This is a genomic window from Enterobacter cloacae complex sp. 402C9 (genome assembly GCF_050030745.1).
Lineage (GTDB): Bacteria > Pseudomonadota > Gammaproteobacteria > Enterobacterales > Enterobacteriaceae > Enterobacter > Enterobacter intestinihominis.
Genome location: NZ_JBLGUW010000001.1, coordinates 2,862,716 through 2,919,080, shown reverse-complemented (window position 1 = coordinate 2,919,080; position 56,365 = coordinate 2,862,716). Strand labels below are relative to the sequence as shown.

Here is a 56,365-nt window from a genome sequence, read left to right as displayed (position 1 = left end):
TCGGCTCGATGCTCTTTTTACCCGCATCGCCCTGGTGGGGACGCCAGAGCGAGCGGCACGGCTGTAAGGTCGTGATGCTGGCCTCGTTAGGCGGCTATCTGGCGAGCTTCGTCGTGATGGCGCTGGTGGTCTGGGCGATGGCCAACGGCGCGCTGAATGCCCTCTGGGGAATGGCGGGCCTGGTTCTGTCGCGCATGCTGTACGGCCTGACGGTATCGGGGCTGGTGCCTGCGGCCCAGACGTGGGCCATTCAACGCGCGGGGCTGGATAAAAGAATGGCGGCGCTGGCAACGATAAGCTCTGGCCTTAGCTGCGGGCGTCTGCTGGGACCGCCTCTGGCCGCGCTGATGCTCAGCGTCAGCCCGGTCGCACCGCTCTGGCTGATGGCGCTGGCGCCGTTTATCGCGCTGCTTCTGGTGCTGCGCGAAGCCGCCGATCCCCCGCTGCCGCCGGTGGCGCACCAGTCGACGCGGTTACAGGCCTCTATGATGCCTTTCCTGCTGCTGGCGCTGCTGCTGGCGGCGTTGGTCAGCCTGATGCAGCTTGGTTTATCGCCGCATCTTCATCCGTTATTTAATGGCGATGCCGTGCAAATCAGCCATCATGTCGCCCTGCTGCTGAGCCTGGCCGCGCTGGCGACCCTGGCGGCGCAGTTTCTGGTGGTACGCCCGCAGCATTTTAGCCCGAGGGTTTTACTCTTAATTGCCGCGGTCTTGATGGTGGCGGGGCTTGGGCTGATGTGTCTCGCCAGTTTAGCCCTGTTCTACGTGGGCATTGTCATCACCTCGCTGGGTGCCGCCATGGCCACGCCGGGATACCAGCTTTTGCTCAACGATCGGCTGACGACGGGCAAAGGGGCAGGGGTGATCGCCACCAGCCATACGCTGGGGTACGGGGCCAGTGCGCTGCTGGTACCCGTGGTGACGCGCTTTTACGGTGAGCAGTTTTTGATTACTGCCGCATGGGGAATGGCGCTGCTGTTTCTTGCGGTGAGCGTATGGGTACGATCGACCGATCGTACCCCTGCTGAACATTAGTGGAACGGATGAGAGGAGGTGCTGGCTGCGTCCTCACTTTGCCGCAGACGCTGGAGCGGATCCTGCTGGTAAAACTGGCAGAAACGCTGCCACAGCGCCGGGAAGCGTGGGGCGAAAAGCTCAGGTGCGCTAAAGAAATACTCGGACAGCACCGCGAAGCACTCGGCGGGATCGGTCGCGGCATAGGCATCAATGCTGGCCGCGCTTTCACCCACCAGGTCTATCTCATCCTGAATGTTTTCCATCGCCGCGTGCAGGTCGTGCTCCCATCCCGCGACTTCACGCAGCGGGATCAGCGGCACGCCGCTGGCGCGATCGCCGTTGCGGGTATCCAGCTTATGCGCTACTTCGTGAATGATCAGGTTGAAGCCCGAGGCATCGAACGAGTCCTGAATATCCAGCCAGTTGAGGATGATCGGCCCTTGCTGCCAGCTCTGCCCGGACTGCACCATACGCTGGTTGTGCACCAGCCCGATGTCATCCTCCCACTCATCATCGACGATAAACGGCGCCGGGTAGATCAGCACTTCATGGAAGCCATCCAGCCATTCGATACCCAGCTCCAGTACCGGTAAGCAGAAGAGCAGGGCGATGCGCGAATTTTTAAGCGGATCCAGTTCGAAGCCCTGTAGCGGCACCAGCCGTTTTTGCTGTAAAAAACGCTCGGCCAGCTGAATCAGCTTTGATTGCTCTTCAGGCAAGAGATTCGCCAGCACGGGGATCGCCAGAGCCTCATCCCAGGGCAGCGCCATATTTCGACCAGCGTCGTTCGTTTTCCAGGGCCACTTAATCATCGCTTTGCTCGTTACTCGCACGTGAACAAAATGGAAAGGTCAGGGGCTGTTAGCATGCCAACATACTCTGTTAAGCAGTATGACACTCCTCTTCGGCGGCATGCAGACTGGCAGCCTGTTTAAGAGGAATCCAGCCCGCATAAACTATCACTATGTGCCGTAAGGTTGATAGCGCTTTAGGGGTATCCCCTTCATTTTGTGAAGTATGTCGTACGCGGCTATGATAAATCTCTTCTTACCCTACCGTGCTTAAGGATCCCGTCAGTATGCCCGTCAATTTTGACCTCAACGATCTCTACGCCTTCCGCGCTTTACTGGAATACGGCAATTTCCGTCTTGCGGCGGAGTCTATTTGCCTTTCCCAGTCGGCGTTGAGTCGCAGAATTGAAAAGCTGGAGGCGGCACTGGGGACAAAACTGTTCGACAGAACTACCCGGCGCGTCACGCTGACCCTGTATGGACAGACCTTTGCCGACCGGTGCGGGCAACTGCTTGTCGACGTGGAGTCCATGCTTTCGGATATCGATAAGGCCAGCGAGGAGCGCACGGGATTAATCACCGTGGCGACGGTGCCGTCAGCCGCCTGTTACTTTATGCCGGATGTGATCCGCCGCTTTCAGTCCCGTTACCCCCGCGTGCGCATTAAACTTATCGACAGCAGCGCCGGAAATGTTATCGAGGCCGTCACCCGCGGACAGGCGGATTTTGGTATCTGCTTTGCCCGGAGTTTACAGCCCGACATCGAGTTTGTCCCGCTGGTGGAGGACGTCTACGTGGCCGCCTGCCGACGAGACAGCCCGCTTGCAAAAAGAAAAAGCCTGACGTGGCAGGCTTTTTATCAGCAGGATTATATCGGTCTGGATAAGACCTCCGGCAACCGCAATCTTCTCGACCAGCGGGTCGGACATATTCGGCCTGAGCGCCCCAGCATCTGCGAAACGCGGCACGTGACGACTATGCTCGGGATGGTTGAAGCCGGGATCGGCATTGCGGCCGTTCCCGCCATGTCAATGCCCAGCGCAGAGCATTCGCTGCTGACGTCGGTGCCTTTAACAGAGCCAGAGGTCAGGCGAACCGTGGGGTTGATTCGCCGCCGCGGGCGGATCCAGTCCTACATTGCTGCCGAACTCGAAACGCTGATCACCGAGCAGTATCGCGAGGTGCACTGACGGGCGTTAAGCCCGTTGCCGTAATGACGCTGGCCGCCTGTGGCGAGGAGAGAAAGGCCAGCAGCGCTTTTCCCTGTTCGGGATGGTCGGCCTTCTGCGTTACGGCTCCGGCGAAACGGGTAATGTACTGCATGTCGTCAGGCAACTTACCCACAAACGTCACGCCCGGGACCGGCAGAAGCTCGCTCACCTGCTGAAAGCCGAGATCGTATTTCCCTTTTGCCACTTCAGACGCCACCGGGATGCGCTCAACCCGGTGCGCTTTATTTTGGACCTGGCCGTCGATGCCCAGCTTACGGAACAACTGGCTCTCAACATACCGGCCGCTGGCGCTGTCGGAATAAGCCATGGAATGCGCCTTCAGCAGCGTTTGCCGCAGGGCGGGTACCGTACTGATATCCGGCACCGGCGCGCCCGCTTTGACGACCATCCCGACGGGCGAATCCGCCAGCTCCACGCGGGAGCCCGCCGCCGTCCTGCGATCCTGTTCCAGTTTCGCCAGCGCATCTCCAACCATAATCACCACGTCCGCTTTTTCGCCCCGGGCGAGCCGGGCCGGAATGGCCTGCGGTGTCTTGCCCATCGACGGGCCGGAGACCACAATGAGCCTGTCGCCGCTTTGCGCTTCGTACTGCGGCGTCAGCTTCTCCAGCGCCGCTTTGAAGCCGCCAGAAATCATCACCGTCACCTCCTGCGCAAGCGCGCCCGCGCTGAGGGTGGTGAAGGTCAGGGCGGCAATCACCGTTCTGAATGTAAGCATGAGGGATCACTCCTTAACGGTGGTTTGCAGAATTAACGTGCGACGACGATAGAGATAAAGCGTTGCCAGCAGGGCGCAAACGGCGGCAAAGCTCATCCAGTAGCCCGGGGAGGCTTTGTCGCCGGTGTACTCAATTAAGGCGGTAGAAATCACCGGCGTGAAACCGCCAAAGACCGCCGTTGCCAGGCTATAAGCCAGCGAGAAGCCCGCCACGCGCACCTCTGCTGGCATGATCTCCGTCAGGGCCGGGATCATCGCGCCGTTATACAGGCCGTAGAGGAAAGAGAGCCACAGCAGCACGGTCAGCATCATGGAGAAACTCGGGGCTGCCGCCAGCATCGTCAGTGCCGGATAGCTGGTCGCCAGCGCCAGCAGCGTCATGGCGATAAGCACCGGTTTGCGTCCGAAGCGGTCCGATAGTGCACCGCCAATCGGTAGCCAGATGAAGTTAGAAATGGCTACCAGCAGCGTGACCAAAAGACTGTCCGAGGCGCTGAGCATCAGGACTTTTTTACCGAAGGTCGGTGCGTAAACGGTGATCAGGTAAAACGCGGTGGTGGTCATCGCCACCATCAGCATGCCCGCGATGACTACTGGCCAGTTGGCGAGCAGCGTTGTGAAGACCTGACGCATCGCCAGATGGTGGCGACGGGCGCTGAATTCCTCGGTCTCCTCCAGCTTGCGGCGCAGGAAAAAGATGAACGGCACAATCAGACAGCCAAACAGGAACGGAATACGCCACCCCCATTCGCGAATGGCACTCTCTTCCAGCACCATATTCAGCGCAAAGCCCATCGCCGCCGCGATCATAATGGCGACCTGCTGGCTACCCGACTGCCAGCTGGTGTAGAAACCCTTGCGGCCCGGCGTGGCGATCTCCGCCAGATAAACCGAAACCCCGCCCAGCTCGGCGCCTGCCGAAAAGCCCTGCAACAGGCGGCCGGTCAGCACCAGTAGCGGCGCCCACAGGCCAATGCTCTGATAAGAAGGGATCAACACAATCAGAAAGGTTCCGGCGGCCATAATCGACAGGGTGACGATCAGTCCTTTACGGCGACCCACTTTATCAATGTAAGCCCCCAGCACAATGGCCCCGATCGGACGCATCAGAAAGCCCGCGCCAAAGACGGCGAAGGTCATCATCAGCGACGCAAATTCACTGCTTGCCGGGAAGAACGTGTGGGCGATGTAGGTGGCATAAAAGCCGAACAGAAAGAAGTCGAATTGCTCAAGAAAGTTGCCCGACGTGACGCGGAAAATCGCGCCCGCTTTCGAACGAACCGTTGCAGGTGAGGTTGAGGAAACCATAATTATCTCCAGTTTTATAGTGACGTTATGCTCGTCTGTTTCTGAAAACTGGATCAGGAAGTGGAAATTGATAAGCGCAAATCGCGCATGGACTGATGCGTGTGGTGCATTAATGACAAAGCGTTGACCAGTATTTACATATTCAACAATAACTTAACATTTCGTTGATCTTTTATTTACCACATTTCGCTAAGTTGCTGATATATCAGTTTTGTGACACCGCGCAGGTGAGAAGCCAGGCGGGGCCTGGCTTGGGATTATCAGCGCAGCGCGTTGGCAATCGCGCTAAACATCAGCGACGCTTCCAGCGGCTGGGCGCTGAATGACGGCTCTGCCTGCGGCCAGGTGGACCACTGGACGATAACCAGTTTTTCTTTCTGACTAACCACGATCATCTGACCAAAAATACCCAGCGCCCACAGGGAATCCTTCAGCGAATTTTCGACTTTCGGCTCCACGTTTGTGGCGGTGGCCGGCACTTCGTTGTTCCACCACTGGTAGCCGTACAAGCCTTTCGGATGCGCGGCGGACACCGATCCTTTGGCCTGTGTCCAGGCTGAGGACTGCTTCACCCAGCCCTCGGGGAGGATCTGCTTTCCGTCCGGCAGTGTACCGTTATGCAGGATAAACTCCCCGAAACGCCCCCAGTCTTCCAGCGTGGCGTTAAATCCATGCGCACCCACGTCGTGCTGGCCTTTGCTGTAGGCATGCCACACGCCGTCGCTCGCCATGCCGTACGGCTGCCAGATGCTTTTCTCCAGATACGCCGCGAGCGTCATGCCGGTGGCGCGCTCAAGCACATCGCCTAACAGCCAGGCGCCACCCGAGGAATAGGACCAGTTTTCACCCGCCGGGTGTTCACGGTGTAATCCTTTCACCAGGGTGCGCACGCAGTCGTAGGTGCCCGGTTTCGCTTCGCATTCGGTAAGCCGGGCGAAGTCTGACTGCGGGTTAGTGTAATCTTCGTTCCACGCCACGCCCGAGGTGTGGGTGATGAGCTGTTTTAGCGTTACGCCCTCCCAGGCGGTGCCTTTTAAATCCGGTTCGTACTGGGTGATGAGGTCGTCCAGGGAGTGGATTTTACCCTCTTTTATCGCAACGCCCACCAGCGCGGAAACCACAGATTTGCCCACGGAACGCGACGTCCAGAGCGTTGTGTTGGTATTGCCTTCTCCCAGGTATTTATAGGCCACTTTGCCATTTTTCAGCACCAGCATGCCGCTGACGTTCTGGCGCTTCAGGTAATCCTGAAGATTGTAAATCTTACCCTTCACCTGATAGCGGGCATCGGTGAGCGGTTTTTCTGCGGGCAGCAGCGGCGTTGCGTTGCCGTGGCGGAACACATCGCCCGCGTAGTTGCGGTAGTCATTGCGAAAGCCCACCACGCGATCGGCCTGGCTCCAGGTGAGCATGGTATGTGCGTCCGGGAGTCTGGCATCGAAAGGCGCCGGACAGGTCGTAAGGTCGGTACCGTTGCAGGCCGCCATGACGGCGGGCGAGAGCAGGCTGCTGACAACCAGCGCCGCGAGCAGCGTGCGGTTTGTTTTGATTTTCATATTTATCTCGTTTGGCTCAGGAAGGACTTCAGTTTAAGAACCTGCGGCCTATAATAAAAAACGCGTTATGGGGGAAAATCCCCCGGAAAAAACGTATGGAGAATGACGTGGCATCACTGATCTATTCCTTTGCCCAACTTGAGGCGTTCACCGCCGTCGCTGAGCACGGCAGCCTGATGAAGGCGGCCAGTAAACTCGGCAAAGATCGTACAACCCTGCGGGATCTGATCGATTTTCTTGAGGATGGGCTGGGCTACGCTCTGTTCCTGCGGGAGGGGCGCAGCCTGCGCCTGACGCCGGAGGGGGAGCAGCTTCAGCGGCAGGCGCACCTGCTGATGCGGCAGGTCAAAGCATTTGAGGCGTTTGCCCGATCGGTGCCGGACAGCGCCACGCAGGACATTGCACTCGTTTACGATCCGTTCACCCCCAGAGCTTTTTTACAGGCGCTGATTGCCACACTGGCGGCGAAAAAGATCCGCCTGAGCCTGACCAGCGCATCGCGCGATGAGGCGGAAGCCATGCTGGCGAACGGTCAGGCCGATCTGGGGATCTGCCAGGCGCGCAACCGCAGCGTGGGCAATGAGATGGAGTGGCGGGCGCTGGGGGCGATCGAAATGGATTTTTACGCCGCAACGACGCTTTTTGCGGAGGTTGCGTCGCCGGTGTCGCTGCTCGATCTCTCTCTGGTTCCGCAGGTGATTATGCATGCCGCGTCAGACGAGCCGGTTGCCCGTCGCCTGCAAATTTCAGGGCACACGCTTTTCACTAACGAACTGGAGATGCTGCGCGGCCTGCTGGAGAAAGGGTGCGGCTGGGGGTTTTTGCCGACGCATCTTCAGGCGGCGCGATGGCAAAACGTAAAAAGGCTGCACACCGAAGTGGGCAGCCAGGGGATCGGTCAAACGATGGTGACGATCTGGAAACCGGGCAGCGACAAGCGCCGGTTAATTAATGAAACGCTGTCGCTGCTGCCATCATTGTGGAAAGACTCAGCGCTGTGAACAGCCTTTGCACTGCTTGTTCTGGATCTGCTGGAAGAAGTCGTTGCCTTTGTCATCCACCAGGATAAACGCCGGGAAGTTCTCCACTTCAATTTTCCAGATCGCTTCCATTCCCAGTTCCGGATACGCCACGCACTCCAGACTCTTGATGCTGTTTTGCGCCAGCACCGCCGCCGGGCCGCCAATGCTGCCGAGGTAGAAGCCGCCGTGCTTATGGCAGGCGTCCGTCACCTGCTGGCTGCGGTTACCTTTCGCCAGCATGATCATGCTCGCACCGTGGGATTGCAATAAGTCCACGTAGGAGTCCATACGTCCCGCAGTGGTCGGGCCGAGTGAGCCAGACGCGTAACCTTCTGGCGTTTTGGCCGGGCCTGCATAGTAAATCGGGTGATCTTTGACGTACTGCGGCAGTTCTTCCCCGTTGTCGAGCAGCTCTTTCAGCTTCGCATGGGCGATGTCGCGCGCCACAATAATGGTGCCATTCAGCGACAGGCGGGTGGAGACCGGGTGCGCGGAAAGCTGCGCCAGGATATCGGGCATCGGCTTGTTCAGATCAATGCTTACTACATCGCCTTCCCCCTGCTGGCGCAGGGATTCAGGAATATACTGGCCCGGATTGTGCTCCAGCTTCTCAATCCAGATCCCCTCGCGGTTAATCTTCGCCTTGATGTTGCGGTCGGCGGAGCACGAAACACCCATGCCGATCGGGCAGGAGGCACCGTGGCGCGGCAGACGGATCACGCGAATATCGTGGGCGAAGTATTTCCCGCCAAACTGCGCGCCAAGGCCGAGGTTTTGCGCTTCCTGAAGCAGTTCCTGCTCGAGCTGGACGTCGCGGAACGCCTGGCCGTGCGCGTTGCCTTCGGTTGGCAGGCTATCGTAGTAGCGCGCAGAGGCGAGCTTGACGGTTTTCAGCGTGGCTTCCGCTGAGGTGCCGCCGATAACGAAGGCGATATGGTAAGGCGGGCAGGCCGCGGTGCCGAGGGTCCGCATCTTCTCAACCAGATAATTTTTCAGCTTCGCCGGGGTGATCAACGCTTTGGTTTCCTGATACAGATAGGTTTTGTTGGCGGAACCGCCGCCTTTCGCCATGCAGAGGAATTTGTACTCGTCACCATCCACGCTGTAGAGGTCGATCTGCGCGGGCAGGTTGGTGCCAGTATTCACCTCTTTATACATATCCAGCGCCGCATTCTGCGAGTAGCGCAGGTTGTCTTCAATATAGGTGTTATACACGCCCTGGCTCAGCGCTGCTTCGTCACCGCCGCCGGTCCAGACGCGTTGGCCTTTCTTACCCATAATGATTGCCGTGCCGGTATCCTGACAGGTGGGCAGCACGCCTTTCGCCGCAATCTCGGAGTTGCGCAGGAATTGCAGGGCGACGTACTTATCGTTCTCGCTGGCTTCCGGGTCGCTCAGAATAGCCGCAACCTGCTTCTGGTGAGAGGTGCGCAGCATAAACGCCGCGTCGTGGAAGGCCTGCTGGGCCAGCAGGGTCAACGCCTCTGGTTCGACTTTCAGCACTTCCTGACCGTCGAACTCGGCAACGGAAACGTGCTCTTTGGTCAGCAGATAATATTCGGTGTCGTCATGCGCGAGTGGGAAGGGGTTCTGGTAGATAAAGGGTTTGTTTGACATAGCTTGCTCCACAAAAATTTAACCGCCGGAGGAAATGTCCGGCGGTCAGAAATCAGAACATCATGGACATCCACGGGTAACCAATCAGCAGCAGAGCTGCCAGGAAAATGGCACCGAAGATGGTGCCGAGGCGCCAGTAGTCTTTGGTTGGCAGGTAGCCGCTACCGTAGTAAATCGGGCTTGGGCCAGTACCGTACGGGGTGATGATCCCCATCACGCCCAGCGAGGTCACCATCAGCAGGACGAACACTTCCATATTCATGCCCGGAATGGTGGAGGCGATGGTCAGCATCGCAGGCAGCAGCGCCGTGGTGTGCGCGGTGGTGCTGGCGAACAGGTAGTGCAGCAGGTAGAACGCCAGCAGCAGGACGATGGTGGCGACACCCGGAGAGATACCGCTCATCAGCATGCCGCCTTCTTTACCCAGCCAGCTGATAAAGCCGGTGGAGGAGAGACCATCCGCCAGTGCCACCAGGGTGGCGAACCAGACGAAGGTATTCCACGCGGCTTTGTTGCCGGTGATGTCGTTCCACTCCAGCACGCCGGTCCACAGCATCAGGCCAACGATCAGCAGGGCAGCCATGGCCGGTTCAATCCACGCCGCGGCGAAGATCCACATCAGAAGCGCGCAGCACACGAACACCAGCAGCAGGATCTCATTGCGCGACAGTTTGCCCAGTTTTTCCAGTTCGCGGGTCGCCCACAGTGGTACTTCATTGTTTACCTTCACTTCTGGCGGGTAGAACCAGTAGGCCAGCAGCGGCATGGTCAGGATCAGCAGGATACCCAGCGGCAGGAAGGCGAGGAACCAGGTCCCCCAGGAGATATCAATTCCAACGGTGCTTTTCACCAGCGCCAGTGCCAGCAGGTTAGGTGCCAGAGCGGAAAGGAACATCGAGCTGGTGATACAAGCCGCGGTGATTGCCACCCACATCAGATAGGAACCGATTTTGCGCGCGCTTGGGTCGTTGGGTTTTGAACCGTACAACGGCGGCAGGTTAGCGATAATCGGGTAGATGGTCCCACCGCTGCGCGCGGTATTGGACGGGGTGAACGGGGCCAGCAGCAGGTCCGCGAAGGTAATGGCGTAACCGAGCGTCAGGCTGCGACGGCCCAGGTACTTCACCAGAATCAGCGCCAGACGGCGGCCGAAGCGGGTTTTGTCGTAGCCTGCGGCAAACATAAAGGCACCGAAGATCAGCCACACGGTGGAGTTACCAAACCCGCTCACCGCCCATTTAAAGGAGGCGCCCGCCAGCTTGAATTTCGGGTCAGCCAGCTGTTCGGGGCTAAAGAGCACCCACTGGCTGCACAGCGCAATCGCCACGACGCCGGTAAGACCGATCACGGCGCCCGGCAGCGGTTCGAAAATCAACCCGACGATGACGCCGACAAAGATGGCGAAGTAGTGCCACGCATATGGCGGCAGCCCTTCCGGAACGGGGACAAACAACAGCAGGACGGCGACAATGACGGGCAGGGCCATCATCAGCAGGCGTTTTGCTGTTCCATTTGATGCCAGATTCGCCGCAGGAGGCGTTACAGCAGTTTTTGTTTTCATAGTTTCACGTCTTAAGTTGTCAAAAATTCGTCGTACAGCGAAAACACAAATTCGATTGCTTTATTCATTTTGCTTTTTTTAGTTATTTAAGGTGCGTTATTGTGTTTTCAGTAATAGCGATTTAACGCATTATTGTTTGCGCTAAATAAAAAATGATGATGTTTTTATATTGCGCCTTTGGATGCCATTACTATTGATCGCGATCAAAAAAACAGAATTGAGGGCGTAATTTTATACTTTTTATAATAACCACTCTGAGTAGTGTGGTTATTCGCTATTTTTAAGCATTTTATTTATCAATTTTATAACATTATTAATTTGGTTGTGTTTTAGGTTTTGATTTTAAAGGGTTTTTGATGTGTATGGTGTATTGGCTTTACCATTGTTGATTTAACTTTTTTTAAATTAATGTGAACGTATAAAACATTCGAGCTAACACCAATGTGTTATTAATGTTATCGCAGGGATTAAATAGTTTATTAACTAACGTAATGGCTTTAGAAACTAAAAAAAGCTTTATATTAATGTCATGACATCGGCGAAAACACGAAATAAAAAATCCATACCGATAACGAATTCTTAATTTTTAAAGTTTGGAGTTTCTATTATGAGCACTAACGAACGTATTTTAAGCCCCTTCACATTACCGAATGGTACTGAACTGAAAAACCGTTTGTTAATGGCCCCGATGACAACCTGTACGGGGTATTTCGATGGCACCGTGACCAGCGAGCTGGTGGAGTACTACCGCGCCCGCGCTGGCAGCATCGGCACCATTATCGTTGAATGCTGTTTTGTTGACGATCTCGGCCTTGCGTTCCCGGGCGCAATTGGTATTGATAACGACGAAAAAATCGCCGGACTGGCAAAAATCGCTGACGCCATTAAGTCCAAAGGTTCCAAAGCCCTTCTGCAAATTTACCACGGCGGCCGTATGGTCGACCCAAAACTGATCGGCGGCCGCACGCCGGTTGGCCCAAGCGCGGTTGCCGCGCCGCGTGACGGTGCCGCGACGCCGGTTGCTCTGACTTCAGAAGAAGTGGAAGGCATGATCGGCAAGTTCGGCGAAGCCGTACGCCGCGCAATTCAGGCCGGCTTCGATGGCGTCGAAATCCACGGGGCGAATACCTATCTGATCCAGCAGTTCTACTCCCCGAACTCTAATCAGCGCGACGACGAGTGGGGTGGCAGCCGCGATAACCGCGCGAAATTCCCGCTGGCGGTGCTGGACATTACCCACAAGATGGTGCGCCAGTATGCGGACGACGCGTTCATCGTTGGCTACCGCTTCTCACCGGAAGAGCTGGAAGTCCCCGGCATTCGCTTCGAAGACACCCTGTATCTGCTGGAAAAACTGGCCGCTCGTGGGGTGGATTATCTGCACTTCTCCCTTGGCGCCGCCCTGCGTCCTTCTATCGTCGATACTCAGGACCCGACGCCACTTATCGAAAAATACTGCGCCATGCGCTCTGACACGCTGGCGCAGGTACCGGTGATGGGCGTTGGCGGCGTGGTGAATGCCACGGATGTGAATGAAGCGCTGGATCACGGTTACGACCTGATAGCCGTTGGCCGCGCCACCATCGCCTATCCGGACTGGACCGATCGCATCGCGGCGGGCGAAAGCCTGGAGCTGTTTATGGACAGTACCCGACGCGAAGAACTGAGCATCCCGGAACCGCTGTGGCGCTTCTCGCTGGTGGAAGCGATGATCCGCGACATGAGCATGGGCGAATCTAAATTCAAACCGGGCACCTTTATTGAAAAAGTGCAGGACGATGCTAACGAACTGGTGATTAACGTCAGCCTCGAAACCGATCGTATTGCCGATATCGAACTGGCCTCCGGCCCGAGTGAAGACGTGGCGTTTGTGACCAGCTTCGAAGAGATCCGTACCCGAATTCTGGATGCCAACACTCCGCACGTGGATGCTATCACCGGCGCGACCAGCCAAAGCGAGGCGGTGAAAAAAGCGGTCTCGAAGGCGATGCTCAAATCCAGCAAAGCGCTGGCGGCAGAAGAGGGCGCTGACCCGAATGAGACTAAAAGCGTGGACGTGGTGGTGGTCGGCAGCGGCGGCGCCGGTCTGGCGGCGGCGATTCAGGCGCACGACGAAGGCGCGAGCGTGCTGATCGTTGAGAAAATGCCGACTATTGGCGGGAACACCATTAAAGCCTCTGCCGGGATGAACGCGGCTGAGACCCGCTTCCAGCGCGTGAAGGGCATTCAGGACAGCAAAGAGCTGTTCTACCAGGAAAGCCTGAAAGGCGGTGGCAATAAGAACAACCCTGAACTGCTGCGTCGCTTTGTCGAGAACGCGCCGCAGGCCATCGAATGGCTGGCAACGCGCGGCATTATGCTCAACGACATCACCACCACCGGCGGGATGAGCATCGACCGTACGCACCGTCCGAAAGATGGTTCCGCGGTGGGCGGATATCTGATTAGCGGCCTGGTGCGCAATGTCAACAAACGCAACATCGAGGTGATGCTGGATACCTCCGTGAGCGACATCATCTTCGAAAACGGCGAAGTGACCGGCGTGCGTCTGACCACCGAAGAGAACGAAACCCTCACCGTGGCAACTAAAAGCGTAATTGTCGCGACGGGCGGCTTCAGCGCCAACAGCCAGATGGTGGTGAAATACCGTCCGGACCTGGAAGGGTTCGTGACGACTAACCACAAAGGCGCAACCGGCGGCGGTATCGCGCTGCTGGAGCGTATTGGCGCAGGCACCGTCGATATGGGCGAAATCCAGATCCACCCAACCGTTGAGCAGAAAACGTCGTACCTGATTTCCGAATCCATCCGCGGCGGCGGGGCGATTCTGGTAAACCAGCAGGGCAACCGCTTCTATAACGAAATGTCGACCCGCGACAAAGTTTCGGCGCAAATCATCGCGCTGCCGGAGAAATACGCTTACATCGTCTTTGACGAGCATGTTCGCGCCAAAAACAAAGCCGCGGATGAGTACATCGCGAAAGGGTTTGTCACCAGCGCCAGCTCGCCAAAAGCCCTGGCGGAAGCGCTGGGGATGGATCACCACCAGTTCCTGGCAACGCTGGAACGCTACAACGGCTTTGTGGAAAAACAGCATGACGATGATTTTGGCCGCACCACCGCGCTGCGTGCGCCTATCAACGAAGGGCCGTTCTATGCCATTCAGATTGCGCCGGGCGTGCACCACACCATGGGCGGTGTGACCATCAATACAGAAACCTGCGTGCTGGACAGCAACCACAACGTATTGCCGGGAGCCTTTGCTGCGGGTGAGGTTGTCGGGGGTATCCACGGCGGTAACCGCATCGGTGGTAATGCGGTGGCAGATATCATTATTTTTGGTACGCTTGCCGGACATCAGGCGGCTATGCGTTCGAAAACATGGTAAGGCTCCTGTTTCCCCGGCGGCGCGGTGCTTGCCGGGGCTACATCTGAGGACTTATGTAATGCCTGATAGCCATCGCGTTTACAGCTACAACGCCGTTCTGATGGGCTCGCCCATCCTCCTGAAACTCTTCTCCCATGACGAAGCCCTCGCGTCCCGCGTGTTTCGCCTGATCAAACAGTACGAAGATCTCCTCACCGTCAACCGTGCGGATTCGCAGGTGATGGATGTCAACCATGCTGCCGGTCAGCATCCGGTTGTCGTCAGTCGCCCGGTGTTTGACCTGATCCGCTGCGCGAAAGCGGCCAGCCTGCCTACAGACAGTGCGTTCAACCTGGCGATAGGCCCGCTGGTCAAACGCTGGAAAATTGGCTTTAAGGGGGACGCTGTACCGCCCGCGGACGAGATCGCCGCCTTGCTGAGTATCACGGATCCTGCGAACGTGGTACTGGATGACGCCAACAGCAGCGTGTTTCTTACACGCCAGGGAATGGAGATCGATCTGGGGGCTATCGCCAAAGGTTATATCGCCGACAGGGTGCGGGATTACTTGCACAAAGAGGGCGCCGAACTCGGGTTGATCAACCTTGGCGGCAACGTCCAGACGTTAGGCTCGCCGGAGGACGGCTGGCACGTCGGCCTGAAAAAACCGTTCGCCGGTGATGCGCTGATTGGCGCCATAACGGTAGAAAACCGGTCGGTTGTGACGTCAGGCACCTATGAGCGCTACTTCGAGCAGAACGGCAAACGTTATCATCACATACTTGACCCGCGTACCGGCTACCCGCTGGATAACGAACTGGACAGCGTGACGATTATTTCGCAAGACTCCCTCGACGGCGATATCTGGACCACGCTGATCTACGGCATGGGCGTGGAGCAGGGCTGCGCCGCGCTGCGTTCGCGCCCCGATATTGAAGCCATTTTTGTCACCAAAACAAAAGAAGTGGTGATCTCCTCGATGCACCACTTCCGTTTTACCCTTCTGGACGACAGCTACCGAATTACTGGCAGTACTGTTTGAGCAGGCCGACCTGTTCCGGCTGCAAACGATAGCGATATACCGGTCGACCGGTGGCACCGTAGTGAATGCTGGTGAACAGGATATTGATTTGCGCCAGCCAGATCAGGTATTTGCGGCAGGAGACGCGGGAAATGTTGACCGCATTCGCCAGATCGTCGGTGGAAAATTCTATCTCCGGATGGCTGTCGATCCACTGGCAAATGGTGCGCAGCGTCTGCGGCGTTAAGCCTTTCGGTAATTTTTTGCTGTCGGCCAGCTCCGGCGCGCCGCCGTGGATCAGCCTGTCGACGTCGGCCTGTTCATAATACTGATGCGAGCCCATCAGACTGCGCTTTGCCTTCCAGCCGTTCAGCGCCTCTTCAAAACGCGGGAACTGGAACGGTTTAATCAGGTAATCCACCACGCCATAGTGCATCGACGTCTGGATCGTTGCGGCGTCGGAGGCTGACGAAATCATGATAACGTCAATCGGGCGGCCCGATGCGCGGATGATGGGCAATAGATCCAGCCCGTTATCCTGCTGCATATAGACATCCAGCAGCACCAGATCGATCGGCTGGCCTGGGTTTGCGATCAATGCTTCGGCCTGGTTGAGCGTGGAAGCGACGCCGCAGCAGTTAAAACCCTCAACGCGGTTAACATACAGACGGTTGAGGTCGGCTACCATGGCGTCATCATCGACAATTAATACATTTATCACGCGATATTCCTCTCGCTATCCCAGGGGATCTGAACAAAAAATTGGGTAAATACGCCAGGCTCCGACTCGACGGTAATATCTCCGCCCAGGTTCTGGATCTGCTGACGTGCAAGGAACAGCCCAACGCCACGGTTTTCACCTTTTGTTGAGTAGCCCTTTGTAAAAATAGCCTCCAGCCGCTCGGGATCAATGCCGGGACCGTCATCGCTGACCTCACCGCTCAGCCAGCCGTTCTGATAATGCAGCAGCAGGCCGATCTCGCCTTCCGGCTGACCTTCCATCGCATCCAGGGCATTTTCGATTAAATTGCCCAGCACGGTGATCAGAACCGCAACCTGCTCTTCATTGCTGGTGTCAGGAAGCTGACTCTCCTCGGCCAGCGTCAGGGTCACTCCCGCCTCTTTGGCGCGGTTGATTTTACCCAGCAGGAAACCCGCAATGACCGGCGATTTAACCTTGCGCTGTATCGCGCCGATATCCGTCTGATAATTCTGTGCGGTCTGGATGATGTACTCTTCCAGCTTATCGTAGCGCTTCATGTGCAGCAGGCCGAGGATCACGTGTAGCTTGTTCATAAACTCATGCGTATGTGAGCGCAGGGCATCAACATAGTTGACCATACCATCGATACGCTGCATTAACTGGCTGATTTCGGTCTTATCGCGGAAGGTGCTGATTGCCCCGATGACCTGATTCTGGCTTTTCACGGGGACCATGTTGCACAGCAGTAGCCGTCCGTTACAGCCGATCTCTTGATCCTGACGAGCAATGCCGGTTTTCGCCACTTCCCGCAGGCTGACCAGCAATGGTTCGCCGCTGCTCTCGGAGTGCTCACCCGAGCTCAGGAGCAAAATTTCTCTGGCGGTGTGGTTAATCATCGTCACGCGCCCGTGCATATCAACAGCCATCACGCCTTCGCGCAGGGACTGCAACATGGCCTGGCGCTGCTCAAAGAGGGCAGAGATCTCGTAAGGCTCCAGCCCGAAGAGAATACGTTTCAGAACCCGGACCAGACCCCATATCGCCACTGAGCTCATCAGAACGCTGAATAAGATGGTCCACACGGCATTGAGCCGACCGCGGGCAATCTGATCTTCAACTTTATTCAGCGAAATACCCACCACGACCACGCCGATCTGGTCGTGCCGATCGTCATAAACGGGCGTAAAGACGCGCAGTGCTTCCGCGAGTGCGCCGCGGTTCACGGAGACATTCTCTTTCCCTTCGAGGGCGGGCGTCAGATCGTCGCCAATAAAATGCAAACCTAACAGCGCTTCGTTTGGATGGGAATAGCGGATCCCACGCAGGTCGGTAACCACGGTAAACAGCAGGTCGTTGCGCTTCGTCACCGCCTGGGCAATCGGCTGGATGATGCCGGCCTGCGGCGATTCCATCAGACCACGCTTGATCTCCGGGCTGTCGGCCAGCGTTCGGGCGATACCCAGCGCAGTATCTTTCACGTCATCGCGCGTGGCACGGGTGATCTGCACAGAGTACAGCGCGAAGACCACCAGCAGCACAGAGCCGATAATGGCGCACACCATCAGCGTAACCAGCGTATTCAGCTTCATAGGGCGCTTGCGCGTCGGGGGGAAGGGCTGCAAATCGCTCATTAACACTCCGCGATGAAAAAGAAAGGGCTAATTATCGCTGATGACGGGCATTTCATAAAGCCATGTAAAGAGAGGCGTTTCGTGAGCCTTCTCTCATGTGACCTGTATAAAACACTTTATAGTGTGGGGGTACTCATAATAAGGAGGCAGTTTATGAGCATTATGCTTACCGGTACGGCCAGGGAAAGACGGCACGCCAGCACGATGAACATCGACAGATTATCTACGCTGGATATGCTTAATGTCATACACCAGGATGACGCACAAATCTCTTCTGCACTTACCCCTCACTTAAGTATGCTGGTTCGCGTGGTGGATAACGCGGCGGCGACGCTTAGTCACGGCGGACGTCTGGTGCTGATCGGCGCAGGCGCGTCCGGAGGCGTGGCGAAGCAGGCGGCAGAAGCGTTCGCGCCGGGAAAACATCCGGTCATTGCGATGACAGCAGGCGATAACGCCGGAAGCTACGCGCGCGGCGTTGCCGACCTTCAGACGATAAAATTCGGCGAGCACGACATGATGCTGGCGCTGTCCGTCAGCGGCAAAACGCCATGGGTTTGGGGCGCGATGCGTCATGCGTGGTCTCTGGGCTCAACGGTCGCGCTCATTACGGAGGATGCGCAAAGTGAAGCGGCGCAGCTGGCGAGCATGGTTATTGCCCCCGATCTGGGCGCGGATGTGGTTGCCGGGTATACCAACGCCAAAGCGGGCATTGCGCAAAGCATGATAATGCATATGGTCACCACCGGTCTGGCGATACGGACAGGACGGGTGTACAGCAACCTGCGTGTTGATCTGGAGGCAAGCAATACCAGATGGGCCGAGCGACAAATTGCCATTGTAATGGAAGCGGGGGGATGCTCCCGGGCGCAGGCGAAGGCGGCGCTGGAAAGCTGTAACCATCAGTGTAAAACGGCGGTGCTAATGGTGCTGACGGGTATGGATGCCTGGAAAGCACATGAATTACTGGCGCAGAATAACGGGTTTGTTCGCATGGCCTTGCAGGAAGCGCCGTAATATTTCAGCGTCAAATAAAAAAAGCCCGCGTTGCGGGCTTTGCTATTTATGGGGATCAGAACTGGTAGATCATACCGATGCCAACGATGTCATCGGTTGCAATACCGTTGTCATTGTAGAAGGCATCATCTTCGTCCAGCAGGTTGATTTTATAATCAACGTAGGTGGAGAAGTTCTTGTTGAAGCTGTAGGTCATGCCCACGTCGATGTAGTTAACCAGATCCTGGTCTACATAACCATTGCCTGGATGATAATCGTTACCACCCAAATCGATGCCTTTTGAATAGACCCACGCCAGGGATGGACGCAGACCGAAGTCAAACTGGTACTGCGCTACGGCTTCAAAGTTCTGAGTTTTGTTGGCGATGCCATCGTTGCCGTACGGAGTCATGTTGCGGGTTTCCGCATACATCATTGCCAGGTAGACATCATTCGCATCGTATTTTGCACCGATTGTCCACGCTTCCGCACGTTCACCGCCGGCATATTTGCTGAAGCGATTATAGGTACCTGCGCCGTAAGCAACCTGGTCGTTGGTACGGTCAGACGATGAATAAGCGGCACCCAGCGACAGACCGAAATCGAAGTCATAGGTAGTTGACATACCGAAGCCGTCGCCGTTCTGGAAACGAACATCATCATGGCCATTTTTGGTGCCTTCCTGATTTTCGTTTGCGTTAGCACCTTCATTAGCACCCTGATATTGCAGTGCGAAGTTCAGGCCGTTAACCAGACCGAAGAAGTCATTATTACGGTAGGTCGCCACACCGTTAGTACGGCCAACCATATAGTTGTCGGTCCAGGTATAGGAGTCGCCACCAAATACTGGCAGCATATCGGTCCAGGCTTCAACGTCATACACGACGCCGTAATTACGGCCATAATCGAATGAGCCATATTCGCCGTATTTCAGGCCAGCAAAGGCCAGACGGTTAAAAGAGGTGTCGCCTGCGCCTTCGGTATCGTTAGCGTAGGTTTTATATTCCCACTGGCCGTAACCAATAAGATCGTTATTAATTTGTGTTTCGCCTTTGAAACCAATCTGGACATAGGTTTCATCGCCGTCGTCGCCTGGGTTGTCGGAGAAGGTATGACGTGCATCAACTTTACCGTACAGGTCAACTTTGTTGCCGTCTTTGTTATACATTTCCGCCGCATTTGCTGCGCCAGCCATTAATAACGCGGGTACAAGAATTGCCAGAACTTTTCTTTTCATTATATATTCCCTTTAAATATAAATTGTCTGAATATATGTAATTACCCTCCGTAACTACATGGCTGATACTATTCTATGGATTATTATTTAGGTTTAAAAATAAATGTAATTAAACTGGTAAAAATATTACAAAATATTTCTTTTTATCTCTTTATTTTTCACGTGAATTAATTCATTGAAAATATAGTGGGTAATTATTATTAAGTATTTCTAAATTCTATTTATTAAGGGTTTTGATTCGGGTGTATTATAATTCACTCTCTTTTGAGCAACAGGATGGGATGATGGAACTTGCGCAGTGGCAGCACCGTTTTGAGCGCTGGCTCGACGAAAATCATTTTACTGATGATGCGGCGCACGATATCGCCCATTTTCGCCGCGTCTGGATGACGGCGCAGACCATTATGGCTGACGGGGATTGCGATCCGCTGGTTGTGCTGACCGCATGCTACTTCCATGACATTGTCAGCCTGCCGAAAAATCACCCGCAGCGTAGTCACTCCTCGCGGCTGGCAGCGCGAGAAACGCGCCAGATCCTGAGCCGCGATTTTCCTGATTTTCCGCCCGATCGGTATGCGGCCGTTGAGCATGCCATTGAAGCGCACAGCTTCAGTGCCGGTATCGCGCCGCAAAGCCCGGAGGCCAAAACGGTCCAGGATGCCGACCGGCTGGAGGCGTTAGGCGCCATCGGCCTTGCGCGCGTCTTTGCCGTGTCCGGTGCGCTGGGCACCGCGTTGTTTGATGCCGACGACCCGTTTGCCGGGGCGCGTGCGCTGGATGATAAAGCTTTCGCGCTCGATCACTTTCAGACCAAACTCCTGCGCCTGCCGGACACCATGCAAACCGCACGGGGACGCGAACTTGCGCGTCACAATGCCGATTTTCTGATCCAGTTTATGGCGAAGCTGAGTGCTGAATTACAGGGCGATTACCTCGGAACCGACAGCCAGATATTGACCCATTTCCGTCGCAGTGTGCGATCCTGAACTGTGGTACTCTGTTTTCTGTCTTTATTGTCCGGTTAAGAGAATGCAGGAAAATCGATCAGTGACTGTGCCCGCGCCTGAGCGGGTTGAGAAATCAACGGCAGCCGTGCAGGCACTCCTGCGTCAGCTGCTGGAAATGTATGATGCTAAAACGCTGGCAAACCAGCTGGTGGCACATGGCGAGAGCCACTGGAGCCCGGCAATACTCAAGCGGCTGCTGATAAGCGACAGGGCAGGGCACCGCCTGAGCGACGGCGAGTTCCGTTATCTGCGCAACCTGCTGCCGCGCCCGCCTGCTGCGCATCCGAATTATGCCTTTCGCTTTATCGATCTCTTTGCCGGTATTGGCGGCATTCGCCATGGCTTTGAAGCTATTGGCGGGCAGTGCGTGTTCACCAGTGAATGGAACAAACATGCCGTCCGCACCTATAAGGCGAACTGGTACTGCGACCCCGACGAGCACCAGTTTAATGCCGACATCCGCGACGTCACCCTGAGCCACAAAACCGGCGTCAGCGACGAAGAAGCCGCTGAGCACATTCGCAACACCATTCCGGCGCACGATGTGCTGCTGGCAGGCTTCCCGTGTCAGCCGTTCTCACTGGCTGGCGTGTCGAAAAAGAACGCGCTGGGACGTGCGCACGGCTTTGCCTGTGATACGCAGGGCACACTGTTCTTTGATGTTGCCCGGATTATTGATGCCCGCCGCCCGGCAATTTTTGTGCTGGAGAACGTCAAGAATTTAAAGAGCCATGACGGCGGCAAAACCTTCCGCATTATCATGCAAACGCTGGATGAACTGGGTTACGACGTGGCGGATGCAGAGGACATGGGGCCGGACGATCCGAAAATTATCGACGGCAAACACTTCCTGCCACAGCACCGCGAGCGCATCGTGCTGGTGGGATTCCGCCGCGATCTCAATCTGAAAGGCGATTTTACGCTGCGCGATTTGCCCTCGCTGTATCCGGCGCGCCGTCCGACAGTGGCCGATCTGCTGGAGCCCGCCGTCGATGCGAAATTCATTCTGACGCCAGTGCTGTGGAAATACCTCTATCGCTATGCCAAAAAGCATCAGGCCAAAGGCAATGGCTTTGGGTTTGGCATGGTCAATCCGCTTAATCCTGACAGCGTGACGCGTACGCTGTCGGCGCGCTATTACAAAGATGGCGCGGAAATTCTTATCGATCGGGGCTGGGATAAGGCGCTGGGCGAAAAAGATTTCGACGATCCACAGAATCAACAGCACCGACCGCGGCGCTTAACGCCGCGCGAGTGCGCCCGCTTAATGGGCTTTGAGGCGCCGCAGGGCTACAGTTTTCGCATTCCGGTGTCGGATACACAAGCCTATCGTCAGTTTGGCAACTCGGTGGTGGTGCCAGCCTTTGCCGCCGTCGCAAAACTGCTGGCCTCACGCATCAGCAAGGCCGTTCAGCTGCGTCAGAGTGAGGCCGTCAATGGCGGACGTTCACAATAAGGCCACGCGGAGTAAAAACATGCGTGCCATCGGCACGCGTGATACCGCGATCGAAAAACTGATCGCTGGCCTCCTTACCTCCATCGGGTTTGAATTCAGGGTTCAGGATGCCACGCTTGCCGGGCGTCCTGATTTCGTGATCGATGCGTATCAATGCATCATCTTTACCCACGGCTGTTTCTGGCATCATCACGACTGCTATCTGTTTAAAGTCCCGGCGACACGCACCGACTTCTGGCTGGAGAAGATTGGCAGGAACGTCGAGCGTGATAAACGCGATGTTTCGCAGCTTTACGCCCAGGGCTGGCGGGTGCTGATTGTCTGGGAGTGCGCACTGCGCGGAAGAATGAAGCTGAATGACGTGGAACTGACGGAGCGGCTGGAAGAGTGGATCTGCGGCGGCGGTCAGGCCGCGCAGATCGATACCCAGGGCATTCACCCGATCACGGTTTCTCCACCTCACACGCCGTGACAATGGGTTTCGCGGGCAGTAAATATTTACCCAGCGTGACCAGCACCACGGCAAAGACAATCACGCCCAGCGCCAGCCATTCAATCGTCGACAGCACTTCGCCCGCAAAACCGGTACCCAGCAGCACGGCAACCACCGGGTTAACGTAGGCGTAGCTGGTGGCAACCGCCGGTGAGACGTTGCGGATCAGGTACATATAGGCGTTGATGGCAATAATCGAGCCAAACAGCGCCAGATACCCGACGGCCAGGAAACCTGAGAGATCTGGCATTGCCGTCAGCTTTTCACCCGTCAACGCCGAGGCAATCAGCAGCACGATGCCTGCCGCGAGCATTTCAATGGCACCCGCCATCATCCCGGAGGGCAGCTCAATGCGGGAGCCGTAGACCGAGCCGAAGGCCCAGCTCATCGAGCCGATCATGATCATAACGGCAGCCCAGGGGTTTCCGCTCAGGTTTCCGCCGCTGTTCAGCATGATAATACCCACAAGCCCAATCGCGATGCCCAGCCATTCGAGCTTACGGGTGCGGATCCCGAACAGACGACTAAAGCAGAGCGTAAACAGCGGCACGGTCGCGACGACCACGGCGGCGATGCCCGACGGCACGTTCTGGTGTTCGGCGACGGTTACTGCGCCATTGCCCACCGCCAGCAGCAGCAGGCCAATCAGGGCGGCGTTAAGCAGGGGACGCAGCGGCGGTAGCTTGTGGCCGCGCAGCAATAAAAACGCCATCAGCAGCACGCCAGCCGTAAGGAAACGAATACCGGCCATCATCAGCGGGGGCCAGCTTTCCACGCCAATACGAATGACAAAGTAGGTGGATCCCCAGATGATATACAGGGAAAAAAGTGCTCCAATGAGCGGTAATAAATGCCGAAAACGCATAGTCCCTCACGACGAAATAAAAAGTTCGCTCATAGTTAACGCCAAAACTATCGGGCTGGCGAGTGCTTTAATTGTGTTGTTAATGTGAAATTTTTGTTGACGTGAGGTGCCTGTTTCCGGGCGCTGAGTTTTGTTCCATACTATTCACTTAATTAGCAAAAAAAGAAGGATAGAGATTTTGGCAGGAAGTAGCTTATTAACATTACTGGACGATATCGCCACCTTGCTGGATGACATTTCAGTCATGGGGAAACTGGCGGCGAAAAAAACCGCTGGGGTACTGGGGGATGACTTGTCACTTAACGCGCAGCAGGTCAGCGGCGTGCGGGCGAACCGTGAGCTGCCGGTGGTGTGGGGCGTAGCGAAAGGGTCCTTTATTAACAAGGTGATCCTTGTTCCGCTGGCGCTTCTGATTAGCGCCTTTATACCCTGGGCCATTACGCCATTGCTGATGATTGGCGGGGCGTTCCTGTGCTTCGAGGGTGCCGAAAAAGTGTTGCATATGTTTGCCGCACGCAAAGAGAAAGACACCCCGGAAATGCGCCAGCAGCGTCTGGAAGCGCTGGCCGCGCAGGATCCAAAAACGTTCGAGCGCGATAAGGTCAAAGGTGCGATCCGTACTGACTTCATCCTTTCGGCCGAGATTGTGGCGATTACGCTTGGGATCGTATCCGAAGCACCGCTGATTAATCAGGTCATGGTGCTTTCGTTGATTGCCATTCTTGTAACGGTTGGGGTGTATGGGCTGGTCGGTCTGATCGTCAAGCTGGATGATATCGGCTTCTGGCTGGAAAAAAAATCCAGCGCCATTGCCCGCGTTATCGGCAAAAGCCTGCTGGTGCTGGCGCCGTGGCTGATGAAAAGTTTGTCGATAGTGGGAACTCTGGCGATGTTCCTGGTCGGCGGCGGTATTATCGTGCACGGCGTTGCTTCGCTGCATCATGCAATTGAACATCTGGCGTCGGGACATGGTTCGGTGATCGCCGCCATTCTGCCGACGCTGCTTAACCTTGTGTTGGGCTTTATCGTAGGTGTCATTGTGGTGGCAGTGGTCAAGCTGGTAGAAAAAGTACGCGGAAAATCGCATTAATTTTTGCTGACCCCGGATGCAAAAAGACCATTCCTCGTCTAAATTGAAAACGTTTCACCCTGATACAGGAGGCAGGTATGGTCTTTTTGGTCAGTGATGAAGTTAAGCCAAAGAATGGTGGTCCATGCATGATTGTCACCGGTTATTCCAGTGGAATGGTGGAGTGTCGGTGGCATGACGGATACGGCATTAAGCGGGAGGCTTTTCGTGAAGATGAGCTTCAGCCTGGTGATAAAAGGCAAAAACGCGATAAGGCTTAATCACACAACGCCCGGCCTTGCCGGGCGTTTTTACTGGCAGAAGACTTATCATATCGGATGGTGAGCGACACTCAGGGAGTGCGTGTGCAGCACAATACCTTTGTTGTAAAACAATCTTTTTTGCAGTGGCTGCATAAGCGTAGCAATCCCCGTTTGGTTGTTAACCTCTGTTTTATCGTTGTCCTGATCTTTTCCACCCTCCTGACCTGGCGCGAAGTTGTGGTACTGGAAGATGCCTATATCTCCAGTCAGCGTAACCATCTGGAAACGGTTGCCAGTGCGCTGGACAGACAACTCCAGTTCAGCGTCGATAAAATGCTGTTTTTTCGCCACAGCATGCGTGATGCGCTGGAAACGCCGCTGGCGTTTGGCGTGCTGCATGATGCGGTAAAGCGTTTTGCCCGTTTGCGCGCATCCCCCACCTGGCAAATTGAGGTTGATAAACAGCGCACATTGCCGATCAACGGTGTGTCTGATGCCTTCGTTGAAAAGACCACCCTTCTGAATCGCGATGATGAGTTTCTTGATAATGAACTGTCCGCCGCGCTTGAAGTGGGGTATTTATTGCGTCTGGCATCCAGTTCTTCCGGCAACGAAGAGCGCGTGATTTATGTCTCTCGCGCCGGATTCTTTCTGGAAACGGATACGCCGGAAAATGCCAGCGATATCGTGCAGCGTTACTACCATCTGGTCACTCAGCCCTGGTTTACCCAACAGTCCGAGCGTGAGAACCGTGCGCGTGCCTTGCGCTGGTTTATCTCGCCTCCTTCCTCCTTTGTGGGCAAAAAGCCGCTGATCACCGCCAGTGTGCCTGTTTATTACAATCACGTCTGGTATGGCGTGGTGGCGATGGATTTCACCTTTGCCACCCTGCGTCGTCTGCTGGTGGAGGCCGTAGGCGATAACCCGGAAGGGGAATACCAGCTGTATGACAGTCGTCTCACCCTGCTCGCGACGTCTGGATCATCTGCTGCGGACGTTAATCATTTTGACGCGCGCGAACTAGCGCAGATAGCGCACGCAATAGAATCGGATTCCGAAGGCGGCATTCGCCTGGGGAGTCGTTTTGTCAGCTGGGAGCGTCTCGACCACTTTGATGGCATCGTCCTGCGCGTGCACACCCTGGAAGAAGGGGTGCGCGGCGATTTCGGCAGCATCAGTATTGTGCTGGCATTGCTTTGGGCGCTGTTCACCGCGATGCTGCTCATCTCGTGGCTGGTGATCCGGCGCATGGTCAGTAATATGTATTCGTTGCAGAATTCGCTGCAATGGCAGGCCTGGCACGACCCTCTGACCCGGTTGAATAATCGTGGGGCGCTGTTTGAGCGGGCGAAAATACTGGCGAAGCAGTGTGAACAGCAGGCGCTGCCTTTCTCTGTCATCCAGATCGATCTTGACTGCTTTAAGAGCATTAATGACCGGTTCGGGCACCAGGCGGGTGATAAGGTGTTGTCCCATGCTGCGGGGCTGATTGCCAGTACCCTGCGCACTAAAGATATTGCCGGGCGCGTCGGCGGCGAAGAGTTCTGTGTGGTGCTGCCCGGCATGACGCTTGAAGAGGCGGCGGAAGTTGCAGAGCAGATCCGTGAGCGTATCGACAGCAAAGAGATCCTGATTAAGAAAAGTACTACCCTGCGCGTGAGCGCGTCGTTTGGCGTCTCTGGCGCGCAGGAGAAGGGCAATTATCACTTCGAAAATCTGCAATCCACCGCCGATGCGCGTCTGTATGAGGCGAAACAGCGCGGGCGTAACCGGGTCATCTGGCAGGATCACGTTAAAAAGTAATCAAGCCCCTCGCGCCAGCCGGCCGGTCCGGTGTGCTGAGTGCGATAAACCCGTGTGGGATCGTTGTTCTTAAGGCTGACCCCCTCCCGGTTGAAGCCTTTCACCACCACGGCGAAGGCTACGCTGTCCAGCAGAGGGGCATCATTGGGGCCGTCGCCCAGGCCCAGCGTTGTCGGGTCAAATCCGTCGTGCAGGCGATACTGTTCCACAAGCCAGTGCACCGCCACGTCTTTGCCACAGCTCGTGTCCAGAATATGCCAGAAGCGAGCACCCGGGACGATCTTCAGCCCCTGCCGGGCCAGTTCGGCTGCGAAGCGTTTCATTTGTTCATCACTGTCACGCCAGATCAGCGTCACGGAAGCCTCGTGTTTACGTGCAAGCGCCGCACGGGGACGGCTTAGCCCGGTCCATTCGGCGACCACGCGCTCATCCACATCGTCGAAGGTGGTGAATTTCAGATGCATCTCCTGGCGTACCCGGGCAATAAACTGCCAGATATCGTCATGCTTCTTTTCTGAGATGAACCGTGCGGCGTTTTCCCACCGTACGTCAGGCTGGATCACCGCGCCGTTTTCCGCAATGTAGGGCAGCCCGCCAAGGCCAAGTTCCTGCTGGATGTCACGCATTTCGGACGCGGTTTTGCTGCTGCACAGAATGACTGGTACCTGTTCATCCTGTAATCTCTTCAGCCAGGAAGCGGCAGGCTGCCAGTCGAGAGTGTGAAAATCCAGCAGCGTACCGTCGAGATCGGTAAAGACGAGCAGAGTCTCCTTTAGCGAAGGCATAACGTCTCCTGAATAATGATGTTCATCTAAGAAAAGTCTTAAAAAAACTCAGCATTGATGTCCCGTTGAAGTGGAAACGATCCCGATAAACCCACACGCGGCGCATGTTTATACTCATAACCAAAATTCACATGTATAAAATATAATATTCGCTAAGAGAATATATGCTTGTAAGACAAATCTGTTGGGGATAATGTCTTACCTGCATCAGATTTCCTGGTGTAACGAATTTACAAGTGCTTCTTGCATAAGCAAGTTTGATCCCGGTCATCCCCATGACCGGGATTTTTTTCGCCTTAGCGGTTCGTTTCCGAGACACTAAAGTCATGGATATCCAGCTCGAATGCTTCAGCCAGTTCACGGTAGGTATGGTAATCACGACCATTGACCACGACACGGTCTGAATTATCCTCCGCGCGATGAACTTCGGACTCACTGATTTCATTAATGGCGGCAAGCAGGGCATCGACATCCACTTCCACCTCACGCTTAATGGTGTCGCTGTACTCTTTGTCAGTCTTCATGGCGGGCTCCTCATTTAACCGTCTCAACAGCTAAGTATAGACCGCACACAAAAACGCCATTCGCGTCAGGCGGCGATGCCAGCCAGGGTAATTTGTTCTACACTGGCTCAAAACCACAGGAGGAATGTATGAAGGTCAACGATCGGGTAACCGTCAAAACGGACGGTGGGCCGCGCCGCCCGGGCGTGGTGCTGGCAATAGAAGAGTTTAATGAAGGCACAATGTATCTGGTGTCGCTGGAAGATTACCCGCTCGGCATCTGGTTCTTCAACGAACTGGGGCACCCGGATGGGATCTTTGTGGAAACGGCGGAATAGGTCGGCGTCGGGGGCGTCTTCTCCCCGGCCCGGCTGCTGAAAAGCAAAATCTCTGGCCAGGCCAGAGATCAAGGTAGGGTACAACATGGCCGTGCAAATTAGCGCATATTAACGAAAATCCCATTCGTCACATTATCTGTCAGGCGTACGACATGGTATATCACTTGCTTATTATGCGTTTTAATTTTCCTTTTAATATTTCCTTTGTGTGACGATACTGTTTTTGCCTTGATATTCATCTGGTCTGAGATCTGAATTGTCCCTTGTCCAGCCATCCACATTCTTAGCATACTTGATTCAGTTCTGCTTAATGATAGAGTGGGTAAGTTAACCGCCCCTACATTCTTAACTTCTTTATTCAAATAATCGCCCAGAATGTCATCAAGCGACTCTGGTTTAATCGATTTCGAACTGATTAATAAGTTTTTACGCACCAACAAATACTCATCGAAATGAATATTGGCGATCGCCATAAAAACAATAAACAGGGTTCTGGGATGCTGATTAATGATCTGCTTAATGTGCTGACTGTTAGCGGGGTCGTGAATGAAACAGTCCTCATTAATAAACACCACGCCGGGCTTGTGAGTCTCACAAGCGGCTGCGAGTTCTTCAACGGTGTGTGCATCGTTGATGTCTCTCTTTCTTACCCCTCTGCTTGCTAAGTACCCGGTTAACCCTAGCCGGGTGTAGCTGCATAAATCCATAATGATCGTTGACATGGCATACCCTCACTCAATGCGTAACGATAATTCACCACCTGCCTGAGAGCTCATAAACAGCCATACGGGATGGAAAAAATCTAATAAAACCTGTGAGCATGACAAAGACTTTCAGGCGAACTCACTATCCCGTAAAGTTACGTATAATTTGCCAGGAATCATCTTAAAGTAAAGTAAATATTAAGTATTGTGAGGTGGTTAGAAACATTTAAACCGCGTCAGATATATCCTGGTAGATGTTTTTCAAGATTATTTTTAGGAATATCCTCAGAAAGACATTGCAAACACTGCGGGTTATTATTTGCGTGGAAGTTCGCTGACAATATCCGCTAAGAGATTGAATATCTCGCTGAATAAATGCTCGCAGAAGGGGGCGATAAGTGGCATCAATAATGACATTAATAAAAGGCCAACCGTCAACGTCACCGGAAAGCCGATGACGAATACCGACAGCTGCGGGGCCATTCGGTTGAGTAAACCCAATGCGAGGTTAACGGTGAGCAACAGGGTTATGACAGGCAGCGCCAGCATCAGCCCGTTGAGGAAGATCAGCCCGGCAGCCCGCACCAGCGCCAGAAAAGCGTTACTGTTCACCGGGTTGTCGCCAATCGGCAGCGTGTGGAAGGTGTCCACCAGCATAGAGATGAGCCACAGGTGGCCGTTGAACGAGAGAAACAACAGCATCGCCAGCAGGTCGATAATACGCGCCAGCACGGGCATATTCAGATGGCTGCCCGGGTCAACGAACGTCGCGAAAGACAGACCCATCTGCAAACCGATCAGTTCGCCCGCCGTTCGTACCGCGGCGAAGGCGAGCTGCATCGTAAACCCGACCGCCACGCCAATCATCACCTGTTGCAGGGCAATCCATATCGCATTCGGGGAAAAAATCGGAATATCCACCGCCGGCAGGGAAGGGGCAACGATAATGGTGATAACCATGCCCAACCCAATTTTGATGCGTTTAGGCACCGACTTTTCACTGAGTATGGGGGCGGTGGAGATCAGCGCCATGATGCGCAGCATCGGCCAGAAATAGATCCCGAGCCACTGAACAAACTGATCGCTGGTGAATTGCAGCATCGTCCGTCAGCCGATGATGTAAGGCAGATTGGTGAACAGGTTGCGCATGTAATCCAGCAGCAAATTGAGCATCCAGGGCCCGGCAACGATAATCGCCACGAAGACGGCGATGATCTTCGGGATGAACGACAGGGTCATTTCGTTAATCTGCGTGGCGGCCTGAAGAATACTGATAATCAGACCGGTTACCAGCGCAACCAGAAGCAGGGGCGCGGCGACGGCAATCGCGACTTTCATCGCTTCCGTGCCCATCATCATGACCGACTCAGGCGTCATTGCGTGCTCCTCAACTGTAGAAACTCTGCGCCAGCGAGCTGACCAGCAGCTGCCAGCCATCGACCAGCACGAACAGCATGATCTTAAAGGGCAGGGCAATGGTTGCGGGCGGGACCATCATCATCCCGAGCGCCATCAGGACGCTGGCGATCACCAGGTCAATAATCAGGAACGGAATGAAAATGGTGAAGCCAATCTGGAACGCCGTTTTCAGCTCACTGGTCACATACGCTGGCAGCAGAATGCGCATCGGCACCGCTTCCGGTCCCTGTAACTCGCCCGTGTTAGCGAGACGGGCAAACAGGGCCAAATCCGCTTCGCGCGTCTGGCGAAGCATAAATTCACGTAATGGCTGAGCCCCCTTTTCCAGGGCAACCTGCATGGAAATTTTATCTTCGCTGAACGGCTGGTACGCCTCGGTGTAAATCTTGTCGATCACCGGCGACATAATGAAAAAGGTCAGGAACAGGGCTAAACCCAGCAGCACCTGATTGGGCGGCGCGGACGGCGTGCCGAGCGCATTTCGCAGCAGACCAAACACAATGATGATGCGGGTGAAACTGGTCATCATCAGCAGGATCGCCGGGATAAAGGTCAGTGAGGTGATGAACACCAGCGTCTGCACGGAGAGGGACCAGCTTTGTCCCCCGTTCGCCAGCGGCGTGGAAACCAGCCCCGGCAGCTGCGCATACACAGAAGGCGCGAACAGGCCCAGACCTGCCAGCGTAAGCAATAACAAACGGCGCATCAGGATCTCCCGGAACGCTTGAGCAAACTCTTCATAACGGACTGAAAATCCGCAGGGGCCTGGGCGTTAGCCTCCACCGTGACAGGCGCAGGGGGCAGCGTGTGAAGAACGTTAATGCTGGAGGCAGTCACCCCCAGCACCAGTCGTGCATCTTCCACTTCCACAATGACCACGCGCTCGCGTGGCCCGAGTGTGGTGCTGGCGCTGACCTTCAGTCCGCGCGTGCCGGCCGTTTTCCCTGCCAGACCGAAACGCTTTGCCAGCCAGGCAGCGATAAGGATAAAGGCAATAATACCGAACAGCGCGCCGCTCACCTGAAGCAGCGGGGAGCCGGGTACGGCGGAGGGCGCGGACAGTGTTGCCTGGGTTTTCATACTTAACGGCTCAGGCGACGCATACGTTCGGAAGGGGTAATGATGTCGGTGATACGTACGCCGTATTTATCGGCCACCACCACAACTTCGCCCTGTGCAATCAGGTAGCCGTTGATCAGAATATCCAGTGGCTCACCCGCTAAACCGTCCAGGGCTACCACGGAACCCTGCGTCAGGCGCAGCAGTTCTTTAATAGTCATGCGGGTGCGGCCCAGCTCAACGGTCAGCTTGACCGGAATGTCCATAATCAGGTCGATGTCCTGCAACGTCCCGCTGACGTCGCCGCCGCCTAACTGCTGGAAGACCGCGTCTGCCGCGCTTTTCGTCGGCGTCGTTTTTTGCTCGTTTAACGCGTCAGCCCACAGATCGTCCAGTGCTCCGCTGTTTTCATCGGACGGATTGTTCATGTCACTCATTTGGGCTGTTCCTCATTCAGCGAATTCAAAATCGGGTTGATCAAGTGCTCAACGCGTAACGCATACTGGCCGTTAATTGTGCCGTACTGGCTTGTCAGCACGGGTACGCCATCCACATGGGCAATAATGCGGTCGGGTTTATCTATCGGCAAAACGTCGCCGGGTTGTAATTTCAGGATCTGCGATAACCGCATGGAGATGTCGGCAAAGTTAGCCACCAGCTCCAGCTGCGAGTGCTGAACCTGGCGCACCAGGTTCTCACGCCAGTTCTGATCTTCATGGCGTGAGTTCTCCAGCGGCGGGTTCACCAGCAGTTCGCGCAGCGGTTCAATCATGCTGAACGGCAGGCAGATGTTGAACTCGCCCGTCAGGTTGCCGATCTCGACGTGGAACGGGGTGTTCACCACGATGTCATTCGGTGAGGTGGTGATGTTGGTAAACTTCACCTGCATCTCGGAACGCACGTACTCCACTTCCAGCGGGTTAATCGCTTTCCACGCGTCGCTGTAGGATTCCAGCGCCAGCTTCAGCATGCGGTTGATAACGCGCTGTTCGGTATGGGTAAACTCGCGGCCTTCCACTTTGGTCGGGAAACGGCCATCGCCACCGAACAGGTTATCCACCGCGATGAACACCAGGCTTGGCGAGAACACCACCAGGCCGGTACCGCGCAGTGGTTTCAGATGGATCAGGTTAAGGTTGGTTGGCACCGGCAGGTTGCGGGCAAACTCATGATACGGCTGAATGCGGATCGCACCGACGGTGATATCCGGGCTACGACGCAGCAGGTTAAACAGCCCCATTCGGAACTGACGTGCGAAACGTTCGTTGATGATCTCCAGCGCCTGTAAACGCTCGCGCACCACGCGACGCTGGGTATTGGGATCGTAGGGACGAATATTATCGTCGCCGGTCAGACCCGGCTTCGGATCGTCACTCTTATCGCTGTCGCCATTGAGCAGCGCATCGATTTCTGCCTGAGAAAGAATACTGTCGCCCATGTCGTTACCGCAGAATGAAGGCTGTATACAGAACGTCAGTGACTTCCTGCTTAGGTTGGCCGTTGACCAGCGGGGTCGCCAGCGTCTGTTTGATCGCATCGACCAGCTTTTGCTTGCCCACATCGGTGGCGAGCGCGGAGGCATCCTGACGAGAAAACAGCAACAGCAGACGGCTACGCACTTCTGGCAGGTAGTCGTTCAGACGTGCACGGGTCGCTTCATCTTTCAGACGCAGCGTAATGCCCACGTAAAGCACGCGATCCGCATCGCCGAGGTTCACGGTGAACGTATCCAGCGGGTAGAAGACCGGCGCCGGTGGAGGCGGCGCTTCAGCTTTGGCGGCTGCGCTTGAGGGTTCCTGCTGCATACGCCAGTAACTGTAGCCTGCGGTGGCGCAGGCCGCGAGGGTAATCAACACCAGCAGCGGGATCCAGATGGAACGCTTGCTTTTTTTGGTGATAGCGGAGTCTGTCATCTGATACGAGCTTCCTGTTTCGGTACAGCTTAATACGGTGATTATCCCGTGTCCGGCTTAGGTCAAAGCGTGGAAAAGACGGGGATAATCACGTTACCTCTGGCGTTTAGGCAAAGATGTCTACGGCACGGCTGCCGCGCGCGGCGGATTGCAGGGCGGCAGGGGTTGGCAATAACTCTTCGCTCTCCTCGTTAAACCCGCCATGCTGGCCTGAACGCGAAGCATGCTGTTGTTGCCCGGATGAAGATTGCTGCTGCCCGGCAAAGCCTTCGCTGCTGACGCTGCTTTGGGAAAGCTGAATGCCGTTTTCCGCAAGCTGCGTGCGCAGGATCGGCAGGGCCGCTTCCAGCGCCGCACGAACGTGGCTGTGGGGCGAAACCATCTGCAACTGCGCCTGGTTGTCATCCAGCTTAAGCGAAATTTGCACCTGACCCAGATCTTCCGGGTGCAGGCGTAGCTCTGCGGTCTGTTGGCCCTGTCTGGTGAACAGGGTGATGTGCTGGCTTAGATTCTGCTGCCATTCGTGCGTGCCCAGCGGCTGGCTTAACACCGGCGCGGTCGCAACGGTAGCGGCAGACTGGGGGGTTGCCAGGTGACTGATGATCGGTGCCAGCGTCGCGGTTGGGCTGGCGGCAGACGACGCCGTGCTCACTACGTCCTGCTTCTCCGCGACGGCGGCAACAGCTGGCGTAACGGCTGCCGTGGCGGGCAGCGACGTGTCGCTGTCCTGAACCGACGTTTTTTCCTGACCCGTTAACGCATGGCTAAGCGGCTGATGCTGGCCGTTGTCCGTCTGGGCTAGCGCAGAGGGGAGGGCGGCACGGGGGGCGACCTCCCCGGTGCTTGCTGGCTGCGTCGCCATTGGGGTGGTAGTCTGCTGGTGCGGTAACATCGCCATCAGCGCGCTTAACCCGGCCAGCTCCTCTTCTTCAGTCGTGGTCTCGCTGTTTGCTTTCGCGTCCGTCCGGGTCAGCGCCTTCAGCGCATCCGTATTCGCTGCGGGTTTCAGGCCGGAGACGAGGCTTTGCAGGGAGACGGCGGTATCTTCATCAGTCAGGGTCTCCTGGCGGGAGAGCAGCTCGGCGATTTTGGCCTGGAGCGTGGTATCACCGTTTTTTTCCTGTGCCGCTGTCGACAGCTTGCTGCCCGCCGCTTTCAGATCGGCCAGCGTCAGCGGAGCATCTTTGCCTTTGCCGGTGGTCTCGGTCAGCGCGCCCGCCAGCAGAGAGAGAAAATCTTGCGCGCCCTCAGCGCCTTTTCCGGTCAGCGTGCCGCCGGACGGGTCGCTGTCGGTCATCAGCAGTTGTTGCAGTGTGATCATTCTGGTTTCCTCATTGATGCGCGCTGGGCAAACTCATCCATTTTTTTCTGATCCAGACGGTTTTCCGCCAGGGTCGAGGCTGCAATCTGCCGGTCCTGTAAGGTTTGCCAGGCCTGCAACCGCTGTTTTTTCTCGCGCCAGAAATTCAGCGCGGTATCGACTTTTTGCGTCCACTGGTTAAGCTGCTGGCGATGCTGCTCAATCGCCTTTTCCAGCGTCTGGATAAACTGCTGATAGTTAATCCAGCGCTGGCTACCAATGCCCTGCGTCATGTCGGTGTTAAGGTTGGTGCGATATTCATGCTGATAGTCGATTAACATCTTCAACTGTTCTTCAGCCTGTTGGCACCCGCGTCGCATTGCGCCAAGTTGCAATGCGGCATCATCAACTTCTTTTTCAGCCAGATCTTTCAGCGTTGATAACGCGCTGTTCTGCGCCATGACCTTCGCCCTCCACCTGTGTTACACCTGCGGGAAAATCAGCTCCAGTGCCTGGAGGGAATCTTCCCAGTCGGCGCGTTCAAAAATACCCTGTTGCAGAAATGCCTCCAGCTGCGGCCAGAGGGCAATCGCTTTATCGAGCATCGGGTCGCTGCCTTTAGCGTACGCCCCGACGCTTACCAGATCGCGGTTGCGCTGGAAGCTGGAGAGCAGTTGTTTGAAGTTACGCACGCGGGCGTAGTGTTGCTCGGTGATCAGGGCCGTCATCGCACGGCTGATCGAGGCTTCAATATCAATCGCCGGGTAGTGTCCGGCTTCGGCCAGACGGCGCGACAGCACGATATGGCCGTCGAGGATCGCGCGCGCGGAGTCGGCAATCGGGTCCTGCTGGTCATCGCCTTCGGTCAGTACCGTATAGAACGCGGTGATGGAGCCTCCGCCGCTGATGCCGTTCCCCGCACGCTCAACCAACGCCGGGAGTTTGGCGAAGACCGACGGCGGGTAACCTTTGGTGGCGGGCGGCTCGCCGATGGCCAGCGCAATCTCACGCTGCGCCATCGCGTAGCGGGTCAGGGAGTCCATAATCAGCAGCACGTGCTGGCCCCGGTCGCGGAAATCTTCCGCGATACGCGTGGCGTAGGCGGCACCCTGCATACGCAGCAGCGGTGACACGTCCGCCGGGGCGGCGATCACCACCGAGCGGGCGCGACCCTCCGCACCAAGAATGTTTTCGATGAAATCTTTGACTTCGCGACCACGCTCACCAATCAGGCCGACGACGATAACGTCCGCCTGGGTATAACGCGCCATCATGCCGAGCAGGACCGATTTACCCACGCCGGAGCCGGCAAACAGCCCCATACGCTGGCCGCGTCCCACGGTGAGCAGGGCGTTAATCGGCCGCACGCCGGTATCCAGTACGTGCTCGATTGGCGTGCGTTGCAGCGGGTTAAAGGGTTGGGTGATCAGCGCGCCGGTTTCGGTGGTATCAGGGGAGGGCAGGCCATCGAGCGGTTTGCCGCTCCCGTCCAGCACGCGGCCCAGCAGCGCCGGACCGAGCGGGAGCTGTTTGCCGCTTTGCAGGCCGTCACCGCTGATGTTTTTCGCGTAGACGCGGGCGCCGGGCAAAATCCCTTCCACTTCCTCAAGGGGCATCAGAAACAGTCGCTGGCCGTTAAACCCGACCACTTCACTTTCCACTTCACGCGTCTCACTCCCGTCCTGACGCTCAATCACGCAGGTGGCGCCGAGCGGAAGTTGCAGACCTGTGGCTTCCAGGACCAGACCGGTGGCACGCGTCAGGCGTCCATAACGACGAACGGATGGCAGCTGCGCCATCTTCGTTTCAAAATTATCGAGCGTGTTAAGCCAGCGCGTAAGGCGAGCGGTCATCAGACGACTCCCGGTGCCGCCAGGCGGCACAGTTCCTGCCAGCGGGTCGCGACGCTGGCATCCAGATCGCCCTCATCCGCCGAGACCTTACAGCCTCCGTGATGGAGCGACGGATCGCCGCGCAGCCGCCAGCCGTGCAGGCTCAGCGTCGCGCCGAGGCTCTCTTCCACGCGCTGCAAATCATCAGGATGCACGCGCAGCTGCGGTTTGCCGCTGAACAGCGGCTCCTGCTGGAGCAGCCCCTGGATTTGCTTAATCAGCGCGGCGTTATCCACGACCGGCGTCTGGCCGATCACCTGACGGGCCGCCTCCAGCGCCATCTGCATCAGGCGCGAGGCAATCACGCTGTCCAGCGCATCCAGCGTGTGCTGAAACTCGCTCACCAGCTGCTGCATGCGGGCATGCAGCGGCGCCTGCTGCTGGCGCGCCTGCTCAATGCCCTGCTCTAAACCTTTCGCCAGCCCTTCCTGATAACCCTGTGCGTGCCCGGTCTGACGGCCTTCGTTCATCCCGGCGTTGAAGCCCTGCTCGTGCGCCTGCATTTGCATCTGGGCCAGCATCTGGGCGCGCTGTTCCTCTTCACTCAGCTCGGGCACGCCCGCCCCGGCGTCGCCCTCATCGGACGACACTATGGCAGGGGTGAACTCTGCGGTGGGAGGGGAGAGGTCGTCAGGCGTCCAGCGCTTCCACGACAGTTCATCAGACATAGGTGTCGTCTCCGCTGCCAATCACCATCTCGCCGGTTTCTGCCAGACGACGAACAATAAGCAGGATCGCTTTCTGTTCGTTCTCCACCTGAGACAAACGCACCGGGCCACGGTTGGCCAGGTCGTCGCGCAGGATATCGGCCGCACGCTGGGACATGTTGCGCAGGAACTTCTCGCGCAGCGGCTGCTCGGCGCCTTTGAGGGCGATAAGCAGGGACTCCGAATCCACTTCCTGAAGCAGGCGCTGGATGCTGCGATCGTCCACTTCGACCAGGTTTTCGAACAGGAACATCTCGTCGATAATTTTCTGCGCCAGTTCGCCGTCGAACTCGCGCACCGCCGTAATAACCGCCTCTTCCTGCTGCGTTTTCATCAGGTTGATGATTTCCGCTGCCGTTCTCACTCCGCCCATTTTGCTGCGCTTGAGGTTCTGGCCGTCGAGCAGGTTGTTCAGCACTTCGGTCAGCTCCGCCAGCGCGGCTGGCTGGACGCCGCCGAAGGTGGCGATACGCAGCATCACGTCGTGGCGCAGGCGCTCGTCGAACAGCGCCAGAATATCGGCCGCCTGGCCCCGTTTGAGGTGGACCAGAATGGTGGCGATAATCTGCGGGTGCTCGTCGCGAATAAGATCGGCGGCGCTTTGCGGTTCCATAAAGTTGAGCGTTTCGATCCCGCTGGCGGTGTCGCGCGTTTCGAGAATATCTTCCAGCAGGCTGGCGGCGCGCTCTTCGCCCAGCGCCTTAACCAGCACGGAGCGCAGGTATTCGTTGGCGTTGACGTTGAGCGCAGCAAACTGCTCGGCTTCCTGCTCAAACTCCGCCAGCACTTCGGTCAGTTGCTTGTTGGAGATCTGGCGCACGTTGGCCATCGCCGCGCTGAGGATCTGCACTTCTCGCTGAGAGAGGTGTTTAAACACCTCCGCCGCGCGATCTTCGCCAATGGTCATCAGCAGGATGACGCTCTTATCGGTGCCTGTAAGCGTATTACTCATGTTCGTTACCCATCCAACCGCGGATGACCAGCGCGACGACGCGCGGATCGTTATCTGACATTTCGCGAATGCGCTGGCTCATCACCTCTGCGCCCATACGCTGGTTAGCACGGCGCTGCTGCATCTGTTCATCTTTGCTGAGACGAACTTCAACCGCTTCTTCCTCGTCCGGACGCGCGTTCTTCTGTTCCAGCGCGGCTTTTTCGGCTTCAGCGCGACGCTGAAGCTGAGGACGGACACCCTTACGCCACAGCAGCCACGCAACAATCAGCACCAGCAGCCAGCGGCCTGCGGACATCAGCTGATCGAAGAACGCCTGCTGTTGCCAGAACGGCAGTTCGCCACCGGTCTCATCCACCGGGTTGAACGGTGAGTTCACAACGTTGAGGGTATCGCCACGTTTTTCAGAGAAGCCCATCGCTTCGCGGGTCAAATCTTCGATCTGCTTCATCTGCTCTGCCGTGAGCGGCAGCGGTTTACCGTCCGGCAGCGTTTTGTAGTTCACCACCACGGCAACAGAGAGACGCTGAATATCTCCCGTGTTCAGTTTGGTATGGCGGATAGTCCGGTCGACTTCGTAGTTGGTCGTTTCGTTACGGCTGCTGTTACGCGGGCCGGCACTGTTCGCGGTCGAGGTCGTCTGCTGATTCGTTTGCTGACCGTTCTGCGGGTTGGCCGGCGGCGTGGAGATTGGCGCGGCGTTGGCAGGCGCAGGCTGGTTAGAGAGCGCACCCGGCACACCACCAGGATACTGGCCACCGACCTGTTCCGTCTCATTGATCTGACGCGAGCGTAACACGGCGCGAGAAGCATCCCCGTTCGGGGCGTACTGCTCTTCGGTCTGTTCTTTATTCGAGAAATCAATCTGCGCGGTAACCTGCGCATGCACGTTGCTGTTGCCCACCACCGGGCCCAGAATCGCTTCGATACGGCGCTGGAGACGGCCTTCCACGTCGGCGGCGTATTTCAGCTGGGCGTCGTTGAGATCGCGCCCGGCGGTGTTGGACTGCGTCAGCAGGTGACCGCTCTGATCCACCAGCGTAACGTTACCCGGCGGCAGACCGGCTACCGCACTGGAGACCAGGTGCGTGACGGCGCTGATCTGCCCTTCATCCAGCGCACGACCGGGTTCGAGGTTAACCGTCACAGAGGCAGAAGGGGACTTTTGTTCGCGAACAAACAGGGACGGCTTTGGCATCGCCAGGTGCACGCGGGCACTTTTCACCGGGCCTAAGGTTTCAATCGTACGGGCCAGCTCACCTTCCAGCGCGCGCTGGTAGTTAACCTGCTCGCTGAACTGGCTGATGCCGAATTTTTCCTGATCCAGCAGTTCAAACCCAACCGCGCCGCCTTTCGGCAGTCCCTGCTGGGCGAGACGCAGGCGAAGCTCGTGCACTTTATCTGCCGGCACTTCAAGCGCACCGCCGTTATCGGCAAAGCGATACGGGATGTTCATCTGGGTCAGCTGGGTGACGATGGCACCGCCATCCTGGTCGGAAAGGTTGCTGTAGAGCGTGCGGTAATCCGGGCTTTTTGCCCATAAGACCATCGCGACAACGATCGCAATGGCGGCAGCGCCTGCCACAATCAACGGGATCTTAGGGTTGGCGCGAAGGCGGTTCATCCACTCGAGTGATTTATTCTGCGGCGCTGTCGATGCTGCTGTCGCACTCATTGCGCACCTCTTAAATCCTGGTGGTTTACGTTATTCGTGTAGAGAAACAAAACTGACTCCCGGGTCGGCAAACACGACAAAAGTTCCATACTGATGGCCCTGCCATTATTTGATGATTCGGGATTTTCTATGCGTCAAATAACCTGGTTTTTTAACGCTATTTACCGCCATTATCTTATTGACAAGCTGTTAGTCTTGACCTCGTAAAAAACCATCCAGGGGAGAGTCATGGCTATACAGGGCATTGAAGGGGTACTCAGTCAGTTACAGGCGACGGCGATGACCGCCCGTAATCAGAGCGTAACTGACCAGCCGCAGGGCATTAGCTTCGCCGGTCAACTGCATGCGGCGCTGGACCGGATCAGCGATAAGCAAAACGCGGCCCGTACCCAGGCTGAGAGATTTACCCTCGGTGAACCCGGCGTGGCGCTCAACGATGTGATGGCCGATCTGCAAAAAGCGTCGGTGTCATTGCAGATGGGGTTGCAGGTGCGTAACAAGCTGGTGTCGGCGTATCAGGAAGTCATGGGGATGCAGGTTTAATCAATACCTATCTTACGCTGGCAGCCTGATGGCTTTAATGCCACAATATTTTTTTCTTCGCATGCAGGAAAGATGATGAAAAAAGTAGCAATTGTGGCTGCAATGCTGACGTTAGCGGGATGCGTTCAGGTCGAAAACTATCAGGAAGTGGTTAAGCATCCGGCACCTTCGCATCTGGCAGGTTACTGGCAGTCGAAAGGGCCGCAGAGCGCGATGGTGAGCCCGGAGGCGATTGCCACGCTGGTGGTGACCCCAGAGGGTGATACCCTGGACTGCCGTCAGTGGCAGCGCGTTATCGCGGTGCCGGGTAAGATCATGCTGCGTTCAGATGATTATTATAACGTGACCGAAAAACGAGACGTCTATCCGCTCGATCGTGATGGGGCGGCGCTGGAGTATGACGGCATGGAACTTTACAAAGTTGACCGCCCAACGGTGGAATGCGCAGATTACCTGAGCAAGAATCCGCTGGAGAGTAAGCTTCCGTAACCGTTTTGGAGTTTGCGCCCTCTACCCGTGGTCTGAGGGATCTCCACAAAATAATGCCTTCACCGTCGGCCCCCTCTCCCTGGAGGGAGAGGGCTGGGGTGAGGGGGAACATACGGCTGTGGTGGTCATTCCGTTCACTTTATGTTCCTTGCTACTCTGTAGCGACATGAGCGGTGAACGTGCCAGGGTGGCTCAGTCGCCACCACCCTGGCGACCCGGGCTCCCGGCGGAAAATCGCGGCTTCGCGGTACCCTCAGCTTTTTCCTTCAGGCTATCGGGTCGGGCATGAGCCTGCATCCATGCAGGCCACGCCCTCTCGGCGCTTCCCTGCGCCTCGCCCCGGCCTTACGGAAACGCTTCGGCGATTTACAGCCGGACCAGGGCATCGCTGAAAGTCCTCAGTTATTATGAAGGCAACGTTATTGCTTCTGCTTTCAAATTACTGGGGATATCTCTCCCTGTGGGAAAGGGTCGGGGTGAGGGCATCAGGCCGCACCTTTCCCGTACTACAGCGCGTCTTCAATCACCCAAACGCTGACGCTTCCCCCGTTACAGAAGAACGTCCCTTCGCCATCCGCCGCCGTGGTCACGGTTTCCTCGCGGTTGCCTAAAAAATCACGCCAGGTCTTATTGCCGTAATTCTCGCCGAGGCAGATCGTCTTCTCACCGTCATCACCATTCGACAGCACCACCACACAGCCCGGGTGCTCCTCTGTCCCGCTGCGGCTAAACGCAATGCAGTTTGGATGATCGAAAAAGAGGGTTTGCACGCCGTGGGCAAAACGCTGCCGGGCGAGGATCAGCTCGTGGAGCTGTTCAATCACCGGCATATCAATGTGATACGTCTCACCATCCCCGCCAGTGTCGTCATAGCTGGCGCCAAAAAGATCCGGGTAGAACACGCTCGGCACGCCGTTTTCACGCAGCAGGATGAGCGCGTAGGCCAGCGGTTTGAACCAGGCTTCAACCGGGGCTTCCAGCGCCTGCAAGGGCTGGGTGTCATGGTTGGCCACCAGCGTTACGGCATGGAACGGATCGGCTTCCACCAGCGTACCGGTGAAAATCTGGCTCATATCGTAGTCGCGTCCCTGGCGTGACGCTTCGTGAAATTTCATTTGCAGCGGCGCGTCAAACAACATGGTTTTGCCGTCCACCTGATTGATGTATTGCTGCAATTTATCCACTTCGTGAGACCAGTATTCCGCCACAATAAATAGCGGCTGCGGGGCCACCTCCTGGACATGTTCAATCCACTCTTTATAGAACCAGGCCGGAATGTGTTTTACCGCGTCCAGGCGGAAGCCGTCGCAGTGGGTTTGCTCCATCACCCAGCGCGCCCAGTATTTGATCTCCTCCGTCACCGCGTGGTTGCGAAAATCAATATTTTCACCCATCAGGTAATCGAAATTGCCCATCTCGTCGTCGACCTGATCGTTCCAGCCTTCGCCGGTGTAGTCGTTAACGATTTTGAAGATACCGTCCTCACTGGGATTTTCAATGTGGTCGATACCGCTAAAGCATTTGTAATCCCAGATGAACTGCGAATACTGCCCGGCCCGAACGGGGAAGGTGTAGCGCGTCCAGGCTTCACATTCGATGATCTCATCGCTGATTTGGGTGCGATCCTGAGCATCCACGCGTTGCACGCGGACGGGTTCCTTTTCATCGGCCCCCATTTTATGGTTGACCACCACGTCCAGAAGCACCGCAATCTGGTTGCTTTTTAAGGCGTTGATGGCCTCCAGCAGCTGGGCTTTATCGCCGTATTTGGTGGCGACGCTGCCTTTCTGGTCAAACTCACCGAGGTCGAAAAGGTCATAAGAGTCATACCCGACGGAATAGCCGCCGGATGCGCCTTTGTAGGCCGGGGGTAACCAGACCATATTGATGCCGATTTCGTTCAGGTTGGGGGCTAATGCCGTGACTTCTTGCCACAATTCACCGCCGGTGGGGTAGTACCAGTGAAAACATTGTAAAAGTGTTGGGTTGCGCATGCACCATCTCCATGAGGTCGCGAAACTCAAGTATGGAGCAGGTTTGGCAGAAATGCCTGGCGAACGAAACGGTTAACGCTTGCCCGCCAGTTAAATGGCTAATTAATATCGCTATTACTTTGCGGAACAAGGACATGACCGCCCTGGTTACCGTAGGTGGAGAGAACGGTTTTCTGGATGGAGGATTGCCCAACCAGCTTCGCTAGCTCATCCATTCTGGCTTGCAGCAATGTTTTTACCTGGCCTTCGTTGTCCAGGATCACCCGCAGCGTCGGGCGAAGCTGCTCCTGAATCTGCATCGAAGGTTCACTTTCCTGAGTGAGACGAGCCAGTGAGTGCACCGCATTAACATAGTCGGTTTCACAGATGATCAGATCATCCCATAGTCCCTGCCGCGCCAGTCGCAACATCAACTGGCTCTGCTCAAGGAGTTGCTGATAAAGGGCATAAAGTTGCGGTGCGTTACTCATTAGACGGCGTCCTGCATCAGTTGTGGCGTACCGGCAACCTCCTTCCACCCGTCAGCGATATTGCGCAGCAGGTTTTCCACCTCTTCGATGGCGCTGGCGTCGTTATTCACGTTGGCGTGCAGGAGGCGACGTACCATATAGGCATAAAGGGCAATCAGGTTTTGCGTAAGCTCATCACCGTTATTTTCCACCAGGCCAACCTTCAGCCCGTTTTCGATAATGTTGATGGCTTTTGAGAGCGCCAGCCCTTTAGCAGGAATATTACCGTCTGCCAGGAACAGACGCGCGCGTACCAGCGCGCTGAGGGCTCCATCAAATAGCATGATTACCAGCTGCTGCTGGCTGGCGCTCATCACCGCGCTTTCAACTTCTATCTTTGCGTAGGCCTGCGTGCCTTTTGCGCCGTACATGTTATCCCCCTCGGGTCTGATTAGCGTTTACTACTTGTTGCTGGACGTATTTTCGAACTGCTGCGTCAGGTAGCTGCTGGTGTTGTTCAGCGAGGTCATCAGTACGTCCAGCTGGGTAAACTGGGCTTTGTACTGCGCCACTCTCGCGTCAATACGTTCGCTCACGGCGTTATATTGATCCGTCAGCTTGTTCAGCGTTTTGCTGACGCCATCTTTGGCCGCCTGGATAATGCCTTTACTGGAAAGCCAGTCAGTCAGATGGGTGGCCATGGTGGTAGTGATCCCGGTGGTTTTACCGTCACCCACAACCAAATCTTTCACGGCAGACGGGTTATCCGTCAGCGCTTTTTTCAGCTTGTCGCTGTCCAGCTCCAGCTTGCCCGTGCTTGGATCGGAGGTAATGCCGACCTGAGACAGCGTTTTATAGGCGGTTCCGCCGACGGTGTTGCTCAGCATGGTTTTCAGCTGCGTCTGAATAGTACGCAGCGTGCTGTCCCCGAGCAGGGCGCCGTTGCTGGAGTCCTGCGCATCTGTACCCGCATCAACCGCCGTATATTTGGTTAATGATGCAAAACTGTCCTGAAGGGTGTTGTAGGCATCCACCCAGGCTTTCATCGCCGTTTCAGCTTTCGACGTATCTTTAGCGATCGTCAGCGTCTGGTTACCGGTGGTGACGTCGTTCAGGTTCAGGGTGATATCTTCCAGCGCATCGCTGATGGTGTTGCTGCTGTTTTCGATATCGACGTTATTCACCTTCAGCTTGGCGTTCTGCGCGGTGACGCTTTCCGTCATGCCGTTGCTGGCGTCGGTGCTGGTGCCGTTGTAACCCATAAAGGATTGCAGGGCGCTGTCGCCGCTCACGCTGATGCTGACCGCGTTGTCCGCCCCGGTTTCGGTGGAGGTGATGGACAGACGATACTGACCATTACCGACGTTAATAATACTGGCGGTCACGCCGGCGTCAGCTTTGTTAATCGCATCGCGAATGCCGGTCAGCGAGGAGTTTGCCGCGCTGATATCGACGGTCACCGGATCTTTACCGTTACCGGCGGTAAAGGTGATCTTGCTGTCAGCCGTGGCAATGGCCGTTTTGGTATCCGGCTGCGCGTTTTTGGTCGTCAGGGTTTGCGCCTGCGCCAGCTGCGACACGCTGATGGTGTATTTACCGGCAATCGCGCTGCCGGTAGTGGTGGCGCTGAATGCCGTGGTACTGCTCGACGTGCTGGTCGCTGTAAACAGGTCGGCTTTATTCAGCGCGGTGTTGGCGGTCTGAAACGCTTCCAGTGAACTTTTCAACGTGCCGTAAGCGCTCAGCTTGGCGGTATACGATGTCTGTTGTTTGGAAATTGGCGTCAGCTGTGCTTTTTCGGCCGTGGTCAGACTATCCAGAATGTCTGCTAACTTAAGACCCGAACCAATCCCCAATGATGAAATACTTGCCATATTTATTCCTTAATCTATCGACACGTAGAACGAATAGTGGGGTTATCGGCCTCAATGGGGGAAAGTTTACGGTTAATTTCTTTTTTTTAATGGCGGGAATAACGCTAATAGAGAAGAGCTTTTCCGTGGCTAAAAAAATTAACGCGATCCTGAAAAAAAATCTAAAGGTTGTTTTGGACCAGACGATAACACCTTTGACGGCGATGAAGCCGAAGGGTGGAAACCCAAATCTAACCAAACAGATTTGATGAACAACAGGAATCGAAATCATGGCACAAGTCATTAATACCAACAGCCTCTCGCTGATCACTCAGAACAACATCAACAAGAACCAGTCCGCTCTGTCTTCTTCTATCGAGCGTCTGTCTTCTGGTCTGCGTATCAACAGCGCGAAAGATGACGCTGCGGGCCAGGCTATCGCTAACCGCTTCACCTCTAACATCAAAGGCCTGACTCAGGCTGCACGTAACGCTAACGACGGTATCTCTCTGGCGCAGACCACTGAAGGCGCACTGTCTGAAATCAACAACAACCTTCAGCGTGTTCGTGAACTGACCGTTCAGGCAACGACCGGTACTAACTCTGATTCTGACCTGTCTTCAATCCAGGACGAAATCAAATCCCGTCTGGACGAAATCGACCGCGTATCCGGTCAGACTCAGTTCAACGGCGTGAACGTGCTGGCTAAAAACGGCACCATGAAAATTCAAGTAGGTGCTAATGATGGTCAGACAATTGCCATTGATCTACAGAAGATTGATTCCTCAACCTTAGGTCTTAATGGTTTGTCGGTATCTAAAAACTCGTTGAATGTTAGCGAGCCTGTTACTCAAATTAATAACGCCGCAAATACCGCACCTCTGAAGGTTGACCTCAGCGCTGTAGCTACAGATTTAGGCGTTGATGCGTCGTCCTTAACGTTGAGTAACGTTTTAGACAAAGACGGTAACGCAACCAAAAACTATGTTGTGAAGTCAGGAAACGATTACTTCGCAGCGTCTGTAGACCGTGCAACTGGTAAAGTTGCGCTTAACAAGGCCGATGTTGAGTATACAGATCCTGCAAATGGTCTTACTACTGCTGCTACACAAGCAGGTCAGTTTGTTAAAGTTTCAGCTGATAAAGATGGAAACGCAACGGCCTTTGTTACTTTCCAAGGTAAGAATTACGCGGCAAAAGCAGCTTCACTTGTTGATACAGGGGATGCAACTACAGCAGCACAAGGTACCGCTGCGACTACTAATAAAGTAACGCTTCAACTCAGTGATAAAGCTGCAGTGATTGGCACTGGTACAGCTGCAAACCCACAGTTCCCAGCCACTTCTGCTACAGCTGAATTTGCTGGCACTGCTACGAACGATCCACTGGCTCTGCTGGACAAAGCTATCGCGTCCGTAGACAAATTCCGTTCTTCACTGGGTGCGGTTCAGAACCGTCTGAGCTCTGCCGTAACCAACCTGAACAACACCACCACCAACCTGTCTGAAGCGCAGTCCCGTATTCAGGACGCCGACTATGCGACCGAAGTGTCCAACATGTCTAAAGCGCAGATCGTTCAGCAGGCCGGTAACTCCGTGCTGTCCAAAGCTAACCAGGTTCCTCAGCAGGTTCTGTCTCTGCTGCAAGGCTAATCGCCTGATTACGCTCAAACCCCGCTTCGGCGGGGTTTTTTCTGTCCGCATTTACGCGTAACCCCCCAAATAACCCCTCATTTCACCCACTATTCACCCGATTAAAACCCCTCCAGAATCGGATAATCATGCCGATAACTCAACTAACGCAGGGCTGTTTATCGTGAATTCACTCTATACCGCTGAAGGTGTAATGGATAAACACTCGCTGTGGCAGCGTTATGTTCCGCTGGTGCGTCACGAAGCATTGCGCCTCCAGGTGCGTTTGCCGGCGAGCGTGGAACTGGACGATCTGCTACAGGCGGGCGGTATCGGGTTATTGAATGCAGTTGACCGGTACGACGCTCTGCAAGGAACGGCATTTACGACTTACGCAGTGCAGCGTATTCGTGGTGCGATGCTGGACGAGCTGCGCAGCCGCGACTGGGTGCCGCGCAGCGTTCGCCGCAACGCGCGCGAAGTGGCGCATGCGATGGGGCAGCTGGAACAGGAGCTGGGGCGCAACGCGACGGAAACCGAAGTAGCGGAGCGTCTGGGCATTCCTGTTGAAGAGTATCGCCAGATGTTGCTCGATACCAATAACAGCCAACTCTTCTCTTATGATGAGTGGCGCGAAGAGCATGGCGATAGCATCGAGCTGGTGACCGATGAACACCAGCAAGAAAACCCGTTACACCATTTACTGGAAGGGAATTTACGCCAGCGCGTGATGGAAGCGATTGAAGCTTTACCGGAACGTGAGCAACTGGTGTTAACCCTCTATTACCAGGAAGAGCTCAATCTCAAAGAGATTGGCGCCGTGCTGGAGGTGGGCGAGTCACGGGTGAGCCAGCTGCACAGCCAGGCCATTAAACGCCTGCGCACAAAACTGGGTAAGTTATAGGTGAGTTATTCGCCTTGGAAATGCCGCACAACGTATTGACAACCAGGAGTTATCATGACGGTGCAGCAATCTAAAAGACGGCCTTTAAGCCGCTACCTGAAAGACTTTAAACACAGCCAGACGCATTGCGCCCACTGTAAAAAATTACTCGACCGCATCACGTTGGTTCGTCGCGGTGAAATCGTGAATAAGATTGCGATTTCCCGCCTCGACACGCTGATGGATGAAGCCGCCTGGCTTGAAGAGCAAAAAGAGTGGGTAGCGCTTTGCCGTTTCTGTGGCGATCTCCATTGCAAAGAGCAAAGCGACTTCTTCGATATTATCGGCTTCAAGCAATTCCTGTTTGAACAAACGGAGATGAGTCACGGCACTGTGCGTGAATACGTGGTTCGCCTGCGCCGCCTGGGTCAGCATTTGACCATGCAAAATATCTCCCGCGATCTGCTGACGACCGGATACCTGGATGAAAATCTGGAGCCTTGGCTGCCCGCCACCAGTACCAACAATTACCGCATCGCGCTGCGAAAGTACGCGCAATATAAAGTCCAGATGCCGGGCGTCATAAAGCAGAAAGTCCACGCCGGAACAACTTCTGATATATATTAAAAAAGAATAAGATGTAGCGCAGCCGCCTTTGACGTTGCAGGCGATTTCTCTACACTACTCAAAAATTCCACTGTATCGGGGTACTTATGAAATTAGCACTTCTGGGTCGTCAGGCGCTGATGGGGATGATGGCCGTTGCGCTGGTCGCGGGGATGAGCGTGAAAACGTTCGCGGCAGATAATCTGCTCAACAAAGTCAAAGAGCGCGGCACGCTGCTGGTTGGGCTGGAAGGAACCTATCCTCCGTTCAGCTTCCAGGGCGACGACGGTAAGCTGACCGGTTTTGAAGTGGAGTTTGCGCAGGAGCTGGCCAAGCATCTCGGCGTCAAAGCCTCCCTGAAACCGACCAAATGGGATGGTATGCTGGCGTCACTGGATTCCAAACGTATCGACGTGGTGATTAACCAGGTGACCATTTCTGACGAGCGTAAGAAGAAGTATGACTTCTCCACGCCGTACACCGTGTCCGGTATCCAGGCGCTGGTGAAGAAAGGTAACGAAGGCAGCATCAAATCCGCCGCGGATCTGAAAGGTAAGAAAGTCGGCGTCGGTCTGGGCACCAACTACGAAGAGTGGCTGCGCCAGAACGTGCAGGGCGTGGACATCCGCACCTATGATGATGACCCGACGAAATACCAGGATCTGCGCGTAGGCCGTATCGACGCCATTCTGGTTGACCGCCTGGCAGCGCTGGATCTGGTGAAGAAAACCAACAATACCCTGGCCGTCGCGGGCGATGCGTTCTCCCGTCAGGAGTCCGGCGTAGCGGTGCGTAAAGGTAACGAAGATCTGCTGAAAGCCATTGATGCTGCCATTGCTGAAATGCAGAAAGACGGCAGCCTGAAGGCGCTTTCTGAGAAGTGGTTCGGCGCAGACGTGACGAAATAAGTCTCTGACCGACAAAAAAAGGCGCTTTTAAAAGCGCCTTTTTTATTTCTCGCGCGTCTGCGTGCATAATGAAATAACAATTGTTTGCGTGACCGGAGGAACCATGTCACTACAGAATTTAACGCGCTTTCCCCGTCTGAAATTTATCGGCGCACCCACGCCGCTGGAGTATCTGCCGCGATTTTCTGACTATCTGGGGCGCGATATTTTCATTAAGCGTGACGATGTGACGCCCATGGCGATGGGCGGGAATAAGCTGCGCAAGCTGGAATTTCTCGCCGCCGATGCCCTGCGCGAGGGCGCGGATACGCTGATCACCGCCGGGGCAATTCAGTCTAACCACGTTCGCCAGACGGCGGCAGTGGCGGCGAAGCTGGGCCTTCACTGCGTAGCCCTGCTGGAGAACCCGATTGGCACGCAGGCAGAGAATTACCTGACTAACGGTAACCGCCTGATGCTGGATCTGTTCAACGTGCAGGTTGAAATGGTTGACGCGTTGACCGACCCGGCTGCACAGCTTGATGAACTGGCGACGCGCCTGAAAGCGCAGGGCTTTCGTCCGTACGTCATCCCGGTTGGCGGCTCGAATGCGCTGGGTGCTCTCGGCTATGTTGAGAGCGCGCTGGAAATCGCCCAGCAGTGCGAAGGCGCGGTGAGTTTGTCCTCGGTGGTAGTGGCGTCCGGCAGCGCGGGGACCCATGCCGGTTTAGCGGTCGGGCTTGAGCAACTGATGCCGGACGTAGAGTTGATTGGCGTGACGGTCTCCAGAAGCGTTGCGGATCAAAAGCCGAAAGTCGTCACCCTGCAACAGGCGGTGGCAGAACAGCTTGCGCTTCAGGCGAAGGCGGAAATATTGCTGTGGGATGACTACTTCGCGCCGGGTTATGGCACCCCCAATGATGAAGGGATGGAGGCCGTTAAGCTGCTGGCCGGCCTCGAAGGTATTCTGCTTGACCCTGTCTATACCGGTAAGGCGATGGCGGGCCTTATCGACGGCATCGCCCGCAAGCGCTTTAAGGATGAAGGACCCATTTTGTTTGTTCATACTGGCGGGGCGCCTGCGCTGTTTGCCTATCATCCCCATGTCTAAAAATCAGGTAGAAAAATAATAATGCAAGAAAGTATTCAACTGGTTATTGATTCGCTGCCGTTCTTGCTTAAAGGCGCAGTGTTTACTTTACAGCTCAGTATCGGCGGGATGTTCTTCGGGCTGGTGCTCGGGTTTGTGCTGGCACTGATGCGCATGTCGAACATCTGGCCGGTGCGGTGGCTGGCGCGGTTTTACATCTCCGTGTTTCGCGGAACGCCGCTTATCGCCCAGCTGTTTATGATTTACTACGGGCTGCCCCAGTTCGGTATCGAGCTGGATCCGATCCCGGCGGCGATGATTGGCCTGTCGCTGAATACGGCGGCGTACACCTCTGAAACGCTGCGTGCGGCGATCTCGTCCATCGATAAAGGACAGTGGGAAGCGGCGGCCAGTATCGGGATGACCCCGTGGCAGACGCTGCGCCGGGCGATCCTGCCCCAGGCGGCGCGCGTGGCGCTACCTCCGCTGAGCAACAGCTTTATCAGCCTGGTGAAAGACACCTCGCTTGCGGCGACCATTCAAGTGCCGGAGCTTTTCCGTCAGGCGCAGCTGATCACCTCGCGCACGCTGGAAGTGTTTACCATGTATCTGGCGGCCTCGCTGATTTACTGGGTGATGGCGACGGTGCTGTCCGCCCTGCAAAACTATTTTGAAAACCAGCTTAACCGCCAGGAGCGAGATCCAAAATGAGTGCAATTGACGTCAAAAACCTGGTGAAAAAATTCCACGGGCAAACGGTGCTGCACGGCATCGACCTTGAGGTTGAGCAGGGCGAAGTGGTGGCAATTATCGGCCCGAGTGGGTCAGGGAAAACCACGCTGTTGCGCAGCATTAATTTGCTTGAGCAGCCCGAAGGTGGGACGATCCGCGTGGGCGATATCACCATTGATACCGGGAAACCCATCAGCCAGCAAAAAGGGCTGATTCGCCGCCTGCGTCAGCATGTTGGCTTCGTATTCCAGAGCTTTAATCTCTTTCCGCACCGTACGGTGCTGGAAAATATTATTGAAGGCCCGGTCATCGTAAAGGGTGAACCAAAGGAAGACGCGACGGCCCGCGCCCGCGAGCTGCTGGCGAAGGTTGGCCTGGCCGGGAAGGAGACGAGCTATCCGCGTCGGTTATCTGGCGGGCAGCAGCAGCGTGTCGCCATTGCGCGCGCGCTGGCGATGCGCCCGGATGTGATCCTTTTCGACGAACCCACATCCGCACTCGATCCTGAGCTGGTCGGGGAAGTGCTTAACACTATCCGACAGCTGGCGCAGGAAAAACGCACGATGGTGATTGTGACGCATGAAATGAGCTTCGCTCGCGACGTTGCCGATCGGGCAATTTTCATGGATCAGGGGCGAATAGTAGAGCAGGGGCCAGCTAAGGCGCTGTTTGCCAATCCTCAGCAGCCTCGAACCCGCCAGTTCCTTGAAAAATTCTTAATGCAGTAGCATTTTCACGCTCAATTTGCTCCAGATGTCGCTTCTGGAGCAAATTATCCTCCCATAAATTCAGTTTTGTTGATTTTTTATTCCACCCGATGTGGATAAGCCATCGCCAAATTAAAGATAATCCGTCTGTGGTCGATATTTTATATAAATGATCCTGCTTTATGTGTTAGGTTATATTCACCATAATAATGATTATCTTTATCAGAGGCTTCATTCGGCAAGTATGAGGGATATAGACTTTTTCACCTGGCGACGGGAATGCGTCCTCCGGTTTCAGGAAATGACCTGTGCTGACGAGGTATATCAGGAACTTCAGCGACAAACGCAGGCGCTTGAATTCGATTATTATGCGCTTTGTGTTCGACACCCTGTGCCATTTACCCGCCCGCGAACATCCGTCCATTCCAGTTATCCGCAACAATGGATGGCGCAATATCAATCCGAGAATTATTTCGCCATTGACCCGGTACTGAAGCCGGAGAATTTCATTCAGGGTCATTTGCCCTGGACGGATGAATTATTCACGGATGCCCAGCAATTATGGGACGGCGCGCGGGACCACGGTTTACGTAAGGGAATAACCCAGTGTCTGATGCTGCCAAATCATGCGCTCGGCTTCCTCTCCGTGTCATGTACTAGCTTACAGGCACACTCGATATCCAGTGAAGAAATTGAGCTGCGTTTACAAATGCTGGTTCAGATGGCGCTCACTACACTGTTGCGCTTTGAACATGAGACGGTGATGCCGCCGGAAATGAAATTCAGCAAGCGTGAACGGGAAATTCTGAAGTGGACCGCAGAAGGGAAGACGTCGGCAGAAATTGCCATCATTCTTTCCATCTCGGAAAATACCGTCAACTTCCATCAGAAGAATATGCAGAAGAAATTCAACGCGCCGAATAAGATCCAGATAGCGTGTTATGCCGCGGCGACTGGGCTTATTTGACTGATATCACGTTCTGCGTGTCAGACGAGGAAAAGGCTGAATGCACTGCATCCAGCCTTTTTTGTTACTGGCGGTAGGCTTGTTTAATTTGCTTAACTGTATTGGCAAAAACAGCGGATTCCGCCTGATCTTCCATCTGCGCGATCTGTTTTTCCATTTTAATGATCACACGTCCAGCATCAGCCTGGCCCATCGCCTGTAGCATAAGCGTCAGCAGCGACTTCAGGCAGTTTACTTCCTGTGCCAGTTCCTGGTTATTCTCGGCAGTGGCAAATTCAGGTGTGCTCATTTATTTTCCTCATTATAAAACAGCGCATGAGCGCGACGATGAAAGTTAAGGCGGCGGAGTATACCACAAGCTGCGGCAAAAAATGCAGTGGTTGTTTTTTATACTTTTACGCGTATTGATTATTGGCCGGTGCGGATTATGAAGGTAATCTGCCCAATATGTTAGCGACAATTAAATGTTTATCGCCGGTACGCCATCCGTTAATTGTTGTTACAAAAAAATGAGAGCATTTTTTAGTTTACGTTAACAAATGTTTTGGTGGCTTTTTGAATGCTGGTGCTAAAAAAATAGCGGTAAAGCCCAGTACACATGGGTTTTCTTTCCACTTACTGTACAGCCTAATTTCCAAAAACGAGACCCGAATCGTATAGCCGATTTTTTAGCGTTTTAATCTTGCATGGAAAACCGTTAATATAAACCCAATTAGCAGTCAGTAGCGTTATCCCTATTCTGGAGACATTTCCTTTGATCAACGTCCTTCTTGTTGATGACCACGAACTGGTGCGCGCAGGGATACGACGCATTCTTGAAGATATAAAGGGTATTAAAGTTGCCGGCGAGGCGTGCTGTGGCGAAGATGCCGTCAAATGGTGTCGCGCGAACTCCGCAGACGTGGTGCTGATGGATATGAACATGCCCGGTATTGGCGGGCTTGAAGCCACGCGCAAAATCGCGCGCATGTTCGTTGATACCAAAGTCATCATGCTGACCGTCCATACCGAAAATCCGCTGCCCGCCAGGGTCATGCAGGCGGGGGCTGCGGGGTATCTCAGTAAAGGTGCTGCACCGCAGGAAGTCGTCAATGCGATCCGCACCGTTCACGCAGGGCAGCGCTATATCGCTTCAGATATTGCTCAACAGATGGCGTTGAGTCAGATTGAACCGGAAAAAACGGAATCTCCGTTTGCCAGTTTGTCTGAGCGCGAATTGCAGATTATGCTGATGATCACTAAAGGTCAGAAGGTGAATGAGATTTCTGAGCAGTTGAATCTCAGCCCGAAAACGGTCAACAGCTATCGCTATCGGATGTTCAGTAAACTGAACATTCACGGTGATGTCGAACTGACTCACCTGGCCATTCGCCATGGTTTGTGCAATGCGGAGTCGTTAATAAGTCAGTGAGTGAAGCGTTCGATTCAAAAGCATTTCTGAAAACCGTCACCAGCCAGCCAGGCGTCTACCGGATGTACGATGCTGGGGGTACGGTTATCTATGTCGGTAAGGCGAAAGATCTGAAGAAACGCCTTTCAAGCTATTTCCGCAGCAACCTTGCCTCCCGTAAAACCGAAGCGCTGGTCGCACTTATACACAACATTGATGTCACCGTAACGCACACGGAAACGGAAGCGCTGCTCCTTGAGCACAACTACATTAAGTTGTATCAGCCGCGCTACAACGTTCTGCTGCGTGATGACAAGTCCTATCCGTTTATCTTCCTGAGCGGCGACACGCACCCGCGGCTGGCGATGCATCGTGGCGCTAAGCATGCGAAAGGTGAATATTTCGGCCCCTTCCCGAACGGTTATGCCGTGCGGGAAACGCTGGCGCTTTTGCAAAAAATCTTCCCTGTTCGCCAGTGCGAAAACAGCGTTTATCGCAACCGCTCCCGGCCATGCCTGCAATATCAGATTGGCCGCTGCCTGGGGCCGTGCGTTGAAGGGCTGGTGAGCGAAGAAGAGTACGCGCAGCAGGTGGAATATGTCCGCCTGTTTTTAGCCGGGAAAGACGATCAGGTGCTGACGCAACTGATTACCCGCATGGAAAAAGCCAGCGCGGCGCTGGAATTTGAGGAGGCCGCACGCATCCGCGACCAGATCCAGGCGGTGCGCAGGGTGACCGAGAAGCAGTTTGTTTCCAATACGGGCGACGACCTCGATGTCATCGGCGTTGCCTTTGACGCCGGCCTGGCCTGCGTTCACGTGCTGTTTATTCGTCAGGGCAAAGTGCTCGGCAGCCGCAGTTACTTCCCGAAAGTGCCGGGCGGGACTGAGATGGGTGAAGTGGTGGAGACATTTGTCGGCCAGTTTTATTTGCAGGGCAGCCAGATGCGTACGCTGCCCTCGGAGATCCTGCTCGACTTCACGCTGGACGATAAAACCCTGCTGGCGGACTCACTTTCAGAGCTGGCAGGTCGCCGGGTGAATGTCCAGACGAAACCGCGCGGCGATCGTGCGCGTTATCTGAAGCTGGCGCGAACCAATGCCGCCACGGCGCTGACCACCAAACTTTCCCAGCAATCGACCGTCAGCCAACGTTTAACCGCGCTTGCTGCGCTGCTCAAGCTGCCGGAAGTGAAACGCATGGAATGCTTCGACATCAGCCATACGATGGGTGAGCAGACCGTGGCGTCGTGTGTGGTCTTTGATGCCAATGGCCCACTGCGGGCAGAGTATCGTCGCTATAACATCACCGGTATAACGCCCGGTGACGATTATGCCGCCATGAATCAGGTGCTGCGTCGTCGCTATGGTAAAGCGATTGAAGAGAGTAAAATCCCGGACGTTATCCTTATCGACGGCGGGAAAGGGCAGTTGGGGCAGGCGAAGGCGGTATTCGAATCGCTCGACGTGGAGTGGGATAAGAACCATCCGTTGCTGCTAGGGGTAGCGAAAGGGGCAGATCGTAAGGCTGGCCTGGAAACGCTGTTCTTTGAGCCGGAAGGCGAGGGCTTTAGCCTGCCGCCAGATTCCCCTGCACTGCACGTGATCCAGCACATCCGAGATGAGTCGCACGATCATGCCATTAGCGGACACCGCAAAAAACGGGCGAAAGTGAAAAATACCAGTACCCTTGAGACGATTGAAGGCGTCGGGCCAAAACGTCGCCAGATGCTGTTGAAGTATATGGGCGGATTGCAAGGATTACTCAACGCCAGTATGGAAGAAATTGCAAAAGTGCCGGGTATTTCGCAAGGGCTGGCAGAAAAGATCTACTACTCGTTGAAACATTGAGGGCTCTGTAGCAACATAGAGCTAAATTTTACTGACAACAGACAGTTACCGTCATCATGCGATTTAATATCCCTACGTTGCTTACTCTCTTTCGCGTTGTGCTCATTCCGTTCTTCGTCCTGGCATTTTACCTGCCGGTCGTCTGGGCGCCTTTTGCCTGTGCGCTTATTTTCCTGATTGCCGCCGTGACGGACTGGTTTGACGGTTATCTGGCGCGTCGCTGGAACCAGAGTACCCGCTTTGGCGCGTTCCTCGATCCGGTTGCGGATAAGGTGATGGTGGCAATCGCGATGGTGCTGGTGGCGGAACATT

General features: G+C 55.4%; 57 protein-coding genes and 1 pseudogene (2 of these 58 cut by a window edge). 26 read left to right on the top strand and 32 right to left on the bottom strand.

From position 1 onward, the window contains the following. Positions 1–1,037: the 3' portion of an MFS transporter gene (locus ACQG1K_RS14035; RefSeq protein ID WP_038416336.1), read on the top strand. It extends 172 nt beyond the left edge of the window; the window shows 1,037 of its 1,209 coding nt (coding positions 173–1,209); its start codon lies beyond the left edge, outside the window; it ends in the stop codon at positions 1,035–1,037. On the opposite strand, the gene mtfA is transcribed toward ACQG1K_RS14035, so the two are convergent. Continuing rightward, a complete protein-coding gene (gene mtfA / locus ACQG1K_RS14030) occupies positions 1,034–1,831 on the bottom strand; it encodes a DgsA anti-repressor MtfA (protein ID WP_003859539.1) in 798 nt (265 codons plus the stop codon). The genes ACQG1K_RS14035 and mtfA overlap by 4 nt on opposite strands. 266 nt (positions 1,832–2,097) lie before the next feature. On the opposite strand from mtfA, the gene ACQG1K_RS14025 reads away from it, so the two are divergent. Then, a complete protein-coding gene (locus ACQG1K_RS14025) occupies positions 2,098–3,000 on the top strand; it encodes a LysR family transcriptional regulator (protein WP_032624001.1) in 903 nt (300 codons plus the stop codon). On the opposite strand, the gene ACQG1K_RS14020 is transcribed toward ACQG1K_RS14025, so the two are convergent. The 3 genes from ACQG1K_RS14020 to ACQG1K_RS14010 all read right to left on the bottom strand — a co-directional run bounded on the left by ACQG1K_RS14020 (position 2,972) and on the right by ACQG1K_RS14010 (position 6,624). Beyond that, positions 2,972–3,760 carry a substrate-binding domain-containing protein gene (locus ACQG1K_RS14020; RefSeq protein WP_032624002.1) on the bottom strand — a complete coding sequence of 263 codons (789 nt, stop codon included), beginning with the start codon at positions 3,758–3,760 and terminating at the stop codon, positions 2,972–2,974. The two genes, ACQG1K_RS14025 and ACQG1K_RS14020, sit on opposite strands and share 29 nt — an antisense overlap. Before the next feature lie 6 nt (positions 3,761–3,766). After that, the gene (locus ACQG1K_RS14015) at positions 3,767–5,068 is read right to left on the bottom strand and encodes an MFS transporter (protein ID WP_022648575.1); all 1,302 of its coding nucleotides are present in this window, start codon (positions 5,066–5,068) and stop codon (positions 3,767–3,769) included. A 260-nt stretch (positions 5,069–5,328) separates the two neighbouring features. Then, on the bottom strand, positions 5,329–6,624 hold the full coding sequence (locus tag ACQG1K_RS14010; protein WP_426720833.1) for a serine hydrolase domain-containing protein: 1,296 nt from the start codon (positions 6,622–6,624) through the stop codon (positions 5,329–5,331). Between the two features lie 95 nt (positions 6,625–6,719). Between ACQG1K_RS14010 and ACQG1K_RS14005 the strand changes: the two genes are divergently transcribed. Further along, complete coding sequence (locus tag ACQG1K_RS14005) at positions 6,720–7,625, top strand: LysR family transcriptional regulator (protein WP_032624005.1); 906 nt, start codon at positions 6,720–6,722, stop codon at positions 7,623–7,625. Here ACQG1K_RS14005 and fumA read toward each other — a convergent pair. Both fumA and ACQG1K_RS13995 read right to left on the bottom strand, forming a co-directional pair. After that, complete coding sequence (fumA, locus tag ACQG1K_RS14000) at positions 7,614–9,263, bottom strand: class I fumarate hydratase FumA (RefSeq protein ID WP_032624006.1); 1,650 nt, start codon at positions 9,261–9,263, stop codon at positions 7,614–7,616. The two genes, ACQG1K_RS14005 and fumA, sit on opposite strands and share 12 nt — an antisense overlap. Before the next feature lie 52 nt (positions 9,264–9,315). After that, on the bottom strand, positions 9,316–10,824 hold the full coding sequence (locus ACQG1K_RS13995; RefSeq protein WP_072201094.1) for an anion permease: 1,509 nt from the start codon (positions 10,822–10,824) through the stop codon (positions 9,316–9,318). 607 nt (positions 10,825–11,431) lie between these two features. Between ACQG1K_RS13995 and ACQG1K_RS13990 the strand changes: the two genes are divergently transcribed. Both ACQG1K_RS13990 and ACQG1K_RS13985 read left to right on the top strand, forming a co-directional pair. Beyond that, on the top strand, positions 11,432–14,212 hold the full coding sequence (locus ACQG1K_RS13990) for a flavocytochrome c (protein ID WP_367074203.1): 2,781 nt from the start codon (positions 11,432–11,434) through the stop codon (positions 14,210–14,212). Positions 14,213–14,270: 58 nt separating this feature from the next. After that, positions 14,271–15,233, top strand: coding sequence for an FAD:protein FMN transferase (locus ACQG1K_RS13985; protein WP_032624009.1), 963 nt, complete (start codon positions 14,271–14,273; stop codon positions 15,231–15,233). On the opposite strand, the gene dcuR is transcribed toward ACQG1K_RS13985, so the two are convergent. Beyond that, a complete protein-coding gene (gene dcuR / locus ACQG1K_RS13980; RefSeq protein WP_023300497.1) occupies positions 15,214–15,933 on the bottom strand; it encodes a two-component system response regulator DcuR in 720 nt (239 codons plus the stop codon). The genes ACQG1K_RS13985 and dcuR overlap by 20 nt on opposite strands. After that, positions 15,930–17,546 carry a sensor histidine kinase gene (locus tag ACQG1K_RS13975; protein WP_032624010.1) on the bottom strand — a complete coding sequence of 539 codons (1,617 nt, stop codon included), beginning with the start codon at positions 17,544–17,546 and terminating at the stop codon, positions 15,930–15,932. The genes dcuR and ACQG1K_RS13975 overlap by 4 nt, the downstream gene beginning before the upstream one ends. 153 nt (positions 17,547–17,699) lie before the next feature. On the opposite strand from ACQG1K_RS13975, the gene ACQG1K_RS13970 reads away from it, so the two are divergent. Next, the gene (locus ACQG1K_RS13970; RefSeq protein ID WP_426720834.1) at positions 17,700–18,563 is read left to right on the top strand and encodes an N-acetylmuramic acid 6-phosphate etherase; all 864 of its coding nucleotides are present in this window, start codon (positions 17,700–17,702) and stop codon (positions 18,561–18,563) included. A 55-nt stretch (positions 18,564–18,618) separates the two neighbouring features. Here ACQG1K_RS13970 and ompC read toward each other — a convergent pair whose 3' ends face one another. Beyond that, positions 18,619–19,779, bottom strand: coding sequence for a porin OmpC (gene ompC, locus ACQG1K_RS13965; protein WP_367074206.1), 1,161 nt, complete (start codon positions 19,777–19,779; stop codon positions 18,619–18,621). A gap of 284 nt (positions 19,780–20,063) precedes the next feature. On the opposite strand from ompC, the gene ACQG1K_RS13960 reads away from it, so the two are divergent. From ACQG1K_RS13960 to ACQG1K_RS13950, 3 genes are read left to right on the top strand one after another with little or no spacing between them, the layout of a single operon-like run. Further along, positions 20,064–20,765, top strand: coding sequence for a phosphohydrolase (locus ACQG1K_RS13960; protein ID WP_023306528.1), 702 nt, complete (start codon positions 20,064–20,066; stop codon positions 20,763–20,765). A gap of 43 nt (positions 20,766–20,808) precedes the next feature. After that, a complete protein-coding gene (locus ACQG1K_RS13955; protein WP_113787992.1) occupies positions 20,809–22,242 on the top strand; it encodes a DNA cytosine methyltransferase in 1,434 nt (477 codons plus the stop codon). After that, the gene (locus ACQG1K_RS13950; RefSeq protein WP_367074208.1) at positions 22,223–22,714 is read left to right on the top strand and encodes a very short patch repair endonuclease; all 492 of its coding nucleotides are present in this window, start codon (positions 22,223–22,225) and stop codon (positions 22,712–22,714) included. Before ACQG1K_RS13955 ends, ACQG1K_RS13950 begins: the two co-directional genes overlap by 20 nt. Here the strand turns inward: ACQG1K_RS13950 and yedA are convergent. Then, complete coding sequence (yedA, locus tag ACQG1K_RS13945; protein WP_022648561.1) at positions 22,686–23,600, bottom strand: drug/metabolite exporter YedA; 915 nt, start codon at positions 23,598–23,600, stop codon at positions 22,686–22,688. The two genes, ACQG1K_RS13950 and yedA, sit on opposite strands and share 29 nt — an antisense overlap. Positions 23,601–23,775: 175 nt before the next feature. Between yedA and ACQG1K_RS13940 the strand changes: the two genes are divergently transcribed. The 3 genes from ACQG1K_RS13940 to dgcQ all read left to right on the top strand — a co-directional run bounded on the left by ACQG1K_RS13940 (position 23,776) and on the right by dgcQ (position 26,735). Further along, on the top strand, positions 23,776–24,690 hold the full coding sequence (locus ACQG1K_RS13940) for a DUF808 family protein (RefSeq protein ID WP_169804303.1): 915 nt from the start codon (positions 23,776–23,778) through the stop codon (positions 24,688–24,690). 77 nt (positions 24,691–24,767) lie between these two features. Further along, positions 24,768–24,950 (top strand): YodC family protein, encoded by a 183-nt coding sequence (locus ACQG1K_RS13935; protein WP_022648559.1) that lies wholly within the window; start codon positions 24,768–24,770, stop codon positions 24,948–24,950. Positions 24,951–25,034: 84 nt separating this feature from the next. Then, complete coding sequence (gene dgcQ, locus ACQG1K_RS13930) at positions 25,035–26,735, top strand: cellulose biosynthesis regulator diguanylate cyclase DgcQ (protein WP_367074211.1); 1,701 nt, start codon at positions 25,035–25,037, stop codon at positions 26,733–26,735. Here the strand turns inward: dgcQ and ACQG1K_RS13925 are convergent. Next, entirely contained in the window at positions 26,720–27,520 is an 801-nt protein-coding gene (locus ACQG1K_RS13925) for a mannosyl-3-phosphoglycerate phosphatase-related protein (RefSeq protein WP_023306524.1), read from the bottom strand. The two genes, dgcQ and ACQG1K_RS13925, sit on opposite strands and share 16 nt — an antisense overlap. A 296-nt stretch (positions 27,521–27,816) precedes the next feature. Further along, entirely contained in the window at positions 27,817–28,044 is a 228-nt protein-coding gene (yodD, locus tag ACQG1K_RS13920) for a YodD family peroxide/acid resistance protein (RefSeq protein ID WP_017383339.1), read from the bottom strand. 128 nt (positions 28,045–28,172) lie between these two features. Between yodD and dsrB the strand changes: the two genes are divergently transcribed. Further along, the gene (dsrB, locus tag ACQG1K_RS13915; protein WP_003859583.1) at positions 28,173–28,361 is read left to right on the top strand and encodes a protein DsrB; all 189 of its coding nucleotides are present in this window, start codon (positions 28,173–28,175) and stop codon (positions 28,359–28,361) included. 98 nt (positions 28,362–28,459) lie between these two features. Here dsrB and rcsA read toward each other — a convergent pair whose 3' ends face one another. From rcsA to fliF, 14 genes and pseudogenes are all read right to left on the bottom strand, one after another. Then, positions 28,460–29,083, bottom strand: a complete 624-nt coding sequence (gene rcsA, locus ACQG1K_RS13910; protein ID WP_022648556.1) for a transcriptional regulator RcsA — start codon at positions 29,081–29,083, stop codon at positions 28,460–28,462. Positions 29,084–29,373: 290 nt separating this feature from the next. After that, positions 29,374–30,166, bottom strand: a pseudogene (gene fliR, locus ACQG1K_RS13905) (flagellar biosynthetic protein FliR); the annotation flags it as partial. Positions 30,167–30,172: 6 nt separating this feature from the next. Further along, a complete protein-coding gene (fliQ, locus tag ACQG1K_RS13900) occupies positions 30,173–30,442 on the bottom strand; it encodes a flagellar biosynthesis protein FliQ (protein WP_003859587.1) in 270 nt (89 codons plus the stop codon). Positions 30,443–30,452: 10 nt separating this feature from the next. Further along, a complete protein-coding gene (gene fliP, locus ACQG1K_RS13895; protein WP_022648554.1) occupies positions 30,453–31,190 on the bottom strand; it encodes a flagellar type III secretion system pore protein FliP in 738 nt (245 codons plus the stop codon). Continuing rightward, entirely contained in the window at positions 31,190–31,564 is a 375-nt protein-coding gene (gene fliO, locus ACQG1K_RS13890) for a flagellar biosynthetic protein FliO (protein ID WP_022648553.1), read from the bottom strand. The genes fliP and fliO overlap by 1 nt, the downstream gene beginning before the upstream one ends. Before the next feature lie 2 nt (positions 31,565–31,566). Beyond that, positions 31,567–31,980, bottom strand: a complete 414-nt coding sequence (gene fliN / locus ACQG1K_RS13885; protein ID WP_003859592.1) for a flagellar motor switch protein FliN — start codon at positions 31,978–31,980, stop codon at positions 31,567–31,569. Next, complete coding sequence (gene fliM, locus ACQG1K_RS13880; protein WP_006811158.1) at positions 31,977–32,981, bottom strand: flagellar motor switch protein FliM; 1,005 nt, start codon at positions 32,979–32,981, stop codon at positions 31,977–31,979. The genes fliN and fliM overlap by 4 nt, the downstream gene beginning before the upstream one ends. A gap of 4 nt (positions 32,982–32,985) precedes the next feature. Continuing rightward, entirely contained in the window at positions 32,986–33,456 is a 471-nt protein-coding gene (gene fliL, locus ACQG1K_RS13875) for a flagellar basal body-associated protein FliL (RefSeq protein ID WP_003859598.1), read from the bottom strand. A 106-nt stretch (positions 33,457–33,562) separates the two neighbouring features. Next, complete coding sequence (gene fliK, locus ACQG1K_RS13870) at positions 33,563–34,777, bottom strand: flagellar hook length control protein FliK (RefSeq protein WP_096216760.1); 1,215 nt, start codon at positions 34,775–34,777, stop codon at positions 33,563–33,565. Beyond that, positions 34,774–35,217, bottom strand: a complete 444-nt coding sequence (gene fliJ, locus ACQG1K_RS13865) for a flagellar export protein FliJ (protein WP_006811155.1) — start codon at positions 35,215–35,217, stop codon at positions 34,774–34,776. The genes fliK and fliJ overlap by 4 nt, the downstream gene beginning before the upstream one ends. Before the next feature lie 21 nt (positions 35,218–35,238). Continuing rightward, complete coding sequence (fliI, locus tag ACQG1K_RS13860; protein ID WP_032624018.1) at positions 35,239–36,609, bottom strand: flagellar protein export ATPase FliI; 1,371 nt, start codon at positions 36,607–36,609, stop codon at positions 35,239–35,241. Then, positions 36,609–37,316 carry a flagellar assembly protein FliH gene (gene fliH, locus ACQG1K_RS13855; RefSeq protein WP_022648550.1) on the bottom strand — a complete coding sequence of 236 codons (708 nt, stop codon included), beginning with the start codon at positions 37,314–37,316 and terminating at the stop codon, positions 36,609–36,611. The genes fliI and fliH overlap by 1 nt, the downstream gene beginning before the upstream one ends. Continuing rightward, positions 37,309–38,307, bottom strand: a complete 999-nt coding sequence (gene fliG / locus ACQG1K_RS13850; RefSeq protein WP_003859608.1) for a flagellar motor switch protein FliG — start codon at positions 38,305–38,307, stop codon at positions 37,309–37,311. The genes fliH and fliG overlap by 8 nt, the downstream gene beginning before the upstream one ends. After that, a complete protein-coding gene (fliF, locus tag ACQG1K_RS13845) occupies positions 38,300–39,982 on the bottom strand; it encodes a flagellar basal-body MS-ring/collar protein FliF (protein WP_022648549.1) in 1,683 nt (560 codons plus the stop codon). The genes fliG and fliF overlap by 8 nt, the downstream gene beginning before the upstream one ends. Positions 39,983–40,210: 228 nt before the next feature. Between fliF and fliE the strand changes: the two genes are divergently transcribed. Beyond that, complete coding sequence (gene fliE, locus ACQG1K_RS13840) at positions 40,211–40,525, top strand: flagellar hook-basal body complex protein FliE (protein ID WP_038416322.1); 315 nt, start codon at positions 40,211–40,213, stop codon at positions 40,523–40,525. A gap of 75 nt (positions 40,526–40,600) precedes the next feature. Next, positions 40,601–41,014 carry a lipoprotein YedD gene (yedD, locus tag ACQG1K_RS13835; protein ID WP_022648547.1) on the top strand — a complete coding sequence of 138 codons (414 nt, stop codon included), beginning with the start codon at positions 40,601–40,603 and terminating at the stop codon, positions 41,012–41,014. A 506-nt stretch (positions 41,015–41,520) separates the two neighbouring features. On the opposite strand, the gene amyA is transcribed toward yedD, so the two are convergent. From amyA to fliD, 4 genes are all read right to left on the bottom strand, one after another. After that, positions 41,521–43,008, bottom strand: a complete 1,488-nt coding sequence (amyA, locus tag ACQG1K_RS13830; protein ID WP_023300485.1) for an alpha-amylase — start codon at positions 43,006–43,008, stop codon at positions 41,521–41,523. Between the two features lie 98 nt (positions 43,009–43,106). Beyond that, entirely contained in the window at positions 43,107–43,478 is a 372-nt protein-coding gene (fliT, locus tag ACQG1K_RS13825; RefSeq protein ID WP_006811148.1) for a flagella biosynthesis regulatory protein FliT, read from the bottom strand. Continuing rightward, positions 43,478–43,888: a flagellar export chaperone FliS gene (fliS, locus tag ACQG1K_RS13820; RefSeq protein WP_003859616.1), complete on the bottom strand. Its 411-nt coding sequence runs from the start codon at positions 43,886–43,888 to the stop codon at positions 43,478–43,480. The genes fliT and fliS overlap by 1 nt, the downstream gene beginning before the upstream one ends. Positions 43,889–43,918: 30 nt before the next feature. Next, on the bottom strand, positions 43,919–45,331 hold the full coding sequence (gene fliD, locus ACQG1K_RS13815) for a flagellar filament capping protein FliD (RefSeq protein WP_063162927.1): 1,413 nt from the start codon (positions 45,329–45,331) through the stop codon (positions 43,919–43,921). A 269-nt stretch (positions 45,332–45,600) separates the two neighbouring features. On the opposite strand from fliD, the gene ACQG1K_RS13810 reads away from it, so the two are divergent. The 8 genes from ACQG1K_RS13810 (at position 45,601) to sdiA (ending at position 52,813) form a co-directional block, all read left to right on the top strand. Further along, positions 45,601–46,962, top strand: a complete 1,362-nt coding sequence (locus ACQG1K_RS13810; protein ID WP_032624022.1) for a flagellin — start codon at positions 45,601–45,603, stop codon at positions 46,960–46,962. 163 nt (positions 46,963–47,125) lie between these two features. After that, positions 47,126–47,845: an RNA polymerase sigma factor FliA gene (locus ACQG1K_RS13805; RefSeq protein ID WP_003859623.1), complete on the top strand. Its 720-nt coding sequence runs from the start codon at positions 47,126–47,128 to the stop codon at positions 47,843–47,845. A gap of 54 nt (positions 47,846–47,899) precedes the next feature. Next, positions 47,900–48,451: a flagella biosynthesis regulatory protein FliZ gene (gene fliZ / locus ACQG1K_RS13800; RefSeq protein ID WP_023300482.1), complete on the top strand. Its 552-nt coding sequence runs from the start codon at positions 47,900–47,902 to the stop codon at positions 48,449–48,451. Positions 48,452–48,537: 86 nt separating this feature from the next. Beyond that, positions 48,538–49,338, top strand: a complete 801-nt coding sequence (gene tcyJ, locus ACQG1K_RS13795) for a cystine ABC transporter substrate-binding protein (RefSeq protein ID WP_045622422.1) — start codon at positions 48,538–48,540, stop codon at positions 49,336–49,338. Positions 49,339–49,441: 103 nt separating this feature from the next. Beyond that, positions 49,442–50,428, top strand: coding sequence for a D-cysteine desulfhydrase (gene dcyD / locus ACQG1K_RS13790; protein WP_426720835.1), 987 nt, complete (start codon positions 49,442–49,444; stop codon positions 50,426–50,428). 21 nt (positions 50,429–50,449) lie between these two features. Then, positions 50,450–51,118 carry a cystine ABC transporter permease gene (gene tcyL / locus ACQG1K_RS13785; protein ID WP_003859632.1) on the top strand — a complete coding sequence of 223 codons (669 nt, stop codon included), beginning with the start codon at positions 50,450–50,452 and terminating at the stop codon, positions 51,116–51,118. Then, positions 51,115–51,867: an L-cystine ABC transporter ATP-binding protein TcyN gene (gene tcyN / locus ACQG1K_RS13780; RefSeq protein WP_023306513.1), complete on the top strand. Its 753-nt coding sequence runs from the start codon at positions 51,115–51,117 to the stop codon at positions 51,865–51,867. Before tcyL ends, tcyN begins: the two co-directional genes overlap by 4 nt. A gap of 223 nt (positions 51,868–52,090) precedes the next feature. Continuing rightward, a complete protein-coding gene (gene sdiA, locus ACQG1K_RS13775; protein WP_032622448.1) occupies positions 52,091–52,813 on the top strand; it encodes a transcriptional regulator SdiA in 723 nt (240 codons plus the stop codon). 64 nt (positions 52,814–52,877) lie between these two features. On the opposite strand, the gene ACQG1K_RS13770 is transcribed toward sdiA, so the two are convergent. After that, positions 52,878–53,102 (bottom strand): DUF2594 family protein, encoded by a 225-nt coding sequence (locus tag ACQG1K_RS13770; RefSeq protein WP_003859644.1) that lies wholly within the window; start codon positions 53,100–53,102, stop codon positions 52,878–52,880. Beyond that, entirely contained in the window at positions 53,089–53,169 is an 81-nt protein-coding gene (locus ACQG1K_RS13765; RefSeq protein ID WP_418235935.1) for a hypothetical protein, read from the bottom strand. The genes ACQG1K_RS13770 and ACQG1K_RS13765 overlap by 14 nt, the downstream gene beginning before the upstream one ends. Before the next feature lie 398 nt (positions 53,170–53,567). On the opposite strand from ACQG1K_RS13765, the gene uvrY reads away from it, so the two are divergent. The 3 genes in view from uvrY to pgsA are tightly spaced (at most 56 nt apart) and all read left to right on the top strand, a layout consistent with a single transcriptional unit that may run on beyond the window. After that, entirely contained in the window at positions 53,568–54,224 is a 657-nt protein-coding gene (gene uvrY, locus ACQG1K_RS13760) for a UvrY/SirA/GacA family response regulator transcription factor (RefSeq protein WP_017384478.1), read from the top strand. Then, the gene (gene uvrC, locus ACQG1K_RS13755; RefSeq protein ID WP_022648536.1) at positions 54,221–56,053 is read left to right on the top strand and encodes an excinuclease ABC subunit UvrC; all 1,833 of its coding nucleotides are present in this window, start codon (positions 54,221–54,223) and stop codon (positions 56,051–56,053) included. Before uvrY ends, uvrC begins: the two co-directional genes overlap by 4 nt. Positions 56,054–56,109: 56 nt before the next feature. Further along, positions 56,110–56,365: the 5' portion of a CDP-diacylglycerol--glycerol-3-phosphate 3-phosphatidyltransferase gene (gene pgsA / locus ACQG1K_RS13750; RefSeq protein WP_003859652.1), read on the top strand. The gene runs 293 nt beyond the window's last position; only the first 256 of its 549 coding nucleotides appear in the window; its start codon is at positions 56,110–56,112; its stop codon lies off the right edge, out of view.

Bases quoted from the DNA above. Each gene is read 5' to 3' on its own strand.
- dsrB (WP_003859583.1), top strand. From the start codon at position 28,173: ATGAAGGTCAACGATCGGGTAACCGTCAAAACGGACGGTGGGCCGCGC.
- yedA (WP_022648561.1), bottom strand. From the start codon at position 23,600: ATGCGTTTTCGGCATTTATTACCGCTCATTGGAGCACTTTTTTCCCTG.
- fliZ (WP_023300482.1), top strand. From the start codon at position 47,900: ATGACGGTGCAGCAATCTAAAAGACGGCCTTTAAGCCGCTACCTGAAA.
- fliT (WP_006811148.1), bottom strand. From the start codon at position 43,478: ATGAGTAACGCACCGCAACTTTATGCCCTTTATCAGCAACTCCTTGAG.
- fliI (WP_032624018.1), bottom strand. From the start codon at position 36,609: ATGACCGCTCGCCTTACGCGCTGGCTTAACACGCTCGATAATTTTGAA.
- ACQG1K_RS13995 (WP_072201094.1), bottom strand. From the start codon at position 10,824: ATGAAAACAAAAACTGCTGTAACGCCTCCTGCGGCGAATCTGGCATCA.
- ACQG1K_RS14025 (WP_032624001.1), top strand. From the start codon at position 2,098: ATGCCCGTCAATTTTGACCTCAACGATCTCTACGCCTTCCGCGCTTTA.
- yodD (WP_017383339.1), bottom strand. From the start codon at position 28,044: ATGAAGACTGACAAAGAGTACAGCGACACCATTAAGCGTGAGGTGGAA.
- ACQG1K_RS13985 (WP_032624009.1), top strand. From the start codon at position 14,271: ATGCCTGATAGCCATCGCGTTTACAGCTACAACGCCGTTCTGATGGGC.
- fliS (WP_003859616.1), bottom strand. From the start codon at position 43,888: ATGTACGGCGCAAAAGGCACGCAGGCCTACGCAAAGATAGAAGTTGAA.
- fliQ (WP_003859587.1), bottom strand. From the start codon at position 30,442: ATGACGCCTGAGTCGGTCATGATGATGGGCACGGAAGCGATGAAAGTC.
- yedD (WP_022648547.1), top strand. From the start codon at position 40,601: ATGAAAAAAGTAGCAATTGTGGCTGCAATGCTGACGTTAGCGGGATGC.
- ACQG1K_RS13810 (WP_032624022.1), top strand. From the start codon at position 45,601: ATGGCACAAGTCATTAATACCAACAGCCTCTCGCTGATCACTCAGAAC.
- amyA (WP_023300485.1), bottom strand. From the start codon at position 43,008: ATGCGCAACCCAACACTTTTACAATGTTTTCACTGGTACTACCCCACC.
- ACQG1K_RS14010 (WP_426720833.1), bottom strand. From the start codon at position 6,624: ATGAAAATCAAAACAAACCGCACGCTGCTCGCGGCGCTGGTTGTCAGC.
- ACQG1K_RS14005 (WP_032624005.1), top strand. From the start codon at position 6,720: ATGGAGAATGACGTGGCATCACTGATCTATTCCTTTGCCCAACTTGAG.
- fliP (WP_022648554.1), bottom strand. From the start codon at position 31,190: ATGCGCCGTTTGTTATTGCTTACGCTGGCAGGTCTGGGCCTGTTCGCG.
- rcsA (WP_022648556.1), bottom strand. From the start codon at position 29,083: ATGTCAACGATCATTATGGATTTATGCAGCTACACCCGGCTAGGGTTA.
- ACQG1K_RS14015 (WP_022648575.1), bottom strand. From the start codon at position 5,068: ATGGTTTCCTCAACCTCACCTGCAACGGTTCGTTCGAAAGCGGGCGCG.
- tcyN (WP_023306513.1), top strand. From the start codon at position 51,115: ATGAGTGCAATTGACGTCAAAAACCTGGTGAAAAAATTCCACGGGCAA.
- ompC (WP_367074206.1), bottom strand. From the start codon at position 19,779: ATGAAAAGAAAAGTTCTGGCAATTCTTGTACCCGCGTTATTAATGGCT.
- ACQG1K_RS13950 (WP_367074208.1), top strand. From the start codon at position 22,223: ATGGCGGACGTTCACAATAAGGCCACGCGGAGTAAAAACATGCGTGCC.
- fliJ (WP_006811155.1), bottom strand. From the start codon at position 35,217: ATGGCGCAGAACAGCGCGTTATCAACGCTGAAAGATCTGGCTGAAAAA.
- fliE (WP_038416322.1), top strand. From the start codon at position 40,211: ATGGCTATACAGGGCATTGAAGGGGTACTCAGTCAGTTACAGGCGACG.
- dcyD (WP_426720835.1), top strand. From the start codon at position 49,442: ATGTCACTACAGAATTTAACGCGCTTTCCCCGTCTGAAATTTATCGGC.
- ACQG1K_RS13925 (WP_023306524.1), bottom strand. From the start codon at position 27,520: ATGCCTTCGCTAAAGGAGACTCTGCTCGTCTTTACCGATCTCGACGGT.
- mtfA (WP_003859539.1), bottom strand. From the start codon at position 1,831: ATGATTAAGTGGCCCTGGAAAACGAACGACGCTGGTCGAAATATGGCG.
- ACQG1K_RS14020 (WP_032624002.1), bottom strand. From the start codon at position 3,760: ATGCTTACATTCAGAACGGTGATTGCCGCCCTGACCTTCACCACCCTC.
- fliL (WP_003859598.1), bottom strand. From the start codon at position 33,456: ATGACAGACTCCGCTATCACCAAAAAAAGCAAGCGTTCCATCTGGATC.
- fliH (WP_022648550.1), bottom strand. From the start codon at position 37,316: ATGTCTGATGAACTGTCGTGGAAGCGCTGGACGCCTGACGACCTCTCC.
- ACQG1K_RS13990 (WP_367074203.1), top strand. From the start codon at position 11,432: ATGAGCACTAACGAACGTATTTTAAGCCCCTTCACATTACCGAATGGT.
- ACQG1K_RS13960 (WP_023306528.1), top strand. From the start codon at position 20,064: ATGGAACTTGCGCAGTGGCAGCACCGTTTTGAGCGCTGGCTCGACGAA.
- ACQG1K_RS13970 (WP_426720834.1), top strand. From the start codon at position 17,700: ATGAGCATTATGCTTACCGGTACGGCCAGGGAAAGACGGCACGCCAGC.
- fliG (WP_003859608.1), bottom strand. From the start codon at position 38,307: ATGAGTAATACGCTTACAGGCACCGATAAGAGCGTCATCCTGCTGATG.
- ACQG1K_RS13935 (WP_022648559.1), top strand. From the start codon at position 24,768: ATGGTCTTTTTGGTCAGTGATGAAGTTAAGCCAAAGAATGGTGGTCCA.
- fliN (WP_003859592.1), bottom strand. From the start codon at position 31,980: ATGAGTGACATGAACAATCCGTCCGATGAAAACAGCGGAGCACTGGAC.
- ACQG1K_RS13770 (WP_003859644.1), bottom strand. From the start codon at position 53,102: ATGAGCACACCTGAATTTGCCACTGCCGAGAATAACCAGGAACTGGCA.
- fumA (WP_032624006.1), bottom strand. From the start codon at position 9,263: ATGTCAAACAAACCCTTTATCTACCAGAACCCCTTCCCACTCGCGCAT.
- fliO (WP_022648553.1), bottom strand. From the start codon at position 31,564: ATGAAAACCCAGGCAACACTGTCCGCGCCCTCCGCCGTACCCGGCTCC.
- tcyJ (WP_045622422.1), top strand. From the start codon at position 48,538: ATGAAATTAGCACTTCTGGGTCGTCAGGCGCTGATGGGGATGATGGCC.
- fliF (WP_022648549.1), bottom strand. From the start codon at position 39,982: ATGAGTGCGACAGCAGCATCGACAGCGCCGCAGAATAAATCACTCGAG.
- fliK (WP_096216760.1), bottom strand. From the start codon at position 34,777: ATGATCACACTGCAACAACTGCTGATGACCGACAGCGACCCGTCCGGC.
- ACQG1K_RS13955 (WP_113787992.1), top strand. From the start codon at position 20,809: ATGCAGGAAAATCGATCAGTGACTGTGCCCGCGCCTGAGCGGGTTGAG.
- fliM (WP_006811158.1), bottom strand. From the start codon at position 32,981: ATGGGCGACAGTATTCTTTCTCAGGCAGAAATCGATGCGCTGCTCAAT.
- fliD (WP_063162927.1), bottom strand. From the start codon at position 45,331: ATGGCAAGTATTTCATCATTGGGGATTGGTTCGGGTCTTAAGTTAGCA.
- tcyL (WP_003859632.1), top strand. From the start codon at position 50,450: ATGCAAGAAAGTATTCAACTGGTTATTGATTCGCTGCCGTTCTTGCTT.
- ACQG1K_RS13975 (WP_032624010.1), bottom strand. From the start codon at position 17,546: ATGAGCGATTTGCAGCCCTTCCCCCCGACGCGCAAGCGCCCTATGAAG.
- sdiA (WP_032622448.1), top strand. From the start codon at position 52,091: ATGAGGGATATAGACTTTTTCACCTGGCGACGGGAATGCGTCCTCCGG.